The organism is Paenibacillus sp. 10L310, from assembly GCF_056395745.1.
Window position 1 is genome coordinate 1 of record NZ_JBFTKC010000022.1, and the last position, 57,671, is coordinate 57,671.

General features: G+C 47.3%; 58 protein-coding genes, 1 rRNA gene and 1 riboswitch (1 of these 60 running past the window's edge). Of the genes, 4 read left to right on the forward strand and 55 right to left on the reverse strand.

Annotated features, from left to right (window positions below; genetic code table 11):
* Together AC1DE7_RS27675 and AC1DE7_RS27680 are read right to left on the reverse strand one after the other, a co-directional pair.
* Nucleotides 1–78, reverse strand: a 16S ribosomal RNA gene (locus AC1DE7_RS27675); the annotation flags it as partial.
* A gap of 439 nt (nt 79–517) precedes the next feature.
* The gene (locus tag AC1DE7_RS27680) at nt 518–1,069 is read right to left on the reverse strand and encodes a hypothetical protein (RefSeq protein ID WP_036606096.1); all 552 of its coding nucleotides are present in this window, start codon (nt 1,067–1,069) and stop codon (nt 518–520) included.
* Nucleotides 1,070–1,155: 86 nt separating this feature from the next.
* Here AC1DE7_RS27680 and AC1DE7_RS27685 point away from each other — a divergent pair, with 86 nt between their 5' ends.
* Nucleotides 1,156–1,746: a TetR/AcrR family transcriptional regulator gene (locus AC1DE7_RS27685; RefSeq protein ID WP_477535622.1), complete on the forward strand. Its 591-nt coding sequence runs from the start codon at nt 1,156–1,158 to the stop codon at nt 1,744–1,746.
* A gap of 84 nt (nt 1,747–1,830) precedes the next feature.
* Here AC1DE7_RS27685 and AC1DE7_RS27690 read toward each other — a convergent pair whose 3' ends face one another.
* The 35 genes from AC1DE7_RS27690 to mfd all read right to left on the reverse strand — a co-directional run bounded on the left by AC1DE7_RS27690 (nt 1,831) and on the right by mfd (nt 41,014).
* A complete protein-coding gene (locus AC1DE7_RS27690; protein ID WP_036606097.1) occupies nt 1,831–3,168 on the reverse strand; it encodes a TrkH family potassium uptake protein in 1,338 nt (445 codons plus the stop codon).
* A 204-nt stretch (nt 3,169–3,372) separates the two neighbouring features.
* Nucleotides 3,373–4,884 (reverse strand): lysine--tRNA ligase, encoded by a 1,512-nt coding sequence (lysS, locus tag AC1DE7_RS27695; protein ID WP_036606098.1) that lies wholly within the window; start codon nt 4,882–4,884, stop codon nt 3,373–3,375.
* 116 nt (nt 4,885–5,000) lie between these two features.
* On the reverse strand, nt 5,001–5,480 hold the full coding sequence (gene greA, locus AC1DE7_RS27700) for a transcription elongation factor GreA (RefSeq protein ID WP_036606099.1): 480 nt from the start codon (nt 5,478–5,480) through the stop codon (nt 5,001–5,003).
* 251 nt (nt 5,481–5,731) lie between these two features.
* Nucleotides 5,732–6,751 carry a tRNA dihydrouridine synthase DusB gene (dusB, locus tag AC1DE7_RS27705; protein ID WP_091018303.1) on the reverse strand — a complete coding sequence of 340 codons (1,020 nt, stop codon included), beginning with the start codon at nt 6,749–6,751 and terminating at the stop codon, nt 5,732–5,734.
* 96 nt (nt 6,752–6,847) lie between these two features.
* Entirely contained in the window at nt 6,848–7,042 is a 195-nt protein-coding gene (locus AC1DE7_RS27710; protein ID WP_036668438.1) for a helix-turn-helix domain-containing protein, read from the reverse strand.
* On the reverse strand, nt 7,003–7,551 hold the full coding sequence (folK, locus tag AC1DE7_RS27715; protein ID WP_047844503.1) for a 2-amino-4-hydroxy-6-hydroxymethyldihydropteridine diphosphokinase: 549 nt from the start codon (nt 7,549–7,551) through the stop codon (nt 7,003–7,005). The genes AC1DE7_RS27710 and folK overlap by 40 nt, the downstream gene beginning before the upstream one ends.
* 9 nt (nt 7,552–7,560) lie before the next feature.
* Nucleotides 7,561–7,923, reverse strand: a complete 363-nt coding sequence (gene folB / locus AC1DE7_RS27720) for a dihydroneopterin aldolase (protein WP_036606103.1) — start codon at nt 7,921–7,923, stop codon at nt 7,561–7,563.
* A gap of 117 nt (nt 7,924–8,040) precedes the next feature.
* Nucleotides 8,041–8,904: a dihydropteroate synthase gene (folP, locus tag AC1DE7_RS27725; RefSeq protein ID WP_477535623.1), complete on the reverse strand. Its 864-nt coding sequence runs from the start codon at nt 8,902–8,904 to the stop codon at nt 8,041–8,043.
* Nucleotides 8,901–9,785, reverse strand: coding sequence for an aminotransferase class IV (locus tag AC1DE7_RS27730; protein ID WP_100528136.1), 885 nt, complete (start codon nt 9,783–9,785; stop codon nt 8,901–8,903). The genes folP and AC1DE7_RS27730 overlap by 4 nt, the downstream gene beginning before the upstream one ends.
* Before the next feature lies 1 nt (nt 9,786).
* Complete coding sequence (gene pabA, locus AC1DE7_RS27735; protein WP_036606106.1) at nt 9,787–10,362, reverse strand: aminodeoxychorismate/anthranilate synthase component II; 576 nt, start codon at nt 10,360–10,362, stop codon at nt 9,787–9,789.
* A gap of 70 nt (nt 10,363–10,432) precedes the next feature.
* Nucleotides 10,433–12,040: an anthranilate synthase component I family protein gene (locus AC1DE7_RS27740; protein ID WP_477535624.1), complete on the reverse strand. Its 1,608-nt coding sequence runs from the start codon at nt 12,038–12,040 to the stop codon at nt 10,433–10,435.
* A 140-nt stretch (nt 12,041–12,180) separates the two neighbouring features.
* Nucleotides 12,181–13,119 (reverse strand): cysteine synthase A, encoded by a 939-nt coding sequence (gene cysK / locus AC1DE7_RS27745; RefSeq protein ID WP_036668448.1) that lies wholly within the window; start codon nt 13,117–13,119, stop codon nt 12,181–12,183.
* A 344-nt stretch (nt 13,120–13,463) separates the two neighbouring features.
* Entirely contained in the window at nt 13,464–14,414 is a 951-nt protein-coding gene (locus tag AC1DE7_RS27750; protein WP_477535625.1) for a peptidyl-prolyl cis-trans isomerase, read from the reverse strand.
* A 23-nt stretch (nt 14,415–14,437) separates the two neighbouring features.
* Nucleotides 14,438–15,325 carry an Hsp33 family molecular chaperone HslO gene (gene hslO, locus AC1DE7_RS27755; RefSeq protein WP_477535626.1) on the reverse strand — a complete coding sequence of 296 codons (888 nt, stop codon included), beginning with the start codon at nt 15,323–15,325 and terminating at the stop codon, nt 14,438–14,440.
* Nucleotides 15,326–15,428: 103 nt separating this feature from the next.
* A complete protein-coding gene (locus AC1DE7_RS27760) occupies nt 15,429–16,199 on the reverse strand; it encodes a type III pantothenate kinase (protein WP_026081372.1) in 771 nt (256 codons plus the stop codon).
* A gap of 6 nt (nt 16,200–16,205) precedes the next feature.
* Nucleotides 16,206–17,072: a carboxylating nicotinate-nucleotide diphosphorylase gene (nadC, locus tag AC1DE7_RS27765; RefSeq protein WP_076254636.1), complete on the reverse strand. Its 867-nt coding sequence runs from the start codon at nt 17,070–17,072 to the stop codon at nt 16,206–16,208.
* Entirely contained in the window at nt 17,069–18,709 is a 1,641-nt protein-coding gene (gene nadB, locus AC1DE7_RS27770) for an L-aspartate oxidase (protein WP_477535627.1), read from the reverse strand. Before nadB ends, nadC begins: the two co-directional genes overlap by 4 nt.
* Nucleotides 18,710–18,744: 35 nt before the next feature.
* Nucleotides 18,745–19,683 (reverse strand): quinolinate synthase NadA, encoded by a 939-nt coding sequence (gene nadA, locus AC1DE7_RS27775; protein ID WP_477535628.1) that lies wholly within the window; start codon nt 19,681–19,683, stop codon nt 18,745–18,747.
* A gap of 299 nt (nt 19,684–19,982) precedes the next feature.
* Nucleotides 19,983–22,028, reverse strand: a complete 2,046-nt coding sequence (ftsH, locus tag AC1DE7_RS27780; protein WP_036606115.1) for an ATP-dependent zinc metalloprotease FtsH — start codon at nt 22,026–22,028, stop codon at nt 19,983–19,985.
* Between the two features lie 100 nt (nt 22,029–22,128).
* Nucleotides 22,129–22,668 (reverse strand): hypoxanthine phosphoribosyltransferase, encoded by a 540-nt coding sequence (gene hpt / locus AC1DE7_RS27785; RefSeq protein ID WP_017691352.1) that lies wholly within the window; start codon nt 22,666–22,668, stop codon nt 22,129–22,131.
* A gap of 52 nt (nt 22,669–22,720) precedes the next feature.
* Nucleotides 22,721–24,160, reverse strand: coding sequence for a tRNA lysidine(34) synthetase TilS (gene tilS / locus AC1DE7_RS27790; RefSeq protein ID WP_047844512.1), 1,440 nt, complete (start codon nt 24,158–24,160; stop codon nt 22,721–22,723).
* A gap of 44 nt (nt 24,161–24,204) precedes the next feature.
* A complete protein-coding gene (locus tag AC1DE7_RS27795; RefSeq protein ID WP_036606117.1) occupies nt 24,205–25,152 on the reverse strand; it encodes a serine/threonine protein kinase in 948 nt (315 codons plus the stop codon).
* On the reverse strand, nt 25,136–25,888 hold the full coding sequence (locus AC1DE7_RS27800; protein WP_036668461.1) for a VWA domain-containing protein: 753 nt from the start codon (nt 25,886–25,888) through the stop codon (nt 25,136–25,138). The genes AC1DE7_RS27795 and AC1DE7_RS27800 overlap by 17 nt, the downstream gene beginning before the upstream one ends.
* Nucleotides 25,889–25,973: 85 nt before the next feature.
* Nucleotides 25,974–28,481, reverse strand: a complete 2,508-nt coding sequence (spoIIE, locus tag AC1DE7_RS27805; protein ID WP_339284947.1) for a stage II sporulation protein E — start codon at nt 28,479–28,481, stop codon at nt 25,974–25,976.
* 472 nt (nt 28,482–28,953) lie between these two features.
* On the reverse strand, nt 28,954–29,484 hold the full coding sequence (locus tag AC1DE7_RS27810) for a S1 domain-containing RNA-binding protein (protein WP_017691357.1): 531 nt from the start codon (nt 29,482–29,484) through the stop codon (nt 28,954–28,956).
* A 198-nt stretch (nt 29,485–29,682) separates the two neighbouring features.
* Nucleotides 29,683–30,018 carry an FtsB family cell division protein gene (locus AC1DE7_RS27815; RefSeq protein ID WP_017691358.1) on the reverse strand — a complete coding sequence of 112 codons (336 nt, stop codon included), beginning with the start codon at nt 30,016–30,018 and terminating at the stop codon, nt 29,683–29,685.
* An 11-nt stretch (nt 30,019–30,029) separates the two neighbouring features.
* Nucleotides 30,030–30,599, reverse strand: coding sequence for a spore cortex biosynthesis protein YabQ (yabQ, locus tag AC1DE7_RS27820; RefSeq protein ID WP_091039114.1), 570 nt, complete (start codon nt 30,597–30,599; stop codon nt 30,030–30,032).
* Nucleotides 30,596–30,880, reverse strand: coding sequence for a sporulation protein YabP (gene yabP / locus AC1DE7_RS27825; protein WP_036606119.1), 285 nt, complete (start codon nt 30,878–30,880; stop codon nt 30,596–30,598). Before yabP ends, yabQ begins: the two co-directional genes overlap by 4 nt.
* 172 nt (nt 30,881–31,052) lie before the next feature.
* On the reverse strand, nt 31,053–31,331 hold the full coding sequence (locus AC1DE7_RS27830; protein ID WP_036606120.1) for an RNA-binding S4 domain-containing protein: 279 nt from the start codon (nt 31,329–31,331) through the stop codon (nt 31,053–31,055).
* Nucleotides 31,331–31,603 (reverse strand): HU family DNA-binding protein, encoded by a 273-nt coding sequence (locus AC1DE7_RS27835; RefSeq protein ID WP_017691362.1) that lies wholly within the window; start codon nt 31,601–31,603, stop codon nt 31,331–31,333. The genes AC1DE7_RS27830 and AC1DE7_RS27835 overlap by 1 nt, the downstream gene beginning before the upstream one ends.
* Before the next feature lie 308 nt (nt 31,604–31,911).
* Nucleotides 31,912–33,405 carry a bifunctional methyltransferase/pyrophosphohydrolase YabN gene (gene yabN / locus AC1DE7_RS27840; protein WP_477535629.1) on the reverse strand — a complete coding sequence of 498 codons (1,494 nt, stop codon included), beginning with the start codon at nt 33,403–33,405 and terminating at the stop codon, nt 31,912–31,914.
* A gap of 148 nt (nt 33,406–33,553) precedes the next feature.
* Nucleotides 33,554–35,302 carry a putative polysaccharide biosynthesis protein gene (locus AC1DE7_RS27845; RefSeq protein WP_477535630.1) on the reverse strand — a complete coding sequence of 583 codons (1,749 nt, stop codon included), beginning with the start codon at nt 35,300–35,302 and terminating at the stop codon, nt 33,554–33,556.
* Nucleotides 35,303–35,468: 166 nt separating this feature from the next.
* Complete coding sequence (gene spoVT / locus AC1DE7_RS27850; protein ID WP_036606123.1) at nt 35,469–36,011, reverse strand: stage V sporulation protein T; 543 nt, start codon at nt 36,009–36,011, stop codon at nt 35,469–35,471.
* Nucleotides 36,012–36,342: 331 nt separating this feature from the next.
* A complete protein-coding gene (locus AC1DE7_RS27855; RefSeq protein ID WP_477535631.1) occupies nt 36,343–37,503 on the reverse strand; it encodes a peptidylprolyl isomerase in 1,161 nt (386 codons plus the stop codon).
* Nucleotides 37,487–41,014: a transcription-repair coupling factor gene (mfd, locus tag AC1DE7_RS27860; protein ID WP_477535632.1), complete on the reverse strand. Its 3,528-nt coding sequence runs from the start codon at nt 41,012–41,014 to the stop codon at nt 37,487–37,489. Before mfd ends, AC1DE7_RS27855 begins: the two co-directional genes overlap by 17 nt.
* Before the next feature lie 25 nt (nt 41,015–41,039).
* Here mfd and AC1DE7_RS27865 point away from each other — a divergent pair, with 25 nt between their 5' ends.
* Nucleotides 41,040–41,315, forward strand: a complete 276-nt coding sequence (locus AC1DE7_RS27865) for a hypothetical protein (protein ID WP_353884221.1) — start codon at nt 41,040–41,042, stop codon at nt 41,313–41,315.
* Here AC1DE7_RS27865 and AC1DE7_RS27870 read toward each other — a convergent pair.
* Nucleotides 41,287–41,517: an anti-sigma-F factor Fin family protein gene (locus AC1DE7_RS27870; protein ID WP_017691368.1), complete on the reverse strand. Its 231-nt coding sequence runs from the start codon at nt 41,515–41,517 to the stop codon at nt 41,287–41,289. The genes AC1DE7_RS27865 and AC1DE7_RS27870 overlap by 29 nt on opposite strands.
* A gap of 97 nt (nt 41,518–41,614) precedes the next feature.
* Entirely contained in the window at nt 41,615–42,175 is a 561-nt protein-coding gene (gene pth / locus AC1DE7_RS27875; RefSeq protein ID WP_036606126.1) for an aminoacyl-tRNA hydrolase, read from the reverse strand.
* A gap of 139 nt (nt 42,176–42,314) precedes the next feature.
* Here pth and AC1DE7_RS27880 point away from each other — a divergent pair, with 139 nt between their 5' ends.
* Complete coding sequence (locus tag AC1DE7_RS27880) at nt 42,315–42,515, forward strand: hypothetical protein (protein ID WP_024633712.1); 201 nt, start codon at nt 42,315–42,317, stop codon at nt 42,513–42,515.
* Between the two features lie 105 nt (nt 42,516–42,620).
* Here the strand turns inward: AC1DE7_RS27880 and AC1DE7_RS27885 are convergent, their stop codons facing one another.
* The 14 genes from AC1DE7_RS27885 to AC1DE7_RS27950 form a co-directional block, all read right to left on the reverse strand.
* Nucleotides 42,621–43,574 carry a ribose-phosphate diphosphokinase gene (locus AC1DE7_RS27885; RefSeq protein WP_017691370.1) on the reverse strand — a complete coding sequence of 318 codons (954 nt, stop codon included), beginning with the start codon at nt 43,572–43,574 and terminating at the stop codon, nt 42,621–42,623.
* 101 nt (nt 43,575–43,675) lie between these two features.
* The gene (gene glmU, locus AC1DE7_RS27890; protein WP_477535637.1) at nt 43,676–45,067 is read right to left on the reverse strand and encodes a bifunctional UDP-N-acetylglucosamine diphosphorylase/glucosamine-1-phosphate N-acetyltransferase GlmU; all 1,392 of its coding nucleotides are present in this window, start codon (nt 45,065–45,067) and stop codon (nt 43,676–43,678) included.
* Between the two features lie 77 nt (nt 45,068–45,144).
* Entirely contained in the window at nt 45,145–45,339 is a 195-nt protein-coding gene (locus AC1DE7_RS27895) for a hypothetical protein (protein ID WP_133120450.1), read from the reverse strand.
* A gap of 83 nt (nt 45,340–45,422) precedes the next feature.
* Nucleotides 45,423–45,707, reverse strand: a complete 285-nt coding sequence (spoVG, locus tag AC1DE7_RS27900) for a septation regulator SpoVG (protein ID WP_017691372.1) — start codon at nt 45,705–45,707, stop codon at nt 45,423–45,425.
* Nucleotides 45,708–45,895: 188 nt separating this feature from the next.
* Nucleotides 45,896–46,723, reverse strand: a complete 828-nt coding sequence (purR, locus tag AC1DE7_RS27905) for a pur operon repressor (protein ID WP_017691373.1) — start codon at nt 46,721–46,723, stop codon at nt 45,896–45,898.
* A gap of 97 nt (nt 46,724–46,820) precedes the next feature.
* Nucleotides 46,821–47,675, reverse strand: coding sequence for a 4-(cytidine 5'-diphospho)-2-C-methyl-D-erythritol kinase (gene ispE / locus AC1DE7_RS27910; protein WP_477535633.1), 855 nt, complete (start codon nt 47,673–47,675; stop codon nt 46,821–46,823).
* A 149-nt stretch (nt 47,676–47,824) separates the two neighbouring features.
* Nucleotides 47,825–48,001, reverse strand: a complete 177-nt coding sequence (locus AC1DE7_RS27915; protein WP_017691375.1) for a small, acid-soluble spore protein, alpha/beta type — start codon at nt 47,999–48,001, stop codon at nt 47,825–47,827.
* 256 nt (nt 48,002–48,257) lie between these two features.
* Complete coding sequence (veg, locus tag AC1DE7_RS27920) at nt 48,258–48,533, reverse strand: biofilm formation stimulator Veg (protein ID WP_017691376.1); 276 nt, start codon at nt 48,531–48,533, stop codon at nt 48,258–48,260.
* 153 nt (nt 48,534–48,686) lie between these two features.
* Nucleotides 48,687–49,583, reverse strand: coding sequence for a sporulation peptidase YabG (yabG, locus tag AC1DE7_RS27925; protein ID WP_017691377.1), 897 nt, complete (start codon nt 49,581–49,583; stop codon nt 48,687–48,689).
* A gap of 59 nt (nt 49,584–49,642) precedes the next feature.
* Entirely contained in the window at nt 49,643–50,545 is a 903-nt protein-coding gene (rsmA, locus tag AC1DE7_RS27930) for a 16S rRNA (adenine(1518)-N(6)/adenine(1519)-N(6))-dimethyltransferase RsmA (protein WP_477535634.1), read from the reverse strand.
* Nucleotides 50,546–50,549: 4 nt separating this feature from the next.
* Nucleotides 50,550–51,095, reverse strand: coding sequence for a ribonuclease M5 (gene rnmV / locus AC1DE7_RS27935; protein ID WP_017691379.1), 546 nt, complete (start codon nt 51,093–51,095; stop codon nt 50,550–50,552).
* A 155-nt stretch (nt 51,096–51,250) separates the two neighbouring features.
* On the reverse strand, nt 51,251–52,435 hold the full coding sequence (locus AC1DE7_RS27940) for a 3D domain-containing protein (protein ID WP_091039099.1): 1,185 nt from the start codon (nt 52,433–52,435) through the stop codon (nt 51,251–51,253).
* A 273-nt stretch (nt 52,436–52,708) separates the two neighbouring features.
* Nucleotides 52,709–52,962: riboswitch (cyclic di-AMP (ydaO/yuaA leader) on the reverse strand.
* A 241-nt stretch (nt 52,963–53,203) separates the two neighbouring features.
* Nucleotides 53,204–53,974, reverse strand: a complete 771-nt coding sequence (locus tag AC1DE7_RS27945; RefSeq protein ID WP_179087975.1) for a TatD family hydrolase — start codon at nt 53,972–53,974, stop codon at nt 53,204–53,206.
* Between the two features lie 333 nt (nt 53,975–54,307).
* Nucleotides 54,308–55,585 carry an HD domain-containing protein gene (locus tag AC1DE7_RS27950; RefSeq protein WP_036606129.1) on the reverse strand — a complete coding sequence of 426 codons (1,278 nt, stop codon included), beginning with the start codon at nt 55,583–55,585 and terminating at the stop codon, nt 54,308–54,310.
* A gap of 317 nt (nt 55,586–55,902) precedes the next feature.
* On the opposite strand from AC1DE7_RS27950, the gene AC1DE7_RS27955 reads away from it, so the two are divergent.
* Nucleotides 55,903–56,157 carry an AbrB/MazE/SpoVT family DNA-binding domain-containing protein gene (locus AC1DE7_RS27955; protein ID WP_024633700.1) on the forward strand — a complete coding sequence of 85 codons (255 nt, stop codon included), beginning with the start codon at nt 55,903–55,905 and terminating at the stop codon, nt 56,155–56,157.
* Between the two features lie 282 nt (nt 56,158–56,439).
* Here AC1DE7_RS27955 and rsmI read toward each other — a convergent pair whose 3' ends face one another.
* Both rsmI and AC1DE7_RS27965 read right to left on the reverse strand, forming a co-directional pair.
* Nucleotides 56,440–57,324, reverse strand: coding sequence for a 16S rRNA (cytidine(1402)-2'-O)-methyltransferase (rsmI, locus tag AC1DE7_RS27960; protein ID WP_036606130.1), 885 nt, complete (start codon nt 57,322–57,324; stop codon nt 56,440–56,442).
* Nucleotides 57,325–57,671, reverse strand: the 3' portion of a protein-coding gene (locus AC1DE7_RS27965) for a tRNA1(Val) (adenine(37)-N6)-methyltransferase (RefSeq protein WP_036606131.1). The gene runs 433 nt beyond the window's last position; 347 of the gene's 780 nt are visible here — the last part of the coding sequence; the start codon falls outside the window, past its right edge; the stop codon is at nt 57,325–57,327.

A 57,671-nucleotide genomic window follows, 5' to 3' on the forward strand; every position in this document is an offset into this window, starting at 1 on the left:
TCTTCAAGTCCGCTCGACTTGCATGTATTAGGCATGCCGCCAGCGTTCGTCCTGAGCCAGGATCAAACTCTCCAATAAAGTATTGAAAAGAGCGATAAGCTCATTTTGAATCTGACGAGATTAAAAATCTCATTTGTGCTCCAGCCGATYCAAGCCAAGGCTTGTTTCAAACTTTTGCGTTCATTCTGCAAGCAGAATGTTTACTCACTCGTTGTTCAGTTTTCAAAGATCAAACTTATTTTGTTACCGAATGTTGTTCTCTTCAGCAACTTTTATATCTTATCACATCCAAACCAACTTTGCAAGCTCTTTTTTTAAGTTTCTTTCGAAGCTTATTTCATTTGCTTGCCGCACCGTGTAAACCGTGTTTTCTTGGCCGGACTTAGAATATACCATGTACAGATATTGAATGCAAGTCTTTTTTTAAAACTATATTAACAATCGGTTTGACCTAATACGGACGTACATATGGGTATTCTCCCAACTTAGCAAGTTCATACACACGTCCATTTTTACTTTAACGTTTAACATTCCTAGCAGGAACCTTTCTTGGCCATAAACTGTAACTAAAACTTATCAGAAAATCGATACCGAGTATCATTCCCCACACTCTGATCAGATTATTGAAGACAGCTGTACGTTCAGCATCTCCAATCCACCATATCATGGCCAATAAAAAAGCACTTCCTATAGCCCAAGCCAATAGATGTCTAAACCATCCACTACGCTCACGACTCGCATGTTCTCTACCATATAACTTGTTACTACGAGGGTTTTCTCCACCTTTGAACCAATATAGGAAATATCGATCCGCCCAAGCGATCATCTGGTGACCATAGGCAATGCTTACTCCTATATACACCGCAGCTATACCATGAATCATACTTGCTGTAGCTCCTCGCTGTAGATCCATAACTGTAGCTACCAGCAATAACAGATCGATAACCGGCGTCGCCATTAACAAACCGATGCCTATTCGCTTCATGCCAAGGAGATACCTGACACTCAGACCTGCGAACACAAACACCCAAAAGGCAATCTCACAACCTATAATGAAATAACCAATCATTTCAGCCTCTCCTTTTTTGATACAAATGTATTAAATATAATTTAGCACGTGTGTACTATAATAATCAACAGTGATATAATATGCCTATGCCTAAACTTGTTGATCACGATAAACAGCGCGTGCTCGTGGCCGAGGCAGCTTGGCGTATTATACGAAGAGATGGCATGGAACAGGCCTCTGTTCGGAATATTGCTGAAGAAGCTGGAGTTTCGGTTGGTTCGATGCGTCACTACTTTTCTACTCAATCGGAACTACTACGATATGCCATGAACTTGGTATCTGAACGGGTGTCTCATCGAGTCCAAAAAATGTCCTTCACCGGCTCTCCCATGGACAATATGAAGCGCCTATTGCTCGAATTCTTACCAAACACGGAAGAAAAACTGGCCGAAATGGAGGTGTGGTACGCATTTACAGCCAGATCGAAAACCGATCCTACTCTCAAAGAACTTGCTAATACCGTATATGATGAACTCAGACAAGCTGTAGGCTCTGTTATCACCTACCTGATAAAGCACGACCTCTCCAGACCCGATCTGGACAAAGAACTGGAGATCGAGAGATTGTATGCACTGGTGGATGGCTTAGGCATACATACCGTGCTTAGACCGGATCAGATGAATGCCAAGCTCATGGACGATGTTCTCACTTTGCATCTTGCTTCCTTGTGTCGTTAAACCAAAAAACCGCAGCACATTCGTTGTGACTAAGGCCCGTTACGATAACAGGAGTTAGTTCTGAATGTCTGACGGTTTTTCTTTTTATCCGATAATGATCCGGCCCTCCGGATGACGATACAGTTTCTTCTCTTTGCGCGGACGAAGGGCATAAGCGATGGTTAATGGCCCAATCCGACCTACAAACATGGTAAAGGTAATAATGATTTTTCCCCAATTGGTCAACTCATCAGTCACTCCCACAGAAAGACCCACGGTACCGATTGCGGATGCAGCTTCAAACATCAGTGAAAGGAATGGCGCATCCTCTGTCGTAAGCAGAAGCATCACCACGATCATGAATATGATCAGAGAAACCATAATAATGGTCAACGCCCTCATCAGCAGTTCTTTTGGAACACGCTGGCGGAAAAACACAATATCCTTATTTCCCCGAATCATGGCATACACTGCACCAATCATGATCAGGAATGTAGTCGTCTTGATTCCGCCCCCGGTCGATCCTGGGGAAGCCCCGATAAACATCAGCAGAATGAAGAAAAATTGAGTAGCCTGCCTCATCTCCGTGATATCGATTGTGCTCGTTCCCGACGAACGTGTAGAGACAGACTGGAAGAAGGACGCATAGATCTTCTCGCTCCATGTGAGTGAAGCCAGTGTATGTCCATTGGTGAATTCGAAAACAAACAACACAATCGCTCCTATACCGATCAGCGCTCCGGATACAGACAGCACCAGTTTGGATTGAAGAGACAAACGGCGGCGTTTGCGATACTCGAACAGATCATTTAATACAACAAAACCCAGTCCACCAGAGACAACGAGCACAGAAGCGGTCACATTGAATATCCAGTCTCCGGTGTAGTATTGAAAGCTGTTGCCGAACAAATCAAAGCCGCCATTATTAAACAATGAAACGGAATGAAATATTCCATAGTATACGGCCTGACCCAATGGCATCTCCGTTGCCCAGCGCAGCGCTAATATGACAGCAGCCACCCCTTCAATGGTAAAAGAGAAAATCAAGACCTTGCGGATAATGCGTACTATCCCTTCCATACTGTCTGCATTAATGGCTTCTTTGAGTAATAACCTGTCCTTGAGTGAGATTCGCTTGCCCAATACAAGTGCAAAGAGAGTAGCCATGGTCATGAATCCGAGTCCACCAAGCTGCATCAATACCATAATGACGATCTGACCAAACAAATTAAACGTCGTCCCTACATCCACAACGACAAGTCCAGTTACACATGCGGCAGAGGTTGATGTAAAGAGTGCATCAATAAACGCCAAATGCATACCGCTTTGGTTGGAGATTGGCAGCATGAGAAGCACCGTTCCAATCGCAATGATAAGCAGAAAACCACCGACCAGAATTAACGGAGGAGATAAGAATTTGGCAAAGTGAAGCCTGAACTTCATGAAGGGCACCTCTTTTAACAAAAATACGAACAGGTTAATCTAACAATTTCAAGACGCGGTGCTACCCTAATGTTGTGCTGTGAGCAAGGGCCTTCTGACAAACTTTATTTTTAGCGTCTATGTAAACCTAAAGAGGAACTTGCCCCAGCATGATACTGAACGGCAGGTTCCTCTTCTATTATGAACGTATCCTACGTTCCTTATTTAATCTTGCGTACGAGGACGCATGTGCGGGAAGAGCAGTACGTCACGAATCGACGGGGAGTTGGTAAGCAACATGATCAGACGATCAACCCCGATTCCCAATCCGCCTGTTGGTGGCATACCATATTCGAGCGCACGGATGAAGTCGTCATCCATCTCATGAGCTTCGTCGTTCCCATGTTCTTTCTCCAGCATCTGTGCTTCAAAGCGCTGACGCTGATCGATTGGATCATTCAGCTCTGTGAAGGCATTGGCATGCTCGCGTCCAACGATGAACAATTCGAAGCGATCCGTGAAACGCGGATCTACATCATTTTTCTTCGCCAGTGGTGAGATTTCAAGAGGATGTCCCATAATGAATGTCGGTTGAATCAACGTCTCTTCCACAAACTCTTCAAAGAACGCGTTCAAAATATGACCAAATGTCATATGTTTTTCAACCGGAACCTTATGTTCCTTCGCCAAGTTGTGTGCTTCCTCATCCGTCATGTGTACGGAGAAGTCTACGCCTACAACTTCCTTAACTGCATCCACCATCGTAACACGGCGCCACTGTGGCGTAAGATCTACTTCATAATCTCCATACTGGATCACTTGCGTACCCAGTACTTCCTGTGCAATATGAGCAACCAGGTTCTCCGTCAATTGCATAATATCCTTGTAGTCGGCATATGCCTCATACAATTCAATCATGGTGAACTCCGGATTGTGACGTGTGGACATACCTTCATTCCGATATACACGGCCAATCTCATATACCTTCTCCAGTCCGCCAACAATCAGACGTTTCAGGTGAAGTTCAATCGCAATCCGCATGTACAGTTCCATATCCAGCGCATTGTGATGAGTGATGAACGGACGTGCTGCCGCTCCTCCTGCGATCGTATGCAACGTAGGTGTTTCCACTTCCAGATATCCAAGGGAATCCAGGTAACGACGCATCGATTGAATGATTTTGGAACGTGCGATAAAGGTCTGTTGTACGTCCGGGCTCATAATCAGGTCAACATAACGCTGGCGGTAACGCAGCTCTACGTCAGTGAGACCATGGAATTTATCCGGAAGCGGATAGAGCGATTTGGACAGCACTTCAATATCTTTCACTTTGACTGAAGTTTCACCTGTTTTGGTCTTAAAGATCACACCCGTTACCCCAACGATATCGCCAAGGTCCAGCAGGCTAAATGCCGCATACTTGTCTTCAGGCACGCTATCCTGACGAACATAGATCTGGATTCTGCCGCTCAGGTCCTGAATATGTGCGAAGCTTGCTTTACCCATTCCCCGCTTCGCCATAATCCGTCCGGCAATACTGACTTCGATGTGCTTCTCTTCCAGCTCTTCCTTGGTCAGTTCTTCATACTTCTTCAGAATGGAGCCGGCTTCTTCGGTACGTACGTATTTTTGGCCAAAAGGGTCGATTCCCAATTTGCGGAGCTCGTCCAATTTGTCACGGCGAATTTGTAAAAGCTCGCTAAGTTCGGTTTCCTGATTCAAGACTTCATCCGTCATGATCTGTATTCATCTCCTTATTTACATTGCAGGCATCGCGAGAGGTCGTTTTTCCTCTAATGTTGAAAAAGCTTCCCTAAGGAAGCTTTTGTTTACCGTGCCCAACTGCTTCGTTGCTATAGCTTTTTAATGTCCATAATTTTATATTGAATTACGCCAGCAGGCACACTTACATCAACAACTGTACCTTTTTTCTTGCCGAGAATCGCTTTACCTACAGGGCTCTCGTTCGATATCTTGTTCTGAAGCGGGTCTGCCTCAGCAGTACCTACAATTGTATATTCCGTGATGTCGCCAAACTCCAGATCTTCTACAGTGACGGTTGCACCCACGCTTACGGCATCGGTATCGATCTCGTCGCTGTTAATAATCCGCGCGTTACGAAGCAATTTCTCCAACGTGATTACACGTCCTTCGATGAAAGCTTGCTCATTCTTCGCGTCTTCGTATTCAGAGTTTTCACTGATATCTCCATACCCGATGGCTACCTTAATCCGTTCAGCCACTTCGCGGCGCTTCACTGATTTCAATGTTTCCAATTCTTCTTCCAGCTTCTTGAGTCCTTCTGGTGTAAGGATAACTTCCTTGTCGCTCATCTCAACCGATTCTCCTGTCATGGGAATAAATTTGATTGTACGGCAACGGAATCAGTGCTTGTTACAGAGCTCCGCTCGCATACATCTTCAAAACTATATGAAGTTCTCCAGAGGAATAGAATATTCCTCCTGATGCTATATCCTTATTAACGCACATGGCGAATTTATACTGAGAAATTATAGGGGAACGATCTCGAAAAGTCAATGTTACGTCCCCTATAGGTGTAAACGTTTTAAAGATGCGTTTATAATTAAGATGCATTTCCGGCGATTACCGGTTCTGACTCCAAATTACCTTCGCTTTTCAGCTGACTCACAAAGTTCTCCAGAATCTGTACCATCTCGTCCCGCTTGGTTCCTTCCATAATAACATCCTTGATGCGGGCAGATCCTTTCAGGCCTTTCAAATACCAAGCCAGATGTTTACGCATCTCGCGTACGGCAACTGTCTCATTCTTCAATGCGATCAGGCGATCCATATGCAGGATGGCAACACGGATCTTCTCTTCGCCATTCGGGTCAGGAAGCAATTCCCCCGTGCTTAAGTATTGAATGGTACGATACAGCATCCATGGGTTACCCAGGGCGGCACGACCGATCATAACTCCGTCACAACCCGTTTCATCCAGCATACGGCGTGCATCCTCTGGTGTATGGACATCACCATTGCCGATCACTGGGATAGAGACAGCTTCTTTTACATCTTTGATGTGTGACCAGTCAGCTGTGCCTGTATAGAGTTGCTCACGCGTACGGCCGTGTACACTTACCGCCTGTCCGCCAGCACGTTCAACCGCGAGCGCATTCTCCACCGCGAAGATATGCTCGTTATCCCAGCCGATACGCATTTTGACCGTCACCGGTTTCTCCACCGCGTCCACAACAGCGGATACCATCTCATAGATTTTGTTCGGATCAAGCAACCAACGTGCACCGGCATCACATTTTGTTACCTTTGGCACAGGGCATCCCATGTTAATATCGATGATGTCTGCATTGGTTTCTTGGTCCACGATTTTGGCTGCTTCTACAAGGGAATCACGATCTCCCCCAAAAATCTGAAGGCTCAGCGGTTTCTCACGCTCATCTACAAACAACATCTCACGCGTACGCTGGTTGCCATGGACAATGGCTTTGCCACTCACCATCTCCGCGCATACGAGGCCTGTTCCGAATTCTTTTGCGATCAAACGAAAAGCCGGATTACATACGCCAGCCATCGGCGCAAGTACGACCTGGTTTTTCATTTCAATGCCACCAATGTTAAGCACGGTAGTCGTTCCACTCCTTTTTTAATTCTGTATATATCACGATATAAAGTTTGATCGGTGTCTTGGTTGTTGTAACATGGCGAAACCGAAACGGTCCTAGTTGCCCCGCAACTCCTCGATACTGATTGCCAGCACACCAGCAATTCGATCGAGTTCTTGCTGTGATACCTTACGGTTTCCCCGTTCAATGGTTCCCAGAATGGCCAGCGAGATGCCGGTCTCGGCCGCAAGTTCATGTTGTGTTAAACCTTTCAGCTTCCGGAATGCCCGGATTCGGTTGGCCAATTGCATGTTTTCCAAAGCTGTATTCCATCCTTTCCATCCAGTACAGACAACGATGAGTGTACAAAGGTATACAAACCTGAAATCTCGCCCTCCGGTACGATATCCGACAGTGGGACCAGCACAAAAGCCCGTTCTCCCATACGAGGATGAGGCAATTGAAGCAATTCGGTATCTCGCGTCTCACCGTGCATCCAGAGCAGATCCAGATCAACAGTGCGCGGTCCCCAGCGAATATCACGAACACGACCGAGACGGTTCTCGATATCCAATAATTCCGTGAGCAACTGCTCAGGTGTCAGCATCGCCTGTACGGCGACTGCCATATTCAGAAATGCAGGCTGATCTACATATCCCACAGGCTCCGTCTCATATAGTGCAGAACAACGCAGAACGGATATATGAGGGTGTTCATCCAGCAAAGACAATGCTTCAAACAGCGTCTGTTCCCGGTCACCCAAATTGGCCCCTAAAGCAATATAAGCCTCTGAAGATTCAGAGGTCGAATGTGCAATCATGATCGGTTCTCACTTTCTTGTGCGGCGAAGCTCTACCGTTACGCCCTCAAAATGAATATCGAATGGCGGATGTGGCTTCGTCACCTTGACTGTCAATGCATTGATAATAGTATAAGTGTCTAGTAAAGAAGATGCAATATGTTCGCCCAAAGCTTCAATTAACTGGAATGACTTATTCTCTACAATCTGTTTTACCAGCTCATGGATCTCCGCATAATTAATCGTTTTGGTCAGATCATCGTTACGTCCGGCCTCACCCAGGTCCATATCAATCTCCAGATCAATATAGTACCGCTGCCCAAGCTTCCGTTCTTCTGCAAAAACACCATGATATCCGTAATACTCCATACGATGCAATACCATTCTATCCATACGATCCGCCTACCCTCTATATATATTGAAATTTTAATCTATTTGAAGTTATGCCTTAGCTTCGCCTTTGAAAAACGCTGCGCTTCCACTGGACGGGTCACCAGGGACCCGCCAACATTATTTCCTCCGTATCCCCGGAGAAGCATACAACATGGCATCACACATGTCTGCCGTCCGCCGAATCGGTTTCACATCATGAACCCGAACCATCTGGCAGCCTTGGGCAATGCCAAATGCAACGGTCGCAGCCGTTCCTTCCAACGCATCATCCGCCCCGACATTCAGGGTGTTCTGGATGAATCTTTTACGTGAGGTGGCTAGCAGAACGGGATATCCCATTTCATTGAGCAAACCGAGCGATGACATGAGCTTCAGATTTTCTCCGAGATCCTTCACAAAACCAATGCCCGGGTCCAGGATAATTTGGTCTGCTTTCACGCCGGCTGTTAATGCAATCTGTATGCTCTCCTGCAAATCGCTCACGACATCACTCAGATAATCGGTGTAATTCCGATCCTGCCGATTATGCATCAAAATGATGGGACACCCCAGCTCTGCTGCCGTGCGGGCCATATCTGGATCTGTCTTGGCACCCCACACATCATTAATAATATGAGCACCGGCCAGAATAGCCTGACGTGCAACATCGGCCTTATACGTGTCTACCGATATCGGAATGTGCGGGGCTTGCTGATGCAATGCTTCAATAACCGGAATAATCCGGCTAAGCTCTTCATCGGCGCCCACAATATCTGAACCTGGCCGGGTGGACTCCCCGCCGATATCAATCAGGTCCGCCCCATCCTCCATCATCTGCTTGGCATGGGCAACCGCCCGCTCCACGTTGGTATAACGTCCACCATCCGAGAACGAGTCAGGCGTGACGTTAAGAATGCCCATAATCTGTGTTCTTGTACCCAGCTTCAATTCAGCTGGCCCCCATGCATAGTTCCGTTCATAGATGACAGGTGTAAGTGTCATGAAGTATACCCCGCTTTCTGCCGGTACATACCCAGAAGGACTGCTGTAACCGGGCCAATATGTCCGTTGCTAATTATCGTTTCGGCTCCGTCCTGATCCCGCAGAGTTGTCACCGGAACCAGTTCGGCCACCGAGCCGGTTAGAAATATTTCATCTGCTTGCAGGAGATCCTCCCAGGAAGCTAACGTTTCTATGCAGGGGATTCCTTGCTGCGAGGCAATCTCCATTACCACAGCTCTCGTGATACCCGGCAGAATGCCGGTTGAGAGTGCTGGCGTGTAGAGAACATTTTCCCGTACCCAAAACACATTGCTGACGATCCCTTCCGCTATATGACCATCCCGGGTTAATTGTAGCCCTTCTGCACCCTGCACATGCTGCCCGTATCCATTAAGCTCCCGTTTCGCCAGAATACTGTTCATGTAATGCAGCGACTTGAACCGAACTTCTCCTTCGGGCGTGTTGCGAGGTGTAGACAACCGTTGAATCATTTTTCCACTCTCATATAAAGAGGGAGAAGGATCAGGTAATGCTTTTGCCAGTAAAATATGATTCGGCTTCGAATAATCACCAGAAGGTAAGCCTAGCGGTGCTTCACCGGCTGATACCGTGTATCGCACATACGCATCCCGAAGTCCGTTCGCATCCATCAAACGTTGAAGCCCACCTGTCACCTCTGCCGCGGTCGTTGTAAAAGGAATGCCAAGTTCCTTACACCCCGAAGCCATGCGCTCCAGATGCCGTTCCAAAAGATATGGGACACCTTGATACGTCCGGAACGTCTCAAACAGTCCAAGTCCGTACAAAAAGCCGTGATCCGTTACAGGAACCACGGCCGCCGCCATATTGACCAACTCTCCGTTTATCGCGGCATATTGCATGTTAAACCTTCACTTGTTGGGACAAAAAGTTACGAAGCATCTGATGACCATGGTCTGTAATAATGGATTCCGGGTGGAATTGAACCCCTTCAATCGCATATTCTTTGTGACGCAGACCCATAATTTCACCTTCAGCTGTCTCCGCTGTAATCTCCAGGCAGTCAGGCAAGCTGCTGCGCTCCACAATCAGGGAGTGGTAACGGGTAGCTGTGAATGGAGATGGCAATCCGGCAAATACCGATGTTCCATTGTGGTGCATCTCGGATGTTTTGCCGTGCATCATACGCTCCGCACGAATGACATTGCCACCAAACGCTTGTCCAATGGACTGATGCCCCAGGCACACACCAAAGATCGGAATGCTTCCCTTGAAATGATCGATGACTGCCAGACTAATGCCCGCTTCATTCGGTGTACACGGGCCCGGAGAGATCAGAATATGATCAGGTGCCAGTGCCTCTATGCCTGCCAGATCAATCTCGTCGTTGCGGCGAACTTCCACCGTCTCGCCCAGTTCACCCAGATATTGAACCAGGTTATACGTGAAAGAATCGTAATTATCTATAACCAGTATCATATGCCTGCTCCTCCTCATCTTCCGTCAATGCAAGTGACGGTTGCTTCGTTTTATTTTATTTTAGTTTAGTTTAGTTAACAGCTTCTGTTCTTTTCGCTTGTTCTTGTTCAATAGCTCTGCTTGCTTCCGCCTCTTCGCTGTAATTCACAGCTCTCATCATGGCTCTTGCCTTGTTGCGGCATTCCTTGTATTCCCGATATGGATCGGAATCAATAACAATCCCTGCCCCGGCCTGTACATAACCAATACCGTCCTTAATGGCAAGTGTACGAATGACGATGTTCAATTCCATATTCCCACTGTAATCCATCCACCCGATGGAACCCGTATAAGGCCCACGCCGCACAGGCTCAAGTTCCTCGATAATCTCCATGGTGCGGACTTTCGGGGCTCCTGTAATCGTTCCACCCGGGAATGTCGCAGCGATCACATCAAATACGGATAACCCTTCTGCCAGCCTGCCTTCCACCTGGGAAACGAGATGCATGACATGGGAATACTTCTCGATGGTCATCAATTCAGGCACATGAACCGAACCGTAGGCTGCAATCCGTCCGATATCATTCCGTTCCAGATCAACGAGCATAATATGCTCCGCCCGTTCCTTCTCACTGCTGAGCAGTTCATCCGCCATAGCTTTGTCCTCTGCTTCATCCCGGCCCCTTCTTCGGGTCCCTGCGATGGGACGTGCACTGACTTTGCCATTCTCCACTTTGACCAGAAGCTCGGGAGATCCGCTTACCAGTTGAAAGTCTGGACTACGCAGCATTCCCATATACGGTGATGGATTCACAAGGCGCAGCCATTCATAAATATGCTCAGCGCTCGAATGAAGACGCTTTTCCTGTCTTAAGGACAGGTTCACCTGGAACACATCGCCCTGCCTGATATATTCCTGTACCGTACGCACAGCTTGTTCAAAGTCCTCCTGGGGAAAGGAGGTTTCCCATCCTTCCGATTCCCTTTCCGCATCTTCAGGCTGCGGGGTACGATTGACCTGCTTGTTGCGGCGTTCCAGTGCCTGTTGTTGTTCCTCAGCCTGTGCAGCCCCCATAATATGAAGCCAACGTTTCTGCATCGCTGTCGCTCGTGCTTCTGCCGCTGAATATAGACTACGGATATCCGTTTCGTTCCGGTTAGGCTCTATAGCCAGATGAACCATGCAGAAAAGTGCCTGTTGCTCATGGTCATACGCCCATATTTCTTCAAAGCGCATCCACCAATAATCCGGCAGAGCCGGGTTATCCTCAGCCAAGGCTGGAAGCTTCTCCAATGATCTTGCTACATCGTAGCTGAGATAACCTGCGTATCCACCTCCAAAGTCTGGAGCCCCATTAACCTTGGGTGCACGATACGGGGCAGTCCATCTCTTCAATACATCAAGCGGCTTGCCGCTGTCCGTCGAGGTGGCTCCTTGCGTCACATCATGAATAACCGCTTCTTGACCCTTGCCGGAAATAACGGATACGGGGTCTAACCCCAGAAATGTATATCTCCCGCCTTTGCCATTCTCCAGCACAATTGCGTATGGTGATGCCTGCTCCCAGGCTACCTCCCACGATAACGGTAAACCGCCATGATACGGTCCCTCATCCGACTTCGTCATATAGGGCATCATGGTCCAGCCTTGTTCAGCCCACTCCATCCAGTCGGCGTATGTTGTCATCAGGTGTGTCATTGCGGTGTGCCGCCCTCCATCTGTCGCTAGTTCTATTGTCTGATAGTATACTAAAGCGCCGCCCCTTTTAAAAGCATTACGCCAAAAATCCTCCATACCCGTCATACGGGCAAGGAGGATTGGTTTTGTCATTTGTAGACTTAGCCTTCGAAGTTGTAAAGAGGTGTGCTGAGGTAACGTTCGCCGTTACTTGGCACGATTACGACCACGCGCTTGCCTTCACCCAACTGTTTCGCAACCTGAAGACCTGCACGGATCGCCGCACCGGAAGAAATACCAGACAGAATGCCCTCTTCCTTCGCTACCTGACGAGCCGTCTCGAATGCATCATCATTCTCAATGTGAATGATCTCATCATAGATTTCCTGATCCAGAATCTCAGGGATAAAGTTGGCACCAATCCCCTGGATCTTATGTGGTCCTGGTTTGCCGCCCGCCAGAATTGGCGAAGCTGCTGGCTCAACCGCAACAATTTTAATACCAGCAAAAGCTTCTTTCAGCACTTCGCCTGTACCTGTAATTGTTCCACCTGTACCGATTCCTGCAACGAAAGCATCCAACGTACCGCCTACAGATTGAATTGCTTCAACAATCTCAGGGCCAGTCGTTTCACGGTGGATCTTCACGTTGGCTTTATTTTTAAATTGCTCAGCCATGAAATAGGAAGGGTTTTCTTTCAGCAGTTCTTCGGCTTTTTTAACAGCACCATTCATACCTTCAGCTCCAGGTGTAAGCACAAGCTCAGCACCATACGCACGAAGCAAGTTACGACGCTCCAAGCTCATCGTCTCAGGCATTACAATAACGGACTTGTAGCCTTTGGCTGCAGCCACCATCGCGAGTCCAATTCCCGTGTTACCACTTGTTGCTTCGATAATGGTATCACCTGGTTTTAGCTTGCCTTCTTTTTCCGCTTCTTCCACAATGCTAATTGCGATACGGTCTTTCACGCTTGAACCTGGATTCTGATACTCCAGCTTCACGAATACTTCAGCACTGCCTTCAGGTACGATACGGTTCAGACGAACAAGCGGAGTACCTCCGATGAGTTCTGTTACGTTATTAACTACTTTAGCCATATGAATGCCCTCCTTAGTGGATGAATAAAACTTGAGTCCTGTTAACCTATACTGTGCGGCCGGTAGCCTCTAGCTGTTATAGAAGAACTGCGGAAATCCTGTTGATCCTATCCCTTACTGCCAAGATTTCTAGCAGGGCGGAGGTTTCCGAAAGTTTCTTTGTTCATAAATAAATCTTTTATATCCGAGTAAACGAGTAGGTATTTATTATTTTCATCTTATCAACGTTAACCCTTATTGTCAATATGAGTACTCAAAAAAAATACTCTGCCTTTGGCCCTAAGACCGCAGACAGAGTATTTTTATCAAGATGCAGCAGTACGAGACAATCTTTTCCATTGCATTCAGGAGGCAGGAATCTCGGACAGGATTACGGCTTCATACTTGTTACGCAGCATTTGCTCTACCTGCGGCAACGGATCAGCCTGACTCAGAGCCAGTTCCATTCGAATCTCCTCACGGACTTCTTCGGCAGATTGCACCTGGCGTTCTTCTTTATCATTAAGTCTGATAATAACATAACCTTCTTCCACTCGAACCGGTCCGGCAATATCGCCTACATCCAGCCCGGTAGCAAGTTGAAGGATTTCTTCTGACTGGAATGGATCATTCCGCTCAATCCACCCCAGCCTCCCACCAGCATCACGAGAGAAGCTGTCTGTCGATTGCTTGCGAGTAGCTTCTTCAAAGTCCTCCCCCTTCTCCAACGCATCCAGTAAGGAATCGGCTTCATCTTCTTCCTTCACTACGATGATGGACAAGTCATATTTGTCGGGGGAAACGTAATCCTCACGGTGTTCAGTCCAGTAATGCTCAATATCTGCATCCTTGATCTGTATGCCGATCGTTGCGATTTTCTCAAGCAGCAGCCTGTAGCCGGCTTCCAACTCAAGTTCCTGTTTCGACAGGCCCAATTGAGACTTCATTTCGTCAAAATATGATTTCTCTGAATCGTACCCATCCATCGCGGCGGCAAGTTCTCTTGCAATCTCTTGGGGAGTGACGATCAGCTTGCGTTCAATTGCTTCGGCAAATACTGCTTTACGGTTTAACATCTGGAGTAATAACTCGCTGCCATAGCGTCTTTTCAGCGCATCGGTCCACTCTTTGTCCGTGATAACTTCTCCGTTGATCGTCGCTACGGTGCTTCCTTCTTCCGTATTAGCATCATGGGATGCATCTGCCTCGTCCTTGCCCTGTCTGAGACCATGCATAGCCATCACACTACCCATGACCAGCATACCTAGCGTCAAGACAATTACAGCCGTCCACAACCCTTTTTCCTGTCTTGTCATTCCGCATCCCGTCCCCGCATAGATCAGTTCTTGGCTTGCTCTAGGATGGTCTCAAGTTGTTCTTTGTTAAAGTCATAGGCTTCATTACAGAATTGGCAGACCACTTCAGCCTGGCCCTCTTCTTCAATTAATTGCTCCATCTCCGTTTGGCCCAGGCTGATTAGTGTCTTCTCTACCCGCTCACGTGAACACTCACAGCTAAAATGAATATCCAATCCTTCCATCACTTGTACATCTGGCAACAATCGGCGAAGCAACTCTTCCAATTCAAGTCCCTGCTCCAGCAACGTCGTCACTGGCGGCAACGTACTAATGGCGTTTTCGATCGCCGTGATCTCTGGATCTGTCAATCCCGGCAACAGCTGCATAATGAATCCACCTGAGACAATAACGGAATTATCCGTATCAACGAGCACACCAACGCCTACAGCAGAAGGGGTTTGCTCCGATTGAGCAAAGTAGTACGTGAAGTCTTCGCCCAGTTCTCCTGAAATAATAGGCACACTGCCACGATATGGCTCTTTCAGTCCCAAATCCTTCGTTATGTTGATGAAACCTTCCGTTCCAACTGCGCCTGCAACGTCCAGTTTTCCCACACTATTGCTTGGCAAATGTACATGCGGATTAGAAACATATCCTCGTACTTCGCCTTTCGCATTGGCATCAGCTACAATCTGTCCAATGGGCCCATCACCGTTGACTTGTACCGTTAACTTCTCTTCACCTTTGAGCATTGCACCCATAATGGCTGCTGTTGTAACCGTACGCCCCATGGCAGCTGTAGCCGTGGGAAACGTATCGTGTCTTCTGCGTAGTTCCTCAACCAGTTCCGTAGTCTGGATAGCAAAGGCTCTTACCTTTCCATTCATTGCTGTACCACGAATTAACCGGTCATGCTTGTTGTTTTCCAAGTCATTCAGCCTCCTTTGGCGTATCGCCATAATAGTCGTAACACAGAAAAAACGGCACAACACTTAAGCTGTAATCTCAGCCCGCTGTATGCCGTCACTATGCTCACCTTTCCCGGTTCCGCTCATATATAATACGCAGCCCTTCAAGCGTAAGCAGCGGATCAACTTCCTCTATACTACGGGTTTCTTCTGCGATAAGTGTAGCGAGACCACCCGTCGCGATAACTCGGGGCTTCGCTCCCATCTCCTCGCGAATACGTTCTACAATACCATCTACCTGCCCTGCATAGCCAAATATAATACCCGCTTGCATAGCATGAATAGTATTACGGCCAATGACCTTTTTAGGTTTCTCCAGCTCTATACGAGGCAACTTGGATGCCCGCTCATAGAGCGCTTCAGTGGCGATCTGAATGCCAGGTACAATAGCTCCCCCCAGGTAGTGACCTTTCTCGTCAATACAGTCAAAGGTCGTTGCGGTACCAAAATCGACCACGACGAGAGGGCCGCCATACTTCTCAACGGCTGCCACTGCATTAACAATACGATCTGCACCCACTTCACGAGGGTTCTCGTATCGCAGATTCAAGCCAGTTTTGATACCAGGCCCAACGAGCAAAGCTTTTTTGCCTACATACTTCTCACACATCGCTTCGATTACATTCACCAGTGGCGGAACCACAGATGAGATGATGACACCTTCGATGTCACTTGCCCTGATGCCGGACATATGAAATAAATTATAAATCAATACGCCGTATTCATCCACTGTTGACTGACGTGATGTACTCAGACGAAAGTGGTGCAGCAATTCCCGGCCTTGATATACGCCGAGCACCATATTGCTGTTCCCCACGTCTACAACTAGAATCAAAGAGGTTCACCCCTCTTTCTTTTCATTTAAATCCAGACTAATATCCAGGCTCTCAAAGGAATAGGTTAACCTGCCAACCGAAATTACATCCACACCACTCTCTGCAATACCACGAATGGTCTGAAGAGACACGTTACCGGATGCTTCAACCTTCACATGAGGAGCCTGTTCACGAATAAGTTCAACCGCTTCACGCATCCGCTCTGGATGCATGTTATCCAGCATAATGATATCTGCCCCGGCTTGCAAGGCTTCTCTCACCTGCTCCAGATTTTCAGTCTCCACTTCAATCGTCATCGTATGTGGGATAACGGTTCGCGCACGCTGTACCGCCTCAGTGATTCCGCCTGCACCCTTGATGTGGTTATCCTTAATCATAACGGCATCGTACAGTCCAAATCGATGATTCGCTCCGCCACCCACGCGCACTGCGTATTTCTCAAGTAGTCGGTGGCCCGGCGTTGTCTTACGTGTATCCACGAGCCTGGTCTCAAGACCATCCAGCACATCCACGTAGGCACGCGTACGCGTAGCTATTCCGGACATACGTTGTAGCAAGTTAAGTGCCAGTCGTTCCCCCGTAAGCAGTGAATGTGTACTTCCCTCTACCTCGGCCAAAATCGTGCCATGGGTAACCTTGTCTCCGTCTGTTACCTTCGGTGTAAATACAAGATCAGGATCAACGACTTGAAATACAAGTTTAGCTACGGTCATGCCTGCAATAACACCATTGTCTTTGGCGTGTATAATGGCCTTGGATTGGTTGCCTGCTGGAATCGTCACACTTGTTGTAACGTCACCTGCACCAACATCTTCACGAAGCCAGTTTTTGATTGATTCGATAAGCCCTTCATTATATCCATTCAGTATCATGACATCAATTCCTCCACAATCGCTTGTTCTCGCTGCTGCAGACTATGCTTCTGCCACACGATATCATCACGTGCCGGGAAATCCTCACGATAGTGAGCCCCCCGACTCTCCTCGCGATGTAATGCACCGCTGGTAACTAACCAGGCACAGGTCAGAAGGTTGGCATACTCTAGCTCTTCCTTATGCGTGAGTGTCTGATCAAAAAATTGCAATTCCTGTTGCAGCTTGTCCATGGCCTTCTGCAGGTCCTCACCCTTCCGGCGCAAACCTACCTGACGAACCATCATTTTCTGTAATCGTAAGCGTCTTTCGGATACCGGCTTTTGCTCTTCCGTGATCTTATTGATCTTGTTATTCATGTCCACAGATGAATGCGTAGCCCCTCTTACTTGTAATGAACCGAGCGGGGAAAGTGACTGAATGCGATCAACAATTCTCCGGCCAAATACAATCGCTTCTGACAAGGAGTTGCTTGCCAGACGGTTGGCTCCATGCACTCCTGTAGAAGACACCTCGCCACAAGCAAATAATCGGGAGATGCTGCTCTCTCCACTTAAATCCGTTTTCACTCCACCCATCATGTAATGGGCAGCAGGTGCAACGGGAATCCAGTCCGTTGTCATGTCTAATCCATAACGCATACAAGTCTCATATATGGTAGGGAACCGATGCTTGATCATCTCTGGCTGTTCATGTGTAATGTCCAAGTACACAAAGGTACTGTTGGTGGACTCCATCTCACTAACAATCGCTCGTGCCACGATATCGCGTGGGGCAAGTTCAAGCTGGGCATGATAACGATCCATGAAGCGCTCACCCTTCACATTGCGCAAATATGCTCCTTCGCCACGTACGGCTTCTGACACAAGGAAACGCGGGGCCCCAGGGTAACATAGAGAGGTGGGGTGGAATTGGATAAATTCCATGTCACGAACAATAGCCCCAGCCCGATAAGCCATGGCTACACCATCGGCAGTAGCTACATCCGGATTCGTCGTGTATCGGTACAGTTGTCCTGCCCCACCAGAACAAAGAACGGTTGCCTGTGCCTTCACAAACACTTGCGATCCGTCATCCTTCTGAACCAGAGCGCCAATGCATTCCCTTCGATCTCGATCTGTAATCAGGTCAACAACAAAATGCTCATCCCAAACTTCAATCCCGGGATGCTCATTCACTTCAACAGCAAGCGCACGTACAATCTCATATCCTGTTGCATCTCCGTTGGCATGCAAAATACGGCGGTGGCTATGCGCACCTTCCTGCGTCAACGCCAACTCGCCGTTCTCCAGATCAAATAAAGTACCCAAACGAATCAGTTCCTTCACTCCGTCCGGCCCCTCATTCACCAATACCTCTACCGCTTCGGAGCGGCATAAGCCCGCTCCTGCTACAAGTGTATCCTGCAAGTGGTAAGCAGGTGAATCATCCTCAGCAATAACCGCAGCGATGCCTCCCTGCGCATATCTGGTGTTACTTTCAAGTAATGACTTCTTCGTGATCATTAATACACGTTGTTGTCCACTTGCCTTAATGGCAGTAAACAAACCAGCAATCCCTGAGCCTATAACCAGTACATCCGTCTCTACCAAGGGTAGCGCAGACAGATCAAAATCAACTAAATATTGCGGTATCATGTTATTCACCTGTCTTGGAGCAAGAGTAGCGCATCCTACTTTACCAACAACATGCGCTCTAGTGATTCTCTGGCTTTGTCGGCAACGGCCGGTGGCACGTAGATTTGCGGCTTCATCGTTTCCAGGCATTTCACCAGTTTCTTCAAGTTGTTCACCTTCATGTTGGGACATACGAGGAACTTGGTAGCAAAGTGGAACTGTTTATCCGGACTATCCAGACGAAGCTGATATCCTGTACCATCTTCGGTACCTACGATAAATTCCTTCGCTGATGAATTTTTGCAATACTCCAGAATAGCTGTTGTGCTGCCTACAAAATCACCCATTTCTACAACCTCAGGGCGACACTCTGGATGGACAACAAACTCCGCATTGGGATGCTTGGCTCTCATCTCCACCACATCTTTGACTGTAAGCATATCGTGAGTGTTGCAGTAACCTTCCCAGATAATCATTTTCTTGTCTGTATGCTGCTGCACATAATGTCCCAGGTTTTTATCCGGTACCCAGATAATTTCGTCGGAATCCACCGATTGAATAACCCGGACTGCGTTCGCTGATGTACAACAGATGTCAGTCTCTGCTTTGATCTCAGCCGAGGAATTGATATACGTAACCACCTTGGCATTAGGATGTTGTGCTTTTAATTTGCGTAGTCCCTCCACATTCACCATATCTGCCATTGGGCAGCCCGCACGTTCGTCCGGGATAATAACTGTTTTATTTGGCGCCAGAATTTTAGCGCTTTCACCCATAAAATGAACACCACAGAAAACGATCACATCCGCATCTGTCTGTGCTGCCTTCTGGGCTAACAGAAATGAATCTCCACGGAAGTCGGCAACCTCCTGTACTTCGTCACGTTGATAATAATGGGCAAGAATAATGGCATTACGTTCCTTTTTCAACACCATAAGCCGCTCACGCAGCTCGCGGTTCATCTCAGCCTTGCGCTCTAAAGCCAGAGCTTCCACCTGTGATCCTCTCCTTTATCGGGACAGCGTCATGCGCTGTTTCGTGGGCTAACCTAAGTCGTTATCTTCGCTTGAGAAACGAATCACAAGCGGTTTAACAACTAATTTACACAACGTTCACGACTCTGTCAATAAATGAAAAAAGCCCGGAACAGCGCTGTAACCACCTGTTTGCTAACTGGTTCGCCATCTAACTCCCGTTTATCTTTATCTATCCTCTTTTAAAATAATGGATAAAAAAAGAGAGCCTCGAAGGCTCTCTTGATTTCACCTGCTATCATAGCCAGATGTATTGTGCATTAAGACGTTGGCTTCGTTCCGCCATCATCCGGGTTATTGTTATTACCCTTTTCCAGATTCGGAGCTTCGTTTGGAATATCTCCGGCTGGTGGCTCAGGCGTTTCATCTTTACCTTGAATACGAACACGCACATCACCGATGGTGTCGATGATTGGCTCTCCGCCTTCAGTTGGTGTACCTTCACCATCATTGTCATTCTCTGCTTTTGGAGTCAAAGAACCTGTTTCGATCAATTGCTTGATCTGATCCATTTCCAAAGTCTCAACCTCAAGCAATGTTTGAGCGATCAGGTGCATCTCTTTTGAATGTTTAACAAGCAAGTCCTTACACTTCTCATAACAGTCATTGATAAAGCGTTGCATTTCCTGATCAATCTCGTAAGCAATGGAATCCGAGTAATTCTGTTCATGACCGATATCCCGACCAAGGAATACCTGTCCTTGTGAACTTCCGAATTGCATAGGTCCCAATTTCTCACTCATACCGTATTCCATAACCATGCTGCGAACAATACCTGTCGCTTGCTGGAAGTCACTGTATGCACCAGTACCAATTTCTCCGATGAACAATTCTTCAGCTACACGACCCCCGAGAAGTCCGGTTACTTTATCCAGCAATTCCTGCTTGGTAACCAGCATACGGTCTTCTTTTGGCAACATGATTACATATCCACCCGCACGTCCGCGCGGAATAATGGTCACTTTATGTACCATATCAGCATGTTCGAGGAAGTATCCAACAATGGTATGACCTGCTTCGTGATAAGCAACGATTCGTTTCTCTCGATCACTGATGACACGGCTTTTCTTCTCCGTACCAACGATGACACGGTCAATCGCTTCGTCAACTTCCTTCATGGAAATATCTTTACGGTTACGACGCGCTGCAAGCAATGCCGCTTCGTTCAAGAGATTCTCCAAATCCGCACCAGAGAAACCTGTTGTACGCTTCGCGATAATATCCATCTTCACATCTTTGGTCAGTGGTTTATTACGGGAATGTACTTTCAGGACAGCTTCACGACCTCTTACATCAGGGCGGTCAACCGTAATTTGACGGTCAAAACGTCCAGGACGCAGCAAGGCAGGGTCCAAAATATCTGCACGGTTCGTTGCAGCTATGATGATAATACCTTCATTAACTCCGAATCCGTCCATCTCAACGAGCAACTGGTTGAGTGTCTGTTCACGTTCATCGTGACCACCACCGAGACCAGCACCACGCTGACGTCCTACAGCATCAATCTCATCGATAAAGATGATACATGGGGCATTTTTCTTCGCATTTTCAAACAAATCACGTACACGTGATGCACCGACACCGACAAACATTTCCACGAAGTCGGAACCTGAAATAGTGAAGAATGGTACACCCGCTTCACCGGCTACGGCACGAGCGAGCAATGTTTTACCGGTACCTGGAGGCCCTACGAGCAATACGCCCTTAGGAATCCGCGCACCTACTGCTGCGAATTTACGAGGGTCCTTGAGGAAGTCTACAACCTCAACAAGTTCCTGTTTCTCTTCGTCAGCACCCGCAACATCTTCAAATGTAACCCGCTTCTTCTCTTCGTTGTAGAGACGAGCACGGCTTTTACCAAAGTTCATTACTTTACCGCCGCCGCCTTGAGCCTGATTAAACAGGAAGAAGAACAGCAGGAACATAATGATCAAAGGAATAAAGGAAGTCAGCAACGTCAACCAGATGCTGTCACCTTTCATTGGCTCCTGATGATATTGGAAATTGTTAGTTTCACTTGCAGCTACAAGCTCACTAATTGCCTCATCCGTAGGAGGAATATACGTTGAGAAATTTTCTGATTTGGCGCCATCAGGTGCCTTCTTGTATTGACCGGTCACGAGATACGTTTGACCGTTGAATTGAACCGTCAATTCAGAGACATTGTTGGCTTTGATCGCTGCACGCAACTGATCATATCTAGGATTATCGGTGGCTTCGCCGCCATTGCTGACGAACTGGACTATCCCCACCACAACTAAAAAAAGAATCAAATAAAAACCAGAATTCCGGATGAACCGATTCATCCCCTACCTCCTCTCGAGACACTTTAATTATTTTAACATAGCCCGACATGGCTTCTCAACAGAAGCCAAGAACAGCTCAAGGCTTGGGTCGGGCAGGGTATTAGCTACTATAGACTTCCGGCTTCAAAATCCCGATATAGGGCAGGTTCCGGTACTTCTCCGCAAAATCCAAACCGTAACCAACGATGAACGCGTCAGGAATGTCAAAGCCTGTGTAATGAGCTTCCAACTCAACTTTACGGCCTGAAGGCTTGTCGAACAGCGTAACCACTCGCACCGACTCGGCACCGCGGTTTTCTAGCAGTTCAATCAGATAGCTGAGTGTAAGTCCGCTGTCGATAATATCTTCGACAATCAGAACTTCCCGTCCTTCTACGGATACATCCAGATCCTTAATGATTTTGACAACACCTGATGACTTGGTGGAAGCGCCGTAACTGGATACCGCCATAAAATCCATTTCAACAGGTACCGTTATGTTTTTAACCAAATCAGCCATAAATATAAACGCACCCTTGAGCACACAAATGACCAAAGGATTGCGATTTGCATATTCGGCACTTAGTGTTGCGCCTAATTCCTTGACTTTACTCTGAATTTCTTCTTCACTGATCAATACTTCCTGAATGTCGTTCTGCAACTGTGCGAACCTCCTAAGTTATACTATGAAAGCCTTACCTGAACCATAACCACTACCCCTGAATCGCTGAATCGCCTACAGTCATGTACAGGATTGCGGAAGTGCCCTCCCTGACAGGAGCCACACTGGACCGTCGAACACCCGGTAACCAGATGATATGACCTGCTCCATCACATACCACAGGAATACGTGGACGGACAGATGGGGGGATTTTCTCATCGATGAAAATATTTTTCACCTTTTTGCTTCCGTTTAATCCCATCACTTTCATGGTATCTCCAGGTAACCGTGAACGCACAACCAGCGGCATAAGCAGTTGATCCGCATCAAACGCGGCTTGATCCGCCGATTCCGGTACATGATAGTCCTCGGGACTCACCGTCATCAACCGAATATACCGGTTAATTGGGGTGAGTGAAAGCTCATAAGTTCCACTCCATTGCGCAAGACGATACTCGTAAGATTGATCCTGTACGTCCGTCCGTATGCCAAAAGAAATCAGATTATACTCCCGAGTGCAGGCGAGTGTCTGTCCTATATCCAGGCTCCAGGTCGTCACATGGGTCTCCATGACCTTGCGCCGAATGGTTTCTATACGGGTAAAGTCGACAAAATCACTGTCCAAAGGCAGATAATTCAATATTAGTTTAATCAACCTTCGTTGTAAAGCGACATGTAACTTCAAGAAGGAAGGCACCTCAAAGGTTTGCCTTCCGCCGTTCACCTGCACTAGACACCTGTATGTGTCATATGCACTCTGCTCCATGAAATCGTCTTCATCACCCACAATTTCGGCAAGCCGATTCAATGACGGCGTGAGTTGTCCATTATACTGCCCCAAAAAAGGAAGCACATCCAAGCGAATGGCATTACGCCGATATTTACGCAGGGCGTTGCTCTCATCATTGAAATACATAAAACCCTGGGTATTACAAGCTTCTACAAGGTCTGTCTTGTTTATACGAAGGCATGGACGAATAAGTTCCACATTTTTTTCTCGTCTTTTAAACTTCATTCCTGAGAGTCCCGACAAGCCGGTTCCACGAAGCAAATGAAGCATGACCGTCTCTGCCTGATCATCCGCATGATGTGCCAAAGCGATGCTTGCTGCATTATATTTGGAAGCCACTTCATGAAGAAAGGCATATCGCTTGTTGCGGGCTGCTTCCTGTGGTCCCTGACCCGTAAGCTCCATATATGAAGGTACATCGGCCTTGGTCCATTCAAATGTAATACCAAGCTGTTGTGCCAGTTCCATCATTTTCTCCGCTTCATCATCAGATTCACTCCGGAAGCCATGATGCACGTGGGCACAGATCAATTCAAGTGGCACATGCCGCTTGCTAATCTCGTGCATGATATGCAAAAAAGCTACCGAGTCCGGCCCGCCCGATACTGCGACGACAATCCGATCCCCGGGAACCCATAACTGATGCTCTTCCGCTGCATCCAGCACGTTCTTCACCAGCATGTTCCAGCGTAAAGCCTCCATACCTGTTCCTCATTCCTTGCGTTATGTATATGCACTCTCACAGATCAGAAAAGTAGTGCATAGATGAGCACTCCAATAAGTAATATCACAGATACAGCGAATGCGTTCATAAGCCAGCGCGGTGTGGTACTTTTGGAACGACGGCGGAGAGGCGTGGGGCGTGCCATCATTTCCTTCCACCCTTGTGCCGCATGACCTGCATCACGAAACTGACCTCGTAATGCCTGAGTTGTCCAATTGCGAAAAGGACCCAGTCGTTCACTGCGCTCCACCAGCGCTACGAGCTGATTCACACTTCGCAGTTGCGGTAATCCTTCGGCCGCCAGTGCCTTGAGCGCGTCTGCTTCAAGTACATGAATCAATAATAATGCAAATGCAAATACATCATAGGTACCATCTGCCGTACGGCTGCCTGCATTCCAGAAGCCCCGATCATACCATTCGGTGAACTGTTTGACGCTTCGACCAATCGACGTAACTCCGCCGTAGTCGATCAATTCCACCTGCCCATAGTCGGATACCAACACATTCTGAGGTTTGAGATCACCAAACACCCATCCCGCCTGATGCAATTGTGCCAGCTTCTGCAAGAGTCTAAGTCCCACCAGAAGTGTCCAGTCTGTCCCCTGACGCCGAATAAAGTGATGAAGTGCCTCACCTCTAACGTAACGCATCACATAAAAGGGAATATCCCGGCCACGAACGGCATAATCATCCACATCTTTAAGATAGGAAGGAATGCCGCTCTGCCGAAGGGCCTCATGATTACGCTGTAGTTGAAAAGATTTGAGTACATTGACTTCCGATTGCAGATCAACCGGATCAAATCCCATTTTTAACGCGTAGTGTTTGCCATTTTCACCCCGTTGGACAAGAAAAACGATGCCATTAGCTCCTTTGCCCAGTAGCTTCCGAATCGTGTAACGACTGCGATTCCATTTCCCTGTAACCACTGTTCCTGGTGGGAAAGAGGCGTCAGACAACGTTGTCACCGAGCATCCCTTCTCTTTCAATGCGATAGTTCCCTTCTATTTCCTGCTGTTTCTCCAGTGTACCATAACGGTAAAAATCAATCACCTTCTGAATTGCAGGACCTGTCGGCGTTGCACCCTTCATCTGCAACCTTCCAAACAAGGACCGAACACGGCCTGGATCCGTTGTCCAGTCAATATCCATTACCGCATCTTCTCCGCTGTGTCGTCCGGGAAAATGAAATACGGAAAGCTTGCTCTGACCTATACGCGCCTGCAAACTTAACATTAAATCACGAATGCCTTCTTCTACCGCAGCCAGTTTGGGCTTCATGCTGGCGCTAACGTCTATTAACAATATAACCTGTAAGGCTGTAGTTTCAGCCATATCATCCATCACTTCCACGACCCGGGCGCGTTGTGCAGGCTCCAGATCGGTTACCGTTTTGGGCTCCTTCTCTCCCAAAATTTGTGTTAACTCTCTATTAACCGCCTGCTGAATGGTCTGAACCACCGTTTTCCTTGTCATCATCTGCATCGTATGGGCAAGCTGACGTGTACCTACAATTTGGCTGATTCCACCTCCAGCTCTGGCAATATCCTCAATCTCCCGGCTACCCAACTCACCAATGGTTCCATAATCAATCACGCCAACCACATTAACCGTAATCCCCTCTTCCAGCGCTTCGGCCGCTGCCAGCACTGGACTTGGTCCTACATTGGAACAACCGTCGGTGATCAATAAGATTTGCTTCATCCGATATCCCTCCGTTATTCGTTACTCTCCAACTCTATGACTAGCATTGCCAGAATGAAGAGACTTCAAACAGAAGAATATGCAATTAACTGACGGTCCGTGGACGCTCCATCCGGTTGATGCCAGGCACACGCAGTGTGGCCCATTCAGGGCGGAAATGCTCTACTTTTCCAACAACGACGGTCATATCATCCAATATCTCATGCTGCTGATATCTTATGACACTTTCAAGCAGGCAATCGGCCAAATCTTGTGGATCATCTGTATCAATCTCTTGAATGAGCCGTTTCATCCATAACTCTTTGTTCACCGCATACCCCGGTGCATCATAGATGCCATCCGTCATCATAATGAGGATATCCCCCGGCTGAAGCTGTACCGTCACCAGATCCACTTCAATATCTTTAATAATACCGATTGGCAGATTGCTGGCTGAAACCTGAATAACCTCCTGTCCTCGTTTGATAAAACTTGGCGTCGATCCGATTTTCATAAACGTGGTCTCTGCCGTATATTCATCGATCAGCGCCATATCCACTGTGGCATACATCTCTTCAGGGGAGCGCAGCATCAGAACGGAGTTCACGGATTTGATCGCCAGTTTCTCGTCCATGCCGGACTGTAGCAACTGTTCCAGTATGTTCAGCGCCGCGCTGCTCTCCATGCGTGCCCGTTCTCCATTGCCCATTCCATCACTGAGCGCCACTGCGAATGTACCGTTGCCTAACTCAACCGTACTGAAGCTGTCGCCTGACATCACATCTCCCCCTTTTGCGGCGGCAGCAACACCCGTGGTAACCTCGAAGGTTTTGGCCGAACCAAACGTGACGGTTGCCAGTCCCTGACGAGGATCGGTCATGGTCTCATGCAAGACGGCAATATGCTCGTCCAGTACATCCGAGATCAGCGGAGCAATCATTTTCCGGCACTCATCGAATCCACGTGTATATGCATGTACAATCTCAATCTCTACATTGCCCGCTTCCAGATTGATGATCTCAATGGAGTGAATGGACAAGCCCAGTGACTCCAGTGCGTCCCGAATCTGCTCCTCCTGCTGTACCATCTCATCACTTTCCCGCTGAATTTCTTTGGCCAGGTCCTCCATGACCTGAGATACACCGGACAATTGCTCTGCAACCAGCTGCCGGCTATCGATAATTTGACGCTTCCATTGCATGTTATGTTGATGCAGTCCATACTGGGCACGCATGACTTCAAGGACCTCTTCCGGTTTCGCACACACCCTGTTCCAGTCGACTGGAATCTGCTTGCCTGAAATCTCCGGGTTTCCTTCAATCGTACTCATCACGTCCGTCATATATTTGTAGGTTTGAATAAACTTCGCATCCCAGCATTGTGTACGCTTGAAGCAGCTTGCACATGTGCCCTCGGCAACCGCATTCATGAAATGGTCCATTCCACCTTCTTTCTGTACCTGCTCCCCTGCACCGGACATCTGATCAAAGCTACGTGACAATTGACGGAATACCTGTGAGAACCGGGTTACCCGTTCTGCCGTGATATCCCGTATCCGTTTGGCATACTCATGCTGCGATTTGGTATGATCCTGCGTACCCGGTACATATTTGGATATCGCCGTCATCAGGCTTTTAGGTGTTAACATGAATAGTACGATAGCTGCACACGTCTCCCATAATGAGTTCATCACATCGCCCGGTCCGCCCAGATATATGGATAGAATGGACGAACCCAGTAGCATGCCCAGTGCAACCGCCGCACGTTTGCCTTCTCGAAGCATACCCGCCAGCATCCCGGCAAAAGCAAGCAGGCTCATCTGATACACCGCTGACATGTCAGCCAGACTCAGAATCAAGCCGGTAATGACCCCAACTGAGGCTCCAAGGGGGGCTCCGCCCACCAGCGCAAAGATTAATATGAGATAACGGGAGAGCATATGCTCGACGGATAAAGACTGAATGGTCCACCCTACGGCTCCCGTCATAACGGAAGCGAGCAATATGATCAGGCAGAGGATCTCCTCGTTCTTTAGGCTGAACTTTTTTTTGCGGTAAGTGAAGATCGGTATGGCTTGTATAAAAACAAGGGTGAGCACGAAACTTAATATCGAATCCATCGTGAGCATCAGCATCGCGTACCAGCTGAAGGATGATCCAATCACAACCGCGAATAACTTGACCATAAATGTAGTCGTAAACACCATCGTTGGTGCATAAGATAACTCAGCACGATCATATGACTCCAGACCGCGGAAGAGCAGATAAAAGATGGCGATCTCCGATGCAACAATGAGTGGTACTGGAAACGGTGCAAAGAGACTACCTGCGAGTAGAGCGGCGCCTACCGGAATGATGTAATCCCTGCGCATGAAAGCAATTACGGCGAAGTAAGCAATGGCAAAGGGAGATAACTCATTCAGGATCATTGCCTTTCCGAGCAGGAACCCCATAAACGTAAGCAACAGTACCCATTTGCGGGAAGCAACCATCTGGACAGCCTTGCGGGAGCCAAGCCATTGTTTCAGACGTACCGACAGCTCCTCCCGAGCTTCCGTACCTCCTTTACCTGCTTTCATTCCCGGAAATTGAATGACATTCCACTTTTCCATCATCCTCAAGGCACCCCATTCGATTAATTTGAATTTTCGTGTTTCGTTCTCGATGGTTCTGATTATAGATAGATTAGAAGACGTAGTTTGTCAGAATAGGTGGGCAGGGTCCAAAAAGTTTACGACAAAAGAAACAAGCCTGGCGCGGTGGAGCGAAACCCCGGCCTTATTGTGGTTTCATTCATTCTCCTACTTGATTCCGACAATCGGAATGTCTGATTTTGAACCGGAGATGGTTTGGTCTCGCCACCATTTGAGCAGGATAACTGTGGAATGCCACGGAAACCTGTCGGTAAAAAATGGTAGACGACAAATGTTCTTATGGTTTCATTTTGCCGTGCAGAAAAACTGGGGATATGGAGCTTCACCTTACAAAAAAAGCTATTCAACTACTTATCTGTGAAAGAAACGCAAAAAAACCGTTAGCCCATGGGCTAACGGTTTTACTTATATGTTTAGATCAGGTTGTGACAGATTACACACGCTTTGCTCCACGGCCTCCGCGTTTGCCTTCTGTGTTCTTCTTAAGCGAAGAGATCCGCTCTTCACTATCTTTCAGGAAGCGTGACATTTTATCCTCAAATGAAGGTTTGCCTGCTGCGGGCTTGAAAGAACGGCCTCCGCGGTCACCACGGTTAAATCCACCGCCGCCACCACCACGACCTTGGCCACCACTTGGGCCTCCGCCGCTGAATCGTTCGCGATCTCCTCCACTGCGTTCCGGTCTAGGAGCTCTCGGGGGTCTAGATTGGGTTTGTTGCTCAACCGGTTTGTCAACAGCTTGCTTAATGGAAAGTCCGATCTTGCCATCCTTGTCAACGTTGATAACCTTCACTGTAACGAGGTCATTCAGCTTCAGGTGGTCGTTGACATCTTTGACGTAATTGTCGGCGATTTCCGAGATGTGAACGAGACCCGTGACACCTCCTGACAGATCCACAAATGCTCCAAAATGCGTGATTCCTGTCACCTTGCCCTCTAACTTGGTGCCCACTTCAATTGCCATAGAATAAAATGATCCTCCCTTAAAAATATACAACCCGATTTTTTGAATGCCAAAATCAATGCTGCGCTAATGTAATTATACCTTATGCCATAAACCAAGGTCAACTGAACACTACCCCATCAGAGAGCCTATTTTTTCCGGTTTAACGGCTTCAGACACACGGATAACAAACCTAGCTCGGTAATAGACCGAATTCCATCAGTTCCCTGACTCTTCAACCTGTATCGGCGTTTCCTCAGGAAGATAATATCCTTTTTTCCGTGCCAGCTGTCCTATGTATTCAGGGTCATTCAACCGGCTGACTTCGTACTTCAACTGTTCCAGCTTCTTCAACGTATCTTCCTTTGAAGCTTGCTGAGTGGCCAGATGAGAACTCTTGTCCGAAATTTGTGCAGTCTGCACAAGGAATGTATATCCTGCCCATATTACAAATACAATCATAAACGTCATCCAAAGCATGAGGCGCCTTTTTGCACCGGCAGATTTTCCTTGGTTAGTTGGAGCCTTTGATCTGCCCACAGGTGTTTTACCCATTACGGACCTCCTTAAAACCAGCGTTTCCACATCGCTGCAATTCTTGTACCCACACGGATCATGAAGCGTGGCGTTACCCAATGTTTCAGGAGCGGCCTAAACATCCAGCGGAACAACTTGCCGAAAGGTACCAAACACTGTAGCACCAGCCTGCCCAGGAATAATAGTATCGCAATTACAAAACCGAATAATACGCGGATTAACTTATAAATTCCTTTAACCGGCATAACGATCAGGATGTTAAGGATATGTCCACACCAATGAATCAGCGTTCTTGCGAGTTTAATTAACATTACCACAAAACGCTGGGTTGTAACACTTAAAAGCCAAAAATAGAAGCAAACCCCTATAATCAGCCCCAAAAAGACATAAAACCGCAACTGTCCGTGGTTTCCGGCGTATAGCATCCGAAAAACGAACAGCGCGGAAGCAACCCAGTACAACAGATCGAGTGTGTGAATACTCCATCTCGGAAACCGCAGCTGTCCGGACAGTACCCGGTAACTGTCGTAGGCCATTCCCATCACGACCCCCGAAGTAAGCATCCACATCAATGTGATCCATTGAGTATCCGGACTCATCGGAACATCTTGCCAAACAGGCCTTTACCATTTTTGGACTGGGAACCGGGATCCAGATATTGGAGCGAACTGACAGTGCCTTCAATGGATAACAGACCTTCCTCCAGGCTCAGGTTTTTGATATGTAAATTGTGCCCCCGGATGGTCAGATGCCCAAGTTCAGTCTGCAGCAAAAATTCCTCACTGTCGAAGCTCTCCACGTTGGAGACACCCGTCAGATCCAGCAGTTTCCGATTCTGCATGCTTAGATGATGCTGTTTGGCCTTACCGTGCTCAACCATGGCATGTACCCCTCCTTCTTACACCTAGCTTATGGGTGTGGAGGTTGGAATAGAACCAGCGTTGTTGAACAAATAACCCGGCATCCAGTAAAAAACAAAAACGCCCTTCCCTGTTACAGGAGGACGTTTCGATTCAACTTGCATTGAATGAATATTTATACCAGATGTACTGTTACCAGTTCATTCCGTTATCCTTGGCGATCGGCTCTTCCTTCACCAAGGTGTAGAGGCTGCTCGCCTCATCCTTCTTGGTACTCTCGGCAATTCGTTCCACCTTCACAGTGACCAGTTTCTGACCGAACTGAACCGTCAGCTCATCGCCCACTTTGACAGCGGCGCTGGGCTTAGCTTCACGTCCGTTCACCAGAACACGTCCCTGTTCAGAGACGTCCTTGGCCACAGTGCGGCGTTTGATTAGCCGGGAGACCTTCAGGAATTTATCAAGACGCATTATTTTACGGCTTCTTTAAGTTTGTTGCCTGCTTTGAATGCAGGAACAGTGGACTCAGGAATCACGATTTCATTCCCTGTTTGTGGGTTACGTCCGGTACGACCGGAACGTTTGCGGGTCTCAAAAGTGCCAAAGCCGATCAATTGTACTTTGTCTCCGCTGGCAAGTGCATCTGTAATTTCTCCCAAAAAGCCGTTCAATACGGACTCAACGTCTTTTTTAGTCAAACCACTTTTGGTTGAAATGTTGTTAATCAGATCTGTTTTGTTCATTTTTAAAAGCCTCCCAAATTGAAAAAAAAGTATCTGCGATTCCTGACAATACATCGACTGCCGCTGATTCGCGTTAGGTTACTACACATGTATTCTGGCTTGGCATCTGAAATCCTGCCTTAGTCCGCGACTTTTTTTAGCTTTTTGTCGATGGTCCGCAGGCAACAGTCTAAGACCAGTACCCGAAACCATCCGCCGCTAAACACCTATCCCAGTCAACCCAGATGAACACATGTTCGTATATCATAACACACTGCATAGCATGAATGGAATAAGGTTATCTGGCTTTTCCCAGAAAATTGAACCTGTTATAATCCTGCCTTCTTCGCATCCTGCCAGAATTGCTCCATCTCTTCTACATTGCTATCTGCTGGTGTTCTTCCCTGTTCGCGAAGACGCTCTTCGATGTACTGGAACCGCCCGATGAACTTCCGGTTGGTCGCAGCAAGCGCCTCTTCCGGGTCCGTATCGATGAATCTTGCAACGTTTGCGGCTGCGAATAACAAATCACCCAGTTCAAGCTTCCGTTCTTCCGCAGACTGGCCTTGTTGCACCGCTTCTTTCAACTCCGCCAGTTCTTCCTCGATCTTGGCAAACACACCTTCAACATCATCCCAGTCAAAGCCTACTTTGGCTGCTTTCTTCTGTAACTTGTATCCCTTCATCAATGCAGGCAAGTCACGCGGTATACCATCCAGCACGGAAACCTTCTGCTGATCCTGGCCTTTGCGCTTCTTCTCCTCTGCCTTCATCTGTTCCCAGTTCTGAAGAGCTTCATTCGCGTCTTCTGCCTTATTATCACCAAAAACATGTGGATGGCGGAAGATCAGCTTATCATTCAAACCTTCGATGACATCATACACATTAAATGTGCCTACTTCTTCTTCCATCTGGGAATGCAATAAAATCTGCAGCAGCAGATCACCCAGCTCTTCTTTCATATGGTCGGGGTCATCCTCATCGATCGTCTCAATGACCTCATAGGTCTCTTCAATCAGGTTTTTGCGAATGGATTGATGCGTCTGCTCCTGATCCCATGGACAGCCACCCGGACTGCGAAGAATATTGACGATCTCATGCAAACGCGCAAAGGATCTGCGACGCAAGGCATCATCGGTGTTCTTCGGTACATAGATCAGTGACAGATTGCCGTACCCTTCGATCCGGTCCAGTTCGTGCAATGGAATCTTGTGAATGACCTCCTGACCCTGCACACCCAACGCATGACCCACAAATACCGGATAATCATCCGGGTAAACCTCCATCAGGCATAGCTTCACATCCGAAGCAGTGAACACATCGTAGACTTGTCCGATCAACGTATGTAGCTGTGGTTGTACCAGTTCCGTGTTCAGGCTGCTGGCATCCAGAAGTTGAAAACCTTCGATTGGATCGAATCCAAGTCGTATAAAAGCTTCATCTAGGAAGCTCTCCCCGCCCATCACACGCAGTGAAATACCCATCTGCGGACAACGCTCTTTGAGTAGGCGCACACTTGCTTCTGCCACCATGGGATGACCCGGAACGGCATACACAACTTCGGTTCCGGCCTCACCCTTACGAGCAGCCTCTATCAGTTGGTTCGCGATCTCATCATACACCTCGGGGAAGGAGGACTTCGCCTCATAGATGGCATCAAATGAGGTCATTACCAGTCCCTCTTGCTTCAGATCATTCAAAACGGGATGATCCAGGGTACGTACATACAGCGTAGCTGCATGTTTCATTTTTTTGATAATACCTACGGTCAGTTGGTCTACATCTCCAGATCCAAGACCCACTACGGTTAAAGCTGCACTCATTACGTAAACCTCCATCCGGACTATCCTGTCCAGCTCAATGATTCATCATGCCTGAACAGGACTAATTACACGTATTATACCAGAATCATTCGATATCCTATAATTGCATATTCGCTGTGCTGGGTGTAGAAGCACCGTGAGCATGGAGCTAGCGCAGCACACGCAGTCTGCGCAGTAGCTTGGCAAGGCGAGGCCCCAACTTGGGCACAGCCGCCAGCTCCGCGGCGGTCAGTAGCCCTGTCCGGGCCGCCGCCAGCAAGAACACGGCCGAGCCTGCGGCAATGCCCAGCAGGCTCACGCCCATCGCGGCCAGCCTGCGGTCGGCCGCGACACCCATGCCGCCGAGCACGGCTTCGGCGGCCCAGGCCGTGCCTAACGCCGCCAGACTCATGGCGGCGATCACCAGCGCCGGCTTCGCCAGAACGGCGCCAGGGGCAGGGCGCAGGGCGACAAGTCGCGCCAGCAGCGCCACATTCAGGCCAGCCGCCAGCATGTAGGCGACTGCGCCTGCCAGGGCCGCGCCGCTGATGCCCAGCGCCGGCACAAGCATGACGTTCAGCAGCGCCTTGACGCCTGCGGCGGCCAGCATGCTGAACGCGGGTGCGCGCACGGCGCCGAGGCCTTGCAGCAGCGCCGCCGCAATAATGCTGACGGTGCTGCCCGCAGCCGTCAGCGCCATGTACCGCAGTGCTTCGGTGCCTGCGGCATCTCCGTACAGCATGCGGTTAATCGGCTCCGCCAGCACCGCGAGACCCGCGGATGCCGCCAGGCCGATCAACCAGAACCAGCGCAGCGCGAGGCCTGCTTGCTGCCGGACGGCTTCTGGCCCGCCCTTTAACCGGGCTTCCGCCATCGCCGGAATAAACAGCACAGATAGTGACGTGGCAAGCATCGTCACCAGTTGAACCAGCGGCAATCCACGGTTGTAGATGCCGAAGGAAACCATCGACTGAAGCTCGTCCAGTCCTTCTCCCCGCAGCAATCGGGGCACGGTGAAGGTATCCACCAGATTCATCAGTGGTACGGCCAGTGACCCGAGACATACGGGAATGGCATACATGAGTAGCATCTTGATCCATTCCCCGTTGGATCGTGACCGTTCTCCCAGAGCGGGATTAATAGCAATCACCGTTTTCTTCAGCGGCGTAACCGGTGTATTCTCCTGGCGCTCATGATGATCTGATCCAACCTCTCCACTGTTACTGCTCCATTCCGAATCCAATTGTTCGGTGACCACTTCTCTGCCTTTCCGCCGATGACGGACCATGTACCCTAACATGGTTAACAGCCCAACCATTCCACCAGCAACGGAGCCCATCATGGCGCCAGCGGCAATAGTCTCAAGCGAAGCGTCCCGTCTCATCAACCACAGAAGAAGAACAATCATGACGGTGACACGTATCGTCTGCTCCACCACTTGTGATACTGCTGTTGGAACCATCTGTTGTAATCCCTGAAAATATCCCCGCAGCCCTGTCATCACCGGTACGAACAATAACGCCCATGAAGCAGCACGAATCGATGGAACCACATGGCGGTTGCCAATCATGTCAGCGATCAGCGGCGCACCTGCATACATCAAAAGCGCCATTATAATTCCAATTCCCCCGAGCAGTAGGGAAGATAGTCGAATAATTCTTCTGCTCTCGTCTGGTCTTCCGAGTGCGTTCTGTTCTGCTACGAATTTGGATACGGCCAGCGGCAGTCCTGCAGCAGCAAGCGTGATAATGAGCATATATAACGGATACACCGTATTGTAGATGCCAAATACACCGTCTCCCCCCAGGTTCTGCAGCGGAATCTTCTGAAAAGCACCAATGATTTTAGAGATAATGGCAGCAAGCCCAAGTATAAATGCACCCTGTAGCAGCCTTGAGCCTGTAGACGGCTGTTTCATATGTCCCTCCCGCGTAATCCTTTTAAGCATACCTTGCTATTATAACTGCCTGAAGGCACACAGACTAACCCTCCCCCATCACAATCATCCGGATTAACTTCGTTGTCCCTTAAAACGCAAAAACTCCCGTATGCCCAAGACAGGGCACCAGGAGTTGATCTGCGGTCTATTGTTCCATTTGCTTGCCAAGGAAACCAGCAGCTGTCTCGGACATCTTCACTTCCATCTGAGACATCTTCACCGATTCGTCCTTATTGAACAGGATAACCGTTCCGATGGGGTCACCACCTGAAATAATCGGCGCAATAACAAAAGAGGATAACGTCTCGTCATGATCTTTGCTAAGTTCATAAGAACCATTGTTTGTTTCCAGAATGGTCTTCCTGTTTTCCATACAACCTTCCAACAGTTGACCTACCTGCTTGTCCAAATATTCTTTCTTGGAGCCGCCTGCCACCGTGATAATGGTATCCCGGTCAGAAATCATCGTTACATGTCCTGTACTCTCATACAGGGATTCTGCATATTCTTTGGCAAAATCACCAAGTTCGCCAATTGGCGAATATTTTTTAAGGATAACTTCTCCATCACGATCCACGAAAATTTCCAGTGGATCACCTTCACGAATACGTAACGTACGGCGGATTTCTTTTGGAATGACCACACGACCAAGGTCATCTATACGGCGGACAATACCAGTAGCTTTCATTTCACATGTTGCCCCACTTTCTCGAGAAGATTTTTCAACTACTGTTCCTTAATGGGTAGAGGAAAGTCCCAGAACGTTTAGTGTGATATCTTGACCATAGTATTCATCTGTTCCCATTTCCTTATACATGCTTCGGAGAATATAGTTGTGTAACTTTCGAAGAAGGCGACCATGTACCCACACGGCTTGAATGTATACAAGAAGAAGCAAGAAGGAGGTCCTAAGTCCTCCCCTTGCTTCTCTGCATGGTTGTCCATATTTACGAAGTACAAGGCATTCATTCGGGCGAATTTAACCCCTGAACGTATGCTAACACAGCAATTTTACCAGCTTACTTGCTGCTTGTACCTTCATCTGTAGTTGCATCTTTGTCTGTTCCAGTCGTACCTTGGTCAGTCTTGGTATCCGTACCTGTGGAGTCATCCGTTTTTGGTTCGGTTGTTTTTTCTCCTTCAGTTCCTGTACCCGTAGTGCCTTCAGTTGTGCCTTCAGTCTTACCTTCTTCAGCTTTTTCTGTTTTTGGCAGTTTAACTTCTTTTACGATTTTGTCCAATTCATTTTGCATGAACGTATCGATTTCAGCTGCAGCCAATTGGCTCTTCAGACTTTCTTTTTGTTCAGCCGTTAATTTGGCAAAGTCAGCTTCTGTACGAGCTTCCACTTTCATGACGTGGTAACCGTACTCTGTCTCTACTGGATCACTGATTTTGTTCAGTGGCAATGTTTTTGCAGCTTCCTTAAATGCCTCTACCCAGCTACCTACAGGTGTATTTTCATACAGTCCACCCTTTTCAGCAGAACCTGGATCTTCGGAATATTTTTTTGCAATTTCAGCAAAATCAGCTCCGCCATCCAACTTGGTTTTTACTTCTTTTGCAATTTTAAGTGCATCTTCTTTTTTACGCTCTTTTTGCGTTTTTGGATCTGTGAAGTTAATCAGCACGTGACGAACGGAAGCCGTTGTGAACTGATCTTTGTTTTTCTCAAACTCAGCCTTGATTGCATCGTCCGTAACGCCTGTTTCTTTATCTTTGATTACTGTCATGATCCGAGTCATGTAGTTTTTAATGTTGTCGTCAGTCAGTTTCTGAGCTTTGAGCATTTCTGTCCATTGATCTGCCTGAACAGAAGCTTTCATTTTATCGAATTGCTCAGTTGCCGCTTTTGTACCTGCTGTTTTGGCTTCTTCACTTGCTTTGCCACTCAGATATTCATAAGCAACTTCCTGTTTTACCAGATACTCTTTGAAATCGTCCATATCCATCATTTGTGCATACTCCGGATAGAGGAATTTCATGACACGTTGCTCCATATCGAATTCATTGGCTGTAATAGTACCACCATCATACGTAGCGACTACAGCACTTGTATCCGTGGATTCAGGTGTTTTTGCTTCTTCCTTCTTGCCACATGCAGCAAGCAGTGATAAGGATAGTACTGCAACCATGCTCACAGACAGTACTTTTCCTACTTTTTTATACTTTGGTAACATCCTTTAGTTCCCCCTTTGATTTAAAAGCAGTTTTCATGGACTCCAGAATTTTCTCTACCAGCTCCATCAGTTGCTTATCCCCAAGCCCCTTGCCTTTAGCGTGAATCAGCATATGGGGTCCTTGTTCAAATTGTACACGTCTTTCGAACTGATTTCCAATGTGCGCGATTTTCGAGAGTTCAAAGGCATGTTCACGCCCTTCATAGAACTTCACGGTAATGTCCTCACCACGTTGGGAAATGGACTCAATACCGTAGATTTTGCCGTATACTTTCATCCGCGCAACAGCCAGCAAGTTAATGACGGCTTCCGGAAGATCACCGAATCGGTCAACCAATTCGTCTTCCAACTCCATCGCATCGTCGAAGGATGCAATGACCGCCACTTTTTTGTAGATCTCAATCTTCTGAATACTGTCATAGATATAATCGGACGGCAAGTAGGCATCGATACTGAGATCCAGCGTTGTGTTCCACTGGTCTGAAGGTACCGGCTCTTCGCCAAGCATCGTAACTTTGCGTTTGTTGATCTCCTCTGCGAGCATCTGGGAATACAGATCAAACCCGACGGAAGCGATGAAACCATGCTGCTCCGCTCCTAGCAGATTTCCCGCACCACGAATCGACAAGTCACGCATGGCAATTTTGAATCCTGAACCCAGTTCGGTAAATTCTTTGATTGATTGCAGACGTTTCTCAGCAACTTCAGTAAGCACTTTATCCCGTTGGTACGTAAAATAGGCATACGCAATACGGTTGGAACGACCCACACGTCCGCGCAGTTGATACAGCTGGGAGAGTCCCATTTTATCCGCATCATGTACGATCAGTGTATTTACGTTCGGAATATCTACCCCGGTCTCGATGATACTTGTGCTCACAAGCACGTCATATTCACCATCCAGGAAGTCCAGAATCGTTTTCTCCAGCTCTGTTTCCGACATCTGACCATGTCCTACACCAACTTTGGCTTCAGGCACAAGTTCAGAAATTTCGGCTGCCATCTCCTGGATTCCCTGAACACGGTTGTAGAGGTAATACACTTGCCCACCACGGGCAAGCTCACGCTCAATGGCTTCACGTACAAGCGCCTGGCTGTGCTCAACCACATAGGTCTGCACCGGGAAACGATTCTCTGGTGGAGTCTCGATAACGGACAGATCACGCACACCCAGCATGGACATATGAAGCGTACGCGGAATCGGCGTTGCCGTCAGTGTCAGCACGTCCACATTGGTTTTCAGCTTCTTCAGTTTTTCCTTATGGGTTACACCAAAGCGCTGTTCTTCATCAACAATGAGCAGTCCCAGGTCCTTGAACACCAGATCCTGCGACAGCAATCGATGTGTCCCGATGACAATATCCACTGTGCCTGCCTTGATGCCTTTGGCTGTTTCATTCTGCTCTTTACGGGAGCGGAACCGGCTAAGCACATGAATGTTGAACGGATAACCGGAGAAGCGCTCACGGAACGTCTCAAAATGCTGCTGTGCCAATATGGTTGTTGGCACGAGTACAGCCACCTGTTTGCCTTCAATAGCTGCTTTAAATGCAGCCCGAATAGCCACCTCGGTTTTGCCGTAACCAACATCCCCACACAATAAACGATCCATTGGACGGTTTTGTTCCATGTCCTTTTTGATTTCTTCGATCGCACGCACCTGATCACGTGTCTCATCGTAAGGGAACATGTCCTCAAATTCCTGCTGCTCCGCAGAATCCTTGTCGAATCCAAACCCTTTGGAGGTCTGACGCTCTGCATACAGCTTAATTAGATCATCAGCAATATCCTGTACAGATGTGCGGACTTTATTTTTAACCCGTGTCCACTCATTGCCGCCCAGCTTGTATATTTTCGGTTCTTTCTCTTCGGAACCAACATATTTCTGAATCAGATCGATCTGCTCAATAGGTACAGACAGTTTGTCTCCACCCGCGTAGAGAATATGCATGTAGTCCTTATGAATACCGCCAACCTCGAGGGTGCCGATCCCCAGGTACTTACCAATCCCGTGGTTCTGATGAACGACATAATCGCCCACTTTTAGCTCGCTATAGGATTTGATCCGTTCAGCATTATCTACATTCCGAATCGGTTTTCGTACTTTACGCTGTTTTTGCGAGAACATCTCGCCCTCGGTCACAACAGCCAAATGAATGGATGGCATTTCAAATCCCGTTTGCAAATTACCGATCATCATCTCTGGTTCTGGAATATCATAGTCCATCAGTACCCGGCGCATCCGCTCGAGTCGCTCCTCACCGTTCGCCAGCATAAGTACTTTGACTCCGGCCTTCTGCCAACGCTCCATCTCTGCCTTCAGTACGTTCATCTGTCCATGGAAATCCTGCATGCCACGACTGATGAAGTTCAGAATGTTCTGTGGTTGAGTGTGTGGAACTTGGCGCAAAAAGATCGACATAAACAGCGTCTGGAATGGACGCTCATACAAGAGTTCATCACCGTCTGCGGATAATGGAAGATCCGGAAGTGTTTTTCCGTTTTGCATCAAATGTAGGTTCCACTCTGATTCATCACGGTCCAGCTGTTTCGATGTCTCCGATAGTCTGGCAGGCTCATCAAGAACCAGCAGGGTATCTTCTGGCATATAGTCGTAGATCGTTTTGTTCTCCGGATAGAGCGGAGAAATATATTTATACATTTCGGAGAAATACACGTGTTCCCGCAAAAGCTCAATCTCCCGGTGAATTTCCTCACGAAGACGCAGCTTCGCCTGCCGGTCTGTCATTTTCTCCAGTTGTTGCTCCAGCAAAAGAGCAGCCGCATCGGCAGCCTTTTCCATACGTTCACGATCTGCAATTAACTCCTTGCATGGTAAAACCGTAACTTCTTCAATCCGTTCAATCGAACGCTGATCCGCTGGATCAAATGTCCGAATGGAGTCGATCTCATCATCAAATAACTCCACCCGATATGCGATCGATGAAGTAACCGGATAGAAGTCGATGATACCTCCGCGTACACTCATCTCACCACGAGATTCCACGCGTTCCACACGCTCGTACCCGAGCTTTACCATCTCCAGCAGGAAGGAGTCCAGTTGAAGTGTGTTACCCTGTTTAATCAAAATTCGAGCATTGGCCATCACTTCCGGAAGCGGAACATAACGTCTTACCCCGGAAAAAGGAATAACAACAACGCCCCTGAATCCCTGGGCGCAACGGACCAACACATCAATACGCTGACCCAATGTTTCCGGGCTGGAAACAGCAGCTTCCGCAGCGACAAGTTCGTTGGCAGGATAGATCAACACCTGATCAGGTGAAAGCGCTTCCTGTAAATCTTCTGCAATTTTTTGAGCTGAAAACATATTATGTGTTACTACGAGCAATGGTCGGTTCATTTCCTGATGCAAGGCAGCCAGCATAATCTGACGCGCCGAGCCGGATAAACCCGAAACCAATTGTTCCTTCATGCCGGACTTGATTCCGGCTGTAATGGATCCGAAGTCCGGATCTTTGGAAAAAGCCTGTATAAGTGCTTGTAACAAAAGGGGCACCTCTCTTATAACTTACTTGATTATCTCACGCATACGCGTAGCATCACTATTAAAATGGATACAAATTCCTTTTTGTCCTGTTTCATCATATCGGATTACTCGCAACATTGCCACATCTGTTGATGCGGCTGAGCCTGATTTCGAGATAGCCATGACTTTTATGCCAACTGAAAAGAAGCCTCAGCAGGCTGCCAAGGCTATAAAAGGTGGAGCGTTATTACGCAACCGCCCTCAACTGTCATTCGATCCTGTACAGGCGATGTCTACTGAAGCGGACTCGCGAGCAGGCTAAGCTCCGGATTGTGCTCCAGGGCTTCCTTACAGTAATCACATGTAATCCGAACGGTAATGTCACCACCGGAATTATACGCTATTATATCCCTCCGCTCGTCGGGGGTCAAGAAATGAAAGCCGAGCTCTACTTCCGTTATCCGGGCAGAATCGATTCGTCCAATAAAGGTACGGCAATGCCTACATACGTAATTCACTGACATGTTTATGCCTCCTGAACATGGTTTATACATCCAGTATGTCCAGTATGGCTGAATCGAACCCGTCTTTATGATCATTTTACCAGTATGTCTTACAAAATTAACCGTTAAACTTCGCCATTGTTTGTTCAAACGTATGAGTCAAGCTATGCTCCAGGGCATCACATGTTTGCTCAATGGTCTGATCAAGGGCTTCCTTTTCTTTCTTCATAAATGTCGACAGTACATAATCAACAATGGCATGTCCTGGTTCAGGCCGGGATATTCCCATGCGCACCCGGTTAAACTGCTGTGTACCGGTATGCTGAATAATGGACTTGATTCCATTATGTCCGCCTGCACTACCTTGGTAACGCAATCTGACTTTGCCAATCTCTGTATCCATGTCGTCGTACACAACAATCAGATCTTCAAGACTAACTTTATAAAAATCCATATATGCTCGAACCGATTCACCAGACAAGTTCATATAGGTCATTGGTTTGATCAGTACGGTTTTCACACCGCCAATATTGCCTTCTCCAATCAGCGCTTTACATTTATTCTGTGTAATGGAGATATTATGACGATCAGCCAACCGATCCAGTGCCATAAAACCGATATTATGACGGGTTTTGGCATAGTTCGAGCCTGGATTTCCAAGTCCGACAATCCACTTCATCTTGTTCCCTCCTTCGGATTAGCCTGAGGTGAGGCATAGACTTCGAATCTTATATTTCATATAATATCAAGAAAGTAAAGATCGATTTACTGTAGTGTTCACAGTTAATATTTTATCGACCCAGGAAGGTGAGCGGGTTTTGCGCGAAGACAATGGACAACTGACTCAACATAGCGATTTTATCTATCATCTCGAATATCACGTACCTGTACAGGTATACGACCGCGACACCCATATTGAGATTGGTCTAATCACACGTTTCGATAATCAATTCGTCGAAATTGCCGACACGCTTTTTCATCGGCGTCGTTTCCGATTTATCTCCCGCCCCGGGTATTAGCTGACCAGTGTCTGTTTCACTCTTAATAAAACGGCACGCCGACAGGGGTTACATTTTCCATTGAACCGGAAAACGTAACCCCTCTACTACTTTATGCAGACATCCTTATTCAATTTCAAACAGCTTGCTGATTGACAATTCCTCATGAACCCGGATAATCGCTTCTCCGAGCAAAGGCGCTACAGACAACACTTTGAGTTTGCTTGTCGGATTAGCATGCGTAATTGGAATAGTATCCGTTACGATGACTTCCTTCAATGGTGCATTCTCCAAACGTTCCATCGCAGGTCCGGACAATACCGGGTGAGTACAGCACGCGTATACTTCTTTTACGCCGCCTTCCATCAGAGCATTCGCTCCCAGTACAATCGTTCCCGCCGTGTCAATAATGTCATCGATCAGGATAGCTGTTTTACCCTCGATGTTACCGATAATGTTCATCACTTCGCTCACATTTGGCTCAGGACGACGTTTATCGATAATCGCCAGGGGTGCATTCAGGAAATCAGCCAGTTTACGTGCGCGCACTACGCCACCGTGGTCAGGCGACACAACAACCGGATTTTCGATCTGTTTCGATCGGAAATATTGAGCCAGAATTGGCACGCCAAGCAAATGGTCGACTGGAATGTCGAAGAATCCCTGGATCTGCATTGCATGCAAGTCCATCGCGATGACACGGGTTGCACCCGCTTTTTCAATCAGGTTAGCAACCAGTTTCGCTGTAATCGGGTCACGCGAACGTGCCTTGCGATCCTGTCTTGCATAGCCATAGTAAGGAATAACGACGTTAATCGTCTTGGCAGATGCCCGTTTGAGTGCATCAATCATAACGAGCATTTCCATCAGGTTATCATTAACCGGCAAGCAAGTGGACTGCACGATATAAACGTGACAACCCCGAACACTCTCGGAGAGTTTCACTTGAATCTCGCCATCACTAAAGCTGGTTGTGTGAGATTCACCCATGGGGATCCCGATATAATCAGCAATTTGATGGGCGAGCTTGGGGTTAGAATTGCAAGTAAATATTTTTAATTTCGAATCAAAATAAGTCATAAAATAAAAACCCTCCGTGCTGGTTCATTGGAATCAATAAGCGTCTGCGACATGTCGGCACCTCCCCGATCTTCGGGAGGCAATCTTGTTATCAAAACCCCTTATTGGGGTTTGGCATTTTGTTTCTTGGCTTTGGCACGTCCGCGAATCTTCTCCGCATAACCAGGTTTATTCTCCTGACGTGGACGAGCAATGGCCAGATCATTCTCGGGAACGGAATGGGTAACGGTAGAGCCAGCAACCACATAAGCGCCTTTTCCTATCGTAATCGGTGCAATCAGATTGACGTTGCTACCTACAAAAGCATCATCTTCAATCGTTGTCACAGCTTTATTATAACCATCATAATTGACAGTTATTGCCCCGCATCCAACATTTACGTTTTTCCCTACTTTGGCATCCCCAATATAGCTGAGATGAGATACTTTGGATCCTTCATCAATTGTAGCATTTTTCACTTCAACAAAGTCACCAATTTTTACGTTGCGACCCAGTTTGGTCCCTGGACGCAAATTAGCAAATGGGCCTACCGTTGCATCAGAACCAACCTCGGCATTGGATACTACCGAATGTTTAATCGTAACTCCGTCCTGAATAACGCTGTCTTCCACATCTGCCTGAGGACCAATATGACATGCTTCACCAATGGAAGTTGTGCCTTTGAGGATTGTCCCCGGATACAAAACTGTATCTGATCCAATCGTAACATCCGCTCCGATATATGTCGATGACGGATCAATGATTGTCACACCGTTCAACATATGGCGTACGGCAAGACGTTCACGCATGAAGGCTTCGGCTTGCGAAAGTGCAAGTCGGTCGTTAACCCCGATGGATTCTGCGATGTCATCCGACATGTAAGCTTCAACCACTTCTCCATCATTGCGGAAAATGCCAACTACGTCTGTGAGATAATACTCTCCCTGAGCGTTCTGGTTCGTCACTTTTTCCAAGGCAGCGAACAATTTTGCATTATCGAAACAGTATGTGCCTGTGTTAATCTCATTCACAGCATCTTCCTGCTCTGTGCAATCCTTTTGTTCCACAATCCGTTGTACAGATCCATCTTCTCCGCGAATGACGCGGCCATAACCTTTGGGATTGTCCAACTGAGCCGTAAGAACTGTGGCTGCTGCTCCGCTGCTCTCATGCAGCTTCATCAGACCTTCCAACGTCTCACTGGTCACAAGTGGTGTATCTCCGCAGACCACAATCGTAGAGCCAGTTTCACCGCCAAGCAAGGATTTAACCTGCTTCACTGCATGACCTGTACCCAGTTGTTCCGCCTGAAGTGTGTACTCCGCTCTGGAACCCAAAAATGACTGCACCGCTTCGGCACCATGACCGACTACAACTACACTGCGTTCAACGCCTGCGCTGAGTGATGCATCCAGCACATGTCCAACCATAGGTTTACCGCATACGGGATGCAGTACTTTGTACAATTTTGATTTCATTCGTTTTCCTTGCCCTGCGGCAAGAACGATTGCCATTCGTTTCAAAATTAACGACCTCCTGTTCTGAAAATCCCATTGAAATGCATTGCTGATCTATATCCAATGAGTATCGTTCAGCCGGCTTCAAGCCGGTCCTGTTCATCGCCTGCTGTCTCTGTAATCACACGTAACAACGCGGACACCAACGAATCGTGACCTATATGTATACGCCGTGTACCTGCGAGCTTAACCGAATCCCAATAATTCCTAAGATGCCGCCCTGCCACCAAGCGCACGATGCGCTTTTTGTTCTCTGCTAATAAACTCAATACTGAATATATCTTATTCCGGTCAAAAAGAAAAGAGAGCCATAAGACATGGCTCTCTTTTCCTTCGAACCCCAATAATGTTCTCAGGCACCTTCTTCAATGACTTCTTCCTCAGTTGCCGCACGATCGTATTCAGTCAAAACTGCTGCCTGAATCTTCTCACGCGTACCAGAAGAGATCGGGTGGGCGATATCACGGAACTCTCCATCAGGAGTACGTTTGCTCGGCATAGCAACAAACATTCCGTTGTTACCATCAATGACACGAATGTCATGAACGACGAATTCGTTATCGATGGTAATGGATGCGATAGCCTTCATTCTCCCCTCCGAGTTAACACGGCGGAGTCTGACATCCGTAATTTGCATGTGTGTGTTCACCACCTTTTTCCATCAGAACTTGGTGTATAATTCCACACAGCATATACGAACTCCTTCTTTTTATAACCACAAAAATTTCCTAATTTCAGGAATTTTTTTATTTAATACACAATTCGACAACGTTAGTGCCAGGTCGATGGAAAAGACCTTTTAACGACATAACATTCGTCATCTTTCTACAGGTCAAAATAGTTGCCAGGCTTGACGGAAATCTGTCTGCTCTTGGCATCAACCGCTGTCAGTTTCGCCAGAGATACGTAATCTGTTAACAGGCGTTCTTCTGAATCTACAGAACCAGATTCCACCAGTACCCCTACCCCGGCTACTGTAGCATTAAACTCGGCCAAAAGATCGATCATTCCTTGCACCGTACCCCCGGCCTTCATGAAGTCATCCACAATAAGTACTCTGGAATGCTCACGCATCGCTCTACGAGAGAGGGACATGGTATGCAGACTTTTATGGGACCCGGATACATAATTGATACTTACGGCCGATCCTTCTGTAGCCTGATGGTCCCTGCGTACGAGCACGACAGGCAGGTTGAGCTGGGCTCCGGTCGCATAAGCCAATGGAATTCCTTTGGTTTCTACCGTCATAACCACATCAATATTCATATTGCCAAAGGCCGTTGCAAAAATCTTGCCGGCTTCATTCATCAATGCGGGCTGACCAAGCAAGTCGGACATATACAGGTATTCTCCAGGCAAGATCCGATCAGGTTGCGCGAGCTGGGTCGAGAGCCGCTCCGCAAATGCCAGTGCCAGTTCTCGGGATACCTTCGGAATCCATCTTACTCCCCCGGCTGCTCCAGCCAGTGTATGCAGTTCTCCTGACCCACCTTCTTCGAACACTTCTTTGATAATCGCTAAATCTTCACTAATTGAAGACTTTGCGGCACCATAACGTTCGGCAAATGTGGTCAACGGAATAACCGTATGCGGTCTGGACAATAAGTATTGCGTCATTTCAACCAGCCTTGCGCTTCGTTTTAACTTCTTCACAGAGATCCATCCTCACGATCACGGAAACATCCAAATCCGAATAATTATTTAAGAATATAACACCTTTATACGTGTTTGTACATTATAAAAGCGAATTTTACGTTAACATACGTACAGCATACACTTCTTTACAGAACCCACGCAGACCATTGTATATCCGGGCAACCTTGGATTCTTTGGAAACCAGACCAAATACCGTTGGACCGCTACCAGACATTAACACGCCGTCTGCACCCAATCGAATCATGGCATCCTTCAGATGCTGAACTTCCGGATACAGCTTCAACGTCACATCTTCAAGCACATTGCCCATCTGGTCACAGACTTCCGTAAATGATTGTTTGCGTATAGCCTGCTCCATTTTAGCTGCACTCGGATGACGAACAATCTTGTCACTGCGGAACCTTCCGTACACATCGGCTGTAGACACATTAATCGGAGGCTTGGCCAGAATTACCCAGCACTGCGGCGGATTAGGAATGGGAGTTAACTTCTCACCACGGCCTGTAGCGAGTGCAGTCCCTCCTGTGATACAGAATGGAACATCCGACCCAAGTTCAGCCCCAAGCTCCTGAAGTTCGTGATCCGGTATATTCAACCGCCACAGACGGTTCAATCCACGCAGCGCTGCTGCTGCATCACTGCTGCCGCCGGCGAGTCCGGCGGCAACTGGAATCTTTTTATCCAGATGAATGTGGACGCCCGTACGCACGTTATAGCGTTCCTTAATGAGCCTGGCTGCCTGGAAAGCCAGATTCTTCTCGTCGAGCGGGATATAACCCGCCTGACTGGAGATGAAAATAGTATCTCGCGGCAGCTCCGACATTTCCAGCCGATCAGCCAGATCGACCATGGTCATGATCATTTCAACTTCATGGAATCCATCGCTTCTTTTATGTAAAACGTCCAGCATCAAATTAATTTTAGCAGGCGCTTTTTCGTAAATTTTCAAGGCGTTCACCCGTCCTCACCTTTTCCCTAAGACAACTTAACATATTATATCAAAATGGGGCTGTCAAGTCATTTGTATTCCGCATCTAAGGGGAAAAAGCGGGGTTATTCCTGACGGATTTCCCCGCTTTACAGTCTGCTTGAACCGGATTAAGATTTGCGGGCAGCCTGCTCAGCAAGTTGAATGGCTCTTTTCACCATGTTTCCTGCATCCTTGGCTTTAATTCCGCCCCAACCTTCCTGTTGCACCGTATCATAGAAGCCCAGGTCTTTCGCGAGCTCATTCTTCAGATCCTCTGACATGACACTTCTTCTTCTGCGACTCATGAACCATCCTCCTCCAAAGTATCCTTCATAATGTGATGAGTTCGTTGTTCGTTCACGTTTTGGACATTTTGTCACCAGGCCATATTCAGTTTCCTGCATTGCTTAAGAAACTGTCCCTTCACCTGTCCATATAGTATGCCGCGACCGTTCCTCGCTCATTCCTGAGTATGTATGGGTTACGTTAGAAGGAGAATTGGTGTTTAAAAAAACAAAAAAGCGATCCGCCTTGTGGGGCGAATCGCCTGTAAATCGATACTTACGTCTCCATATAGGAGCTATGCGTCTGGCTGCCCGGGTCATAAACCATGACTTCCACCGATTCCGTAAGTATATCCGCATAACTATAAGATACTCGCTTGAAGGTTTCTTGCTCCTCATCAAGCTTAACAATAAAAACAGAAGGGTACGTTTCTTCCAATACACCCGTACGCTCAATGGTCTTACGGCGGCCACCATTAGCCCGCAACATAATTTTCTGACCAATATGTGCATCGAGATTGCGTTTGATATCCAACAGCGTGTTTTTAGCCATTGTCGACGACCACCTCTTTTCTTGTCCATTATACCGGATTTTACAGTCATTGTCAAATCAAAACTAATTATTATATCAGCATCAAAAAGTTGTTGTCAATGAATTTTTTTGCAAACAAAAAAAGCCCCAAATTGGGACTTTAAATGGCCTACATCAGACTGCCGACGGGTTCACTTTTAGCGTAGATAAATCATTCAGCCCAGGCAGACCTACCCGGTAACTCCCCCGTGTCTCGACACCACCCACACCCTGGCTACCACTGATGGTATTGTGCAGAACATCACTCATGTTGACCGTATCGCGCACAGAAGTAAAGGAGGCCTTGGCTGCCACATAGACCGGATCAAGTGCATGAATGAGAATTCTGCCTGGGGAACTGGCAAAGTTTGCTCCAGCGCGCAGCAGTGCCTCAAAATGGGACTGACAGGCCCCTGCAACAATAGTGAGGGCGTCCAGATGGCGTTCATATTGTCTGGCCACCTGAATGGCCGATACAAAATTTTGCGAGTTCTTGTAGCTACCAAGACTATATAAGTCATAGGGCTGACGTGTCTTTAACACCCCATCATGACCCGTAATAACTACGATATCCGGACGTACTTTGGGTAATAAGCGGTATAAGGTATCTGCCATTGCCGATTCATGGACATACTGTCCCTCTGCGGGCACACGAAGTTGCTCATAGAGATCCATACTTTTTTTCAAATAGTTCGGGTCTCCATCCAGATGAAGCACCTTTCCAGGCATTTCAAAATAAGCCGGTTCCTGCTGGGCAGACCAATCCTGTACCAGACCTTCACGATTCCGCTCAGCCTGTTCCATACGATTCTGCTGCAGACGGGACAGGGTCTGATGTGCTTTAATATGCGCCTGTCTGGTCTTGGCGCTTTGTGGTTCGTAGGGAACCTGTATCAAATCGTCCACCGGGGAATCGGCAATCAGCCGGAACTCAGTCCCTTTAATGACCGCAGCATCCAACTGGAGGCCTTCCACCCGAAAAGTCACATCGCCGCCGTATGACTTCCGAACGACCAAGTCTCCGATATTCATCAACGTAATCACCTCTACCCCATCGTATGGGCAGAGACCCGGTTTGGTTCATTCAAATTTTACAGCGCTGCACGTACCCCTGCTTCCCACATTACGGTGCTGAGTGTGGCATACTCTTGCAGACTCAACGTCTCTCCACGTCGGGACGGTTGAATACCTGCCTGCTCCAGCAGAATGTCTGCCTGTTCCCGGTTCTCCTTTGTGAAGAAACGTGCCTTCAAGTTGTTTGAGATTGTTTTTCTCCGCTGGGCAAAAGAAGCCTGTACCACTTGGAAGTAGTGTGCTTCATCCGGAATCTCCACTGGCGGCTGCTCACGCACTTTCAGCTTAATGACAGCTGATTCCACATTAGGTTGCGGAATGAAGACCGTAGGAGGCACAATACACACAAGTTCCGGCATACTGTAGTACTGAACTGCGATGCTTAGACTACCGTAGTCTTTTGATCCTGGTGCAGCAGCCATGCGTTCAGCCACTTCTTTTTGGATCATGACAACAATGCTGTCTACCGGCAGCTTCTCTTCCAGCAGTTTCATCATGATTGGAGTCGTTACATAATAAGGCAGGTTAGCCACGACACTGACTTTGTCCACGGATGCAAAATCCGTATTAAACAACTCAGCCAGATCAAGCTTCAACACATCCCCATGATGAACACGTACATTCGAATAAGGCTGCATCACTTCTCCCAGGATTGGGATCAAGCGCTGATCAATCTCTACGGCTGTGACAGGACCGGCTACCCGAGCCAGTCGCTCCGTAAGGGCTCCAATACCCGGCCCGATCTCTAACGCACCCTTGGACTCGTCCAAATCGGCTGCATTAACAATTTTGTTCAGTATATTTTGATCGATCAGAAAGTTCTGACCCAGACTTTTCTTAAATGAGAATCCGTGTCTTTGAATAATCTCTTTCGTACGCTTGGGCGTTGCAATTTCAATCGTCTCTTCCATGTTCTTCATATGCTCACAATCCTTCACGTTCAATTTGCGCTAATGCTGTAGAGAACTCTTCCCGTGTAATCTGAAATACACTGAGACGTTTGTGGAACTGCTTACCGTTACAATAACCGATGCCCAGCAGATTACCCATCTCCATGCGACGTGCAGCAGCCTGCGGATGCACGATAAGTCCTGCCGCGATCAGGTCCTCCCAATCAATCAGGCTCGGAGCACCTTCGTATGAAGTATGTACGCGCGCCAGAGCATGACGGATCGCCTCTGGTGAGGCATTCTCCACCCCAATGTCCCCTTTGCGCGTTGCATCGGCTTCCGGAATGAAGGCATGCTTGCAGCCTGGCACCTTGTTCGCAATAATTTTTCGAATGCGTTCGCCAGCATGATCCGGATCTGTCAGTACAATGACTCCCCGTCTCTCCTGAGCAAGCGCAATCCGCTTCAGAATGCGTTGGTTGATTGCTGATCCACCTGTTTCTATGGTATCGGCTTCCACGGCCCGACGGATAGCTACCGTATCGTCACGGCCTTCCACCACAATGACTTCTTTTATCATGTTCCATTTCTTCCTTTCTAACGCAAAAAGAAGAGGAATATCCTCTTCTCTGCCAAACGGCGGGGGAGACTGAATTCAGACTCCTCCGCCGCATATTCCGCATGAATCATTCATGCAACTATTTTATAGCATTCCCATTTCAAAGTAAAACGATTTTAGTTCGCTTCCGGCTTCACCGGACCGATCACGTAGACCGTCTTGCCTTTCTTACGTCCAAAATTCAGGGCATGCTTCACACTGTCATAATACACATCAATTTTGTTGCCTTTAATGGCACCGCCTGTATCTTCCGCACGACGGAATCCCAGACCTTCGATATATACCCACCAGCCAATTGGAATGACTTTGGGATCAACCGCAATGGTGCGTCCTTCCGTTACACGAGTCCCGGAAGCTGTTTTAGTTCCAATGCCAGGCTCTTCGGAAGAGTAGGCAGTCATGGATACATTTTTAAGTACTTTGGAGTATTTAAAAGAAGTCCCGGATACGGTAATCACTTTGCTGCCCGAGGCAGATGTTTTCTTCGAGTTCGTTGTTGTAGCCTTTTTGGTTGTTGAAGTTTGAGCCGATACGGTCTGAATCTCAGGTTCTTTCACGACCGGTTTTGCTTTGGTGCCGACAGCGATCACTTTATCTACACGATTATTAGCGACAGATTTGCCGACCATTTTTTTGGAGACCAATTCTCCATCCTGAAATACCTTTTCGATATGCTGTACAATTGTGCCTTCTTTGCCATTCACAACGACACGGTTATCACCTTTGTACAAGCTAGGGTCAGCCGTTTTAATGACTTTGTAAGCGATCGGTTGCTCTACATCCACTGTACGCTTTGTTACGCGCACTACACGGATCTTCATCTCCGCTTTGATAGCAGTTCCAAGCGCCGGATACACTTTATCATTACTTTCAACTTGAATACCTGATTTTTGAATTGCATCTTCTACCGATGAATCGGTTGTATACAGAGTCTTGGTGTCTCCGTCTGCCGTAATGTTAACTGGAACGGCCCGCTCAATAACGATTCGGTCTCCATCTGTAATCGCCCCATTCATGGACATGGATACCTTATCGTGAGGGCTGACTGTGATCGACTGCTCCTCCAGCATTTCCTGAAGCATTCCTGTACGAGTCTCTACCACCTGAGCTTTGCCATCAATAACCAGCGAAATTTGTTTCCCGGCCTGACCGTAAACGACTAACAAGATCATGATTGTAAGCGCAATTGAGAAAATCGCGATCAATGCCATTTGACGCATGTTCTCATGCTTCCACCGCAACGCGAAAGACTTACTGGATGATCGTGACTCATGGGTCTCTTCTGGTTGGAATGTGCCCACTTCTCCGTCCTCCTTCATAGCCTCGCCGTCTAAAGTAATGCATGATGTCTTTGACGTGACTATACCAAATTTTCTACAGAACACAGATTGGACCAACATAATCCGGTTCTGCACCATGAATCAATCTTCGCAACATGATGTCATCCTCCTGAATACCTACCGTATGATGACAATATTTCTTTTATTCAAAAACAAAAAAGCCAAAGAAAGAGTGTAAGAGGAACTCTTTCGTGGCTTCCGAATGATTTTGAATATCGGAAATTCATGCACGAGGTTGCCTCTCTTTTTCCGCTTGCGAGGTTAGCTGTCGGGTTCGGGCGAAAGAGAGCCGCCCTATCTTGGGTCACCCGCTCATGGCGGACGCCCTTGAATTCACCCCGAGACCCAAAGAAGAAATCAAATACGGCTTCGCAGTTCCCTTCGCTGCTTTTGGGTCAGCGAACGTTGCGCATCGGCCAAATACACCGATGTTTAAGCCCTATTGGTTCCCCCGCTCTCCGTTAACGGAGACTCAGCGAGACTGATTCATGAAAGTAATGTTGTTTCATCGGAAAGTGTCCCTTTGTTCATCCCCCGAACATCTGTCCAATTTTCCGCACAACAATTCACTGAAAAGATGATATCCTGTTTTGATGCATGTTGTAAAGCGTTGATCAAGTACGTTTTTCTGAATATTTGGTTAAAATATTGTAATATTCTTGATTTATTTGGATCAAAGGGCAAATTACCTCCGCTTACCTGCCTTTTTCACCTCATTTGCTCGTTTTTTTAACGAATCCCAAATCGTTCCATGGCATTTTTGGTTGTTATTGCAGCAATTTCCTCCACCGAAATGCCTTTAATTTCCGCAGCTGCCTCTGCAACCAGACGTACATGCGCTGTCTCATTTCGCTTCCCACGATAAGGGTGCGGTGTCAAATATGGAGCATCTGTTTCAATGAAAAACCGGTCCATAGGAACCTTCTCCAGCACCTCTTTGGGTTGCTTTGCATTTTTGAATGTGATCGGTCCTCCGAAGGAGAGATGGAAGCCCATATCGAGGCAACTTTTTGCTGTTTCCCAGCTGCCCGAGAACGAGTGCATCACACCACCAACTTCACCCGCCTTCTCTTCACGCAAAATTCTTATGATATCCTCATGCGCATCCCGATTATGGATGACAATTGGCATGTTCACTTCACGCGCCAAAGCAATTTGTTGTCGTAATACGCGATGCTGTATTTCTTTTGGTGAAGTATCCCAGTGATAATCCAATCCAATCTCACCGATCGCAACCACTTTTTCATGCTTGCATAAAGATGCAATCCACTCCAAATCGCCCTCCTGCATTGTGATCGCATCTACGGGATGCCAACCTACAGCTGCATATATAAAGTCATATGTTTCAGCGAGTTTCATTGTGGTTGGAATTGTCTCCCGGTTAAAACCAATGTTGATCATGCGACCAACTCCTGCATCTACAGCACGCTGAATCATGTCCTCGCGGTCCTCGTCGAATTGTGGTGCATCCAGATGTGTATGTGTGTCGAACAGCATCATGTCTGTATCTCCCTTCATGTCGAAATAACGACTATCTTCTTTTTCAAAATCCAATTTGTAAAATTCAATAATTTAATGACTCATACATAAAACATTTTGGGTAATCTGTGTATTACATCATTACGTTTGTTTCTTCACAACTACAATATATAGAAGATATACGGATATTCTGATCTATATATTGCTAATTGTGCTCATTCTGCCTGCTTGCATTTACAAAATTATGTCGATCTACATATACTCCCCATTAAAGCAGATTACTGTATCATGGAAAATAGCTCTTTTAGAAAGTGTTTTGATATCGAAATTCTTCATCGGATTATACCCACACGATTACAAGAAATAGGGGCGTATATGTGACGGTAATTCGTGAATAATCGCATCCACCTTGTTTTGCGGGTAATACAAATGATGTTTCCCTCGGTGAAGCCCACTGATGGAACGGACAATGTCAGATACTTCTGACAACTCACGTAAATTGTCCTGTCGATCCAGAAGAAGAATCTGCTTATCTGTGGATTCATCCGGACGAAACACATCATACGGATTATCCGAAGGAAAATCAATTTCAAGATCATATTCGGGATCGAGGCCAGCCTGTACAAAAGCTTCCCGAATCTCTTCCATCATTGTCAAGTCGACCTGTTCAAGCTCTACATACTTATATAACTTGCGATCCATAAAACGTTCGCATAACTCACTCAGAACAGTATCGTCCTCCTTGCGCCACTGCGTAAATGCCGTCTGAATTAATGCTTCATCCAACTGCAAATATTCATCCACGGATAATTCTCCTTCAAATAATTGAGGGAGTGGATCAATCATGAAGCGGAATTGAAAACCATGTTGTAGGAGTGTTTTCGCTCGCTTGAATATTTGCCGCAATATAATTTCAGAACTACGAGTTACCGGATGGAAGTAAATCTGCCAATACATCTGATACCGAGACATTAGGTAATCCTCCACAGCATGCATGCCTGACTCCTTGACTACAATCCGCCCATGATAAGGACGCAGCATCCGAAGGATACGATCAAGGTCAATCGTGCCGTAATTTACACCTGTAAAATAGGCATCCCTGAGCAAATAATCCATTCGGTCTGCATCAAGCGGACTGGTCACCAAGTTCACCACAATCGGCTTTTCATACGTTTTTTGAATGACAGACGCTACTTTCTCAGGAAAATCAGGAGCATACCGTCTTAAGATCGCCCCTACTTCGGTATCACCTGTAATAATGCGACAAGTCCAATCTTCGTGATTCATGTCAAAAGCTTCCTCGATGGAGTGAGAGAATGGCCCATGCCCGAGATCATGAAGTAGAGCTGCACACAGAGCTACAATCTTTTCTTCCTTCGGCCAATCCGAATAATGACTTCTTTCAAATTGAGAGATGATCTTGCGTGTGATCTCATAAACACCTAGTGAATGTGAGAACCGACTATGCTCTGCTCCGTGAAAGGTAAGGTAAGAAGTACCCAGTTGACGAATCCGGCGTAAACGCTGAAATTCCGGGGTGTTAATTAACTGCCATATAACCGGATCTTGCACGTGGATATAATTATGTACCGGATCTTTGAATACTTTCTCTTCCGTTAAACGTTGTTCCATGTCGACTCACTCCTTTAATTTCTTTTATATTAACGCTTTGAGCTCTGCGATTCATCTAATATTCGACACCATATGACGAACTTTGTCGAATGAAGTAGTTTTGTCGTTTTCCAAATCGACAAAGCTGACATTGAGGTTTAAATGCGAAAAACGGCTTCCAATCCCTTACCACCAGTAACCTTGTGAAAAACAGCCTTAATTTTAAGCTAATTTTAAGGTTGACTGATTTGGGAATCGTTGGTATGATGAGTATCATAAAACATAAAATAATGTCGAATAATGACAAAGATAGTTAGCTGAGAGGAGCACTGATTATAATGATGAAATCAACAGGTATTGTAAGAAAAGTGGACGAACTGGGACGGGTAGTTATTCCAATTGAATTGCGCCGTACGCTCGGTATTGGTGAAAAAGATGCTCTGGAAATCTACGTTGACGGCGAGCGCATCATGTTGAAAAAATACGAGCCTGCTTGTATCTTCTGTGGTAATGCAGAGAACGTTACTTACTTCAAAGGTAAAATTGTTTGTAACGAATGTATTTCCGAAATCCCTGCACCTGTGACAAAATAAGAAAAACCAGGTATACTGGACTTATCTAAATTGTTATTTCTAACCTTTTTAATATTCCTTAATGACCTTCCCGGTGTGAACCCCACCGCGGAAGGTATTTTTTTGCCTTGTTATGGGTTCCATTACCCAAAATGATTCTGTCACACGCGAACTGGGAGAGAACGATGAAATTTGTTCGGAATTTTTTTTAGCCACTCTGCTCTTTTTAATATTCCACTAAGGTTGGATATAAGCTTCTTTTCAGGTTATGTTCCCCACAACAGAAAATATTTGGTTAGATTACTACTCGATTAATGCATTATATACATCACGCTTCGCCAGACCGCGATCGGTAGCCGTTTTTTTCATTGCATCTTTGCGGTTATGTCCTTCACCCTCATAATGGCTGACATGATCCGCGAGTGACATGAGCTGCCACCATGCTTCGCGCTCAGCCTTACGCTCCTCTTCCTTAATGCCCTCTACCAGCAAGCAGTACTCGCCAAGAGGTGGATGTTCTTCAAGCCAGTCTATGCATTCCCTCACAGTACCCCTTGCGAATTCCTCATGACGCTTGGTTAGTTCACGAGCCAGGACAATCGAGCGATCACCCAGAATTTCTTCAAGGTGGACTAATGTTTTCCGAATACGGTGAGGCGATTCATAAAATAACAAAGTCCCGTTGGATTCGTCAAAAGCCTCCAGCACTTTTCGCATGTCCTTTTTCTCCCGCGGCAAAAAACCGCCGAATGTAAAACGCTCCGTCGGTAATCCGGACACGATCAGAGCAGACAACGCAGCGTTGGGCCCCGGGATGGGAATGACCGTTATTCCGGCTTCCAGTGCAAGCTGTACAAGGTCAGAACCAGGGTCCGAAATAGCTGGCAAACCGGCATCGCTGACGAGTGCCAAATTTTTTCCTTCTATTATATAGCGTATCAGTTCAGGTCCACTCGCCCCCTTATTATGCTCATGATAACTAAACAGCATCGAAGGTGTAATTTCAAAATGGGTAAGCAGCTTTCGGGTCTGGCGTGTATCTTCTGCTGCAATGATGTCACAACTCTGCAATGTCTTGATGGCACGGAAGGTCATATCCTCCAGATTACCAATGGGTGTTCCAACCAGATAGAGCTTGCCTGATCCTTCAGGCTGCTCCGCATAGCTTTTTTGAATATGCAAAGTCATCTAAAGCCCTCCTTTCGTAGTACGCTCAGCATGTTGCTGACCATAGTAAATATCCATAATCTCTTCGCAGTATTTCCCCTCTTCATTGTAGACAATGAGTGGAGGAAGCATCCTAACTTCCGGTTTACCATCTTTCATTCCTTCAATTAACACCATGTTGGCTTCCAAATGAGCACGGGGATGTACCATCCGAATCCGTTTTGGTTCCAGCTTATATTCGCGCATGAGTGAGATAATCTCTGCAAGGCGCTGTGGACGATGAACCATCGATACTTTGCCGCCATTACGTACAAGTCGACTGCAAGCTTGTATCACTTCTTCCAGGGTACATCCGATCTCATGACGTG

What these genes read in the sequence shown, in the direction of transcription:
- AC1DE7_RS27680 (WP_036606096.1), bottom strand. Translation starts at nt 1,069, where the DNA reads ATGATTGGTTATTTCATTATAGGTTGTGAGATTGCCTTTTGGGTGTTT.
- AC1DE7_RS27685 (WP_477535622.1), top strand. Translation starts at nt 1,156, where the DNA reads ATGCCTAAACTTGTTGATCACGATAAACAGCGCGTGCTCGTGGCCGAG.
- AC1DE7_RS27690 (WP_036606097.1), bottom strand. Translation starts at nt 3,168, where the DNA reads ATGAAGTTCAGGCTTCACTTTGCCAAATTCTTATCTCCTCCGTTAATT.
- lysS (WP_036606098.1), bottom strand. Translation starts at nt 4,884, where the DNA reads ATGACGGATGAAGTCTTGAATCAGGAAACCGAACTTAGCGAGCTTTTA.
- greA (WP_036606099.1), bottom strand. Translation starts at nt 5,480, where the DNA reads ATGAGCGACAAGGAAGTTATCCTTACACCAGAAGGACTCAAGAAGCTG.
- AC1DE7_RS27710 (WP_036668438.1), bottom strand. Translation starts at nt 7,042, where the DNA reads ATGCAATTGGCCAACCGAATCCGGGCATTCCGGAAGCTGAAAGGTTTA.
- folK (WP_047844503.1), bottom strand. Translation starts at nt 7,551, where the DNA reads ATGATTGCACATTCGACCTCTGAATCTTCAGAGGCTTATATTGCTTTA.
- folB (WP_036606103.1), bottom strand. Translation starts at nt 7,923, where the DNA reads ATGGATAGAATGGTATTGCATCGTATGGAGTATTACGGATATCATGGT.
- folP (WP_477535623.1), bottom strand. Translation starts at nt 8,904, where the DNA reads ATGACACTTACACCTGTCATCTATGAACGGAACTATGCATGGGGGCCA.
- AC1DE7_RS27730 (WP_100528136.1), bottom strand. Translation starts at nt 9,785, where the DNA reads ATGCAATATGCCGCGATAAACGGAGAGTTGGTCAATATGGCGGCGGCC.
- pabA (WP_036606106.1), bottom strand. Translation starts at nt 10,362, where the DNA reads ATGATACTGGTTATAGATAATTACGATTCTTTCACGTATAACCTGGTT.
- AC1DE7_RS27740 (WP_477535624.1), bottom strand. Translation starts at nt 12,040, where the DNA reads ATGACACACCTGATGACAACATACGCCGACTGGATGGAGTGGGCTGAA.
- cysK (WP_036668448.1), bottom strand. Translation starts at nt 13,119, where the DNA reads ATGGCTAAAGTAGTTAATAACGTAACAGAACTCATCGGAGGTACTCCG.
- AC1DE7_RS27750 (WP_477535625.1), bottom strand. Translation starts at nt 14,414, where the DNA reads ATGACAAGACAGGAAAAAGGGTTGTGGACGGCTGTAATTGTCTTGACG.
- nadC (WP_076254636.1), bottom strand. Translation starts at nt 17,072, where the DNA reads ATGATACTGAATGGATATAATGAAGGGCTTATCGAATCAATCAAAAAC.
- nadB (WP_477535627.1), bottom strand. Translation starts at nt 18,709, where the DNA reads ATGATACCGCAATATTTAGTTGATTTTGATCTGTCTGCGCTACCCTTG.
- ftsH (WP_036606115.1), bottom strand. Translation starts at nt 22,028, where the DNA reads ATGAATCGGTTCATCCGGAATTCTGGTTTTTATTTGATTCTTTTTTTA.
- tilS (WP_047844512.1), bottom strand. Translation starts at nt 24,160, where the DNA reads ATGGAGGCTTTACGCTGGAACATGCTGGTGAAGAACGTGCTGGATGCA.
- AC1DE7_RS27800 (WP_036668461.1), bottom strand. Translation starts at nt 25,888, where the DNA reads ATGAAGCAAATCTTATTGATCACCGACGGTTGTTCCAATGTAGGACCA.
- spoIIE (WP_339284947.1), bottom strand. Translation starts at nt 28,481, where the DNA reads ATGATGGAAAAGTGGAATGTCATTCAATTTCCGGGAATGAAAGCAGGT.
- AC1DE7_RS27810 (WP_017691357.1), bottom strand. Translation starts at nt 29,484, where the DNA reads ATGGCAATTGAAGTGGGCACCAAGTTAGAGGGCAAGGTGACAGGAATC.
- AC1DE7_RS27815 (WP_017691358.1), bottom strand. Translation starts at nt 30,018, where the DNA reads ATGGGTAAAACACCTGTGGGCAGATCAAAGGCTCCAACTAACCAAGGA.
- yabQ (WP_091039114.1), bottom strand. Translation starts at nt 30,599, where the DNA reads ATGAGTCCGGATACTCAATGGATCACATTGATGTGGATGCTTACTTCG.
- yabP (WP_036606119.1), bottom strand. Translation starts at nt 30,880, where the DNA reads ATGGTTGAGCACGGTAAGGCCAAACAGCATCATCTAAGCATGCAGAAT.
- AC1DE7_RS27830 (WP_036606120.1), bottom strand. Translation starts at nt 31,331, where the DNA reads ATGCGTCTTGATAAATTCCTGAAGGTCTCCCGGCTAATCAAACGCCGC.
- AC1DE7_RS27835 (WP_017691362.1), bottom strand. Translation starts at nt 31,603, where the DNA reads ATGAACAAAACAGATCTGATTAACAACATTTCAACCAAAAGTGGTTTG.
- yabN (WP_477535629.1), bottom strand. Translation starts at nt 33,405, where the DNA reads ATGAGTGCAGCTTTAACCGTAGTGGGTCTTGGATCTGGAGATGTAGAC.
- AC1DE7_RS27845 (WP_477535630.1), bottom strand. Translation starts at nt 35,302, where the DNA reads ATGAAACAGCCGTCTACAGGCTCAAGGCTGCTACAGGGTGCATTTATA.
- spoVT (WP_036606123.1), bottom strand. Translation starts at nt 36,011, where the DNA reads ATGAAAGCTACTGGTATTGTCCGCCGTATAGATGACCTTGGTCGTGTG.
- AC1DE7_RS27855 (WP_477535631.1), bottom strand. Translation starts at nt 37,503, where the DNA reads ATGTTACCAAAGTATAAAAAAGTAGGAAAAGTACTGTCTGTGAGCATG.
- AC1DE7_RS27870 (WP_017691368.1), bottom strand. Translation starts at nt 41,517, where the DNA reads ATGTCAGTGAATTACGTATGTAGGCATTGCCGTACCTTTATTGGACGA.
- pth (WP_036606126.1), bottom strand. Translation starts at nt 42,175, where the DNA reads ATGAAGTGGATTGTCGGACTTGGAAATCCAGGCTCGAACTATGCCAAA.
- AC1DE7_RS27885 (WP_017691370.1), bottom strand. Translation starts at nt 43,574, where the DNA reads ATGACTTATTTTGATTCGAAATTAAAAATATTTACTTGCAATTCTAAC.
- glmU (WP_477535637.1), bottom strand. Translation starts at nt 45,067, where the DNA reads ATGGCAATCGTTCTTGCCGCAGGGCAAGGAAAACGAATGAAATCAAAA.
- spoVG (WP_017691372.1), bottom strand. Translation starts at nt 45,707, where the DNA reads ATGCAAATTACGGATGTCAGACTCCGCCGTGTTAACTCGGAGGGGAGA.
- AC1DE7_RS27915 (WP_017691375.1), bottom strand. Translation starts at nt 48,001, where the DNA reads ATGAGTCGCAGAAGAAGAAGTGTCATGTCAGAGGATCTGAAGAATGAG.
- veg (WP_017691376.1), bottom strand. Translation starts at nt 48,533, where the DNA reads ATGGCTAAAAACACGCTGTTGGATATCAAACGCAATCTCGATGCACAT.
- yabG (WP_017691377.1), bottom strand. Translation starts at nt 49,583, where the DNA reads ATGAATATCGGAGACTTGGTCGTTCGGAAGTCATACGGCGGCGATGTG.
- rsmA (WP_477535634.1), bottom strand. Translation starts at nt 50,545, where the DNA reads ATGAAGAACATGGAAGAGACGATTGAAATTGCAACGCCCAAGCGTACG.
- rnmV (WP_017691379.1), bottom strand. Translation starts at nt 51,095, where the DNA reads ATGATAAAAGAAGTCATTGTGGTGGAAGGCCGTGACGATACGGTAGCT.
- AC1DE7_RS27945 (WP_179087975.1), bottom strand. Translation starts at nt 53,974, where the DNA reads ATGATGCTGTTCGACACACATACACATCTGGATGCACCACAATTCGAC.
- AC1DE7_RS27950 (WP_036606129.1), bottom strand. Translation starts at nt 55,585, where the DNA reads ATGGAACAACGTTTAACGGAAGAGAAAGTATTCAAAGATCCGGTACAT.
- AC1DE7_RS27955 (WP_024633700.1), top strand. Translation starts at nt 55,903, where the DNA reads ATGATGAAATCAACAGGTATTGTAAGAAAAGTGGACGAACTGGGACGG.
- rsmI (WP_036606130.1), bottom strand. Translation starts at nt 57,324, where the DNA reads ATGACTTTGCATATTCAAAAAAGCTATGCGGAGCAGCCTGAAGGATCA.